At 60.7% G+C, this 57,335-nt stretch carries 60 protein-coding genes (1 of these 60 running past the window's edge); 51 read left to right on the top strand and 9 right to left on the bottom strand.

All coding sequences use genetic code 11. The features are described from left to right. From G463_RS0105000 to prmC, 4 genes are all read left to right on the top strand, one after another. Positions 1–889 carry the 3' portion of a radical SAM family protein gene (locus G463_RS0105000; protein ID WP_051321957.1) on the top strand. Its footprint begins 332 nt before the window's first position, so the window shows 889 of its 1,221 coding nt (coding positions 333–1,221); the start codon falls outside the window, past its left edge; its stop codon occupies positions 887–889. 140 nt (positions 890–1,029) lie between these two features. Then, positions 1,030–1,242 carry a 50S ribosomal protein L31 gene (gene rpmE / locus G463_RS0104995; RefSeq protein ID WP_026974282.1) on the top strand — a complete coding sequence of 71 codons (213 nt, stop codon included), beginning with the start codon at positions 1,030–1,032 and terminating at the stop codon, positions 1,240–1,242. Between the two features lie 213 nt (positions 1,243–1,455). Further along, a complete protein-coding gene (gene prfA, locus G463_RS0104990) occupies positions 1,456–2,526 on the top strand; it encodes a peptide chain release factor 1 (RefSeq protein WP_026974281.1) in 1,071 nt (356 codons plus the stop codon). Between the two features lie 28 nt (positions 2,527–2,554). Further along, a complete protein-coding gene (gene prmC, locus G463_RS18900) occupies positions 2,555–3,481 on the top strand; it encodes a peptide chain release factor N(5)-glutamine methyltransferase (RefSeq protein ID WP_169725425.1) in 927 nt (308 codons plus the stop codon). A gap of 36 nt (positions 3,482–3,517) precedes the next feature. Here prmC and G463_RS0104980 read toward each other — a convergent pair whose 3' ends face one another. The 3 genes from G463_RS0104980 to G463_RS18890 form a co-directional block, all read right to left on the bottom strand. Beyond that, a complete protein-coding gene (locus G463_RS0104980; RefSeq protein ID WP_026974280.1) occupies positions 3,518–3,910 on the bottom strand; it encodes a PilZ domain-containing protein in 393 nt (130 codons plus the stop codon). A 308-nt stretch (positions 3,911–4,218) separates the two neighbouring features. Continuing rightward, positions 4,219–4,995 carry a glycerophosphodiester phosphodiesterase gene (locus G463_RS18895; protein ID WP_051321947.1) on the bottom strand — a complete coding sequence of 259 codons (777 nt, stop codon included), beginning with the start codon at positions 4,993–4,995 and terminating at the stop codon, positions 4,219–4,221. Positions 4,996–5,384: 389 nt separating this feature from the next. Then, positions 5,385–5,918, bottom strand: coding sequence for a hypothetical protein (locus G463_RS18890; protein ID WP_051321946.1), 534 nt, complete (start codon positions 5,916–5,918; stop codon positions 5,385–5,387). 315 nt (positions 5,919–6,233) lie between these two features. Here G463_RS18890 and spoIIR point away from each other — a divergent pair, with 315 nt between their 5' ends. Then, complete coding sequence (spoIIR, locus tag G463_RS0104965; RefSeq protein WP_035485793.1) at positions 6,234–6,932, top strand: stage II sporulation protein R; 699 nt, start codon at positions 6,234–6,236, stop codon at positions 6,930–6,932. Between the two features lie 10 nt (positions 6,933–6,942). Further along, a complete protein-coding gene (locus G463_RS0104960; RefSeq protein ID WP_035485791.1) occupies positions 6,943–8,004 on the top strand; it encodes an L-threonylcarbamoyladenylate synthase in 1,062 nt (353 codons plus the stop codon). Between the two features lie 40 nt (positions 8,005–8,044). Here the strand turns inward: G463_RS0104960 and G463_RS21605 are convergent, their stop codons facing one another. After that, on the bottom strand, positions 8,045–9,739 hold the full coding sequence (locus G463_RS21605; RefSeq protein ID WP_051321945.1) for a GDSL-type esterase/lipase family protein: 1,695 nt from the start codon (positions 9,737–9,739) through the stop codon (positions 8,045–8,047). Positions 9,740–9,992: 253 nt separating this feature from the next. On the opposite strand from G463_RS21605, the gene G463_RS0104950 reads away from it, so the two are divergent. The 8 genes from G463_RS0104950 to G463_RS0104915 all read left to right on the top strand — a co-directional run bounded on the left by G463_RS0104950 (position 9,993) and on the right by G463_RS0104915 (position 19,409). Continuing rightward, a complete protein-coding gene (locus tag G463_RS0104950) occupies positions 9,993–11,120 on the top strand; it encodes a GntR family transcriptional regulator (RefSeq protein ID WP_026974277.1) in 1,128 nt (375 codons plus the stop codon). A gap of 61 nt (positions 11,121–11,181) precedes the next feature. Then, positions 11,182–12,699 (top strand): sugar ABC transporter ATP-binding protein, encoded by a 1,518-nt coding sequence (locus tag G463_RS0104945; protein ID WP_026974276.1) that lies wholly within the window; start codon positions 11,182–11,184, stop codon positions 12,697–12,699. Continuing rightward, positions 12,696–13,712: an ABC transporter permease gene (locus tag G463_RS0104940; RefSeq protein ID WP_026974275.1), complete on the top strand. Its 1,017-nt coding sequence runs from the start codon at positions 12,696–12,698 to the stop codon at positions 13,710–13,712. The genes G463_RS0104945 and G463_RS0104940 overlap by 4 nt, the downstream gene beginning before the upstream one ends. Before the next feature lie 47 nt (positions 13,713–13,759). Next, on the top strand, positions 13,760–14,782 hold the full coding sequence (locus G463_RS0104935) for a substrate-binding domain-containing protein (protein ID WP_026974274.1): 1,023 nt from the start codon (positions 13,760–13,762) through the stop codon (positions 14,780–14,782). Positions 14,783–14,877: 95 nt separating this feature from the next. Beyond that, the gene (locus G463_RS0104930; RefSeq protein WP_026974273.1) at positions 14,878–16,530 is read left to right on the top strand and encodes a ribulokinase; all 1,653 of its coding nucleotides are present in this window, start codon (positions 14,878–14,880) and stop codon (positions 16,528–16,530) included. A gap of 30 nt (positions 16,531–16,560) precedes the next feature. Further along, a complete protein-coding gene (gene araA / locus G463_RS0104925; RefSeq protein WP_026974272.1) occupies positions 16,561–18,060 on the top strand; it encodes an L-arabinose isomerase in 1,500 nt (499 codons plus the stop codon). A gap of 30 nt (positions 18,061–18,090) precedes the next feature. Then, positions 18,091–18,780, top strand: coding sequence for an L-ribulose-5-phosphate 4-epimerase (locus tag G463_RS0104920; RefSeq protein ID WP_026974271.1), 690 nt, complete (start codon positions 18,091–18,093; stop codon positions 18,778–18,780). A 74-nt stretch (positions 18,781–18,854) separates the two neighbouring features. Continuing rightward, positions 18,855–19,409 carry a manganese efflux pump MntP gene (locus G463_RS0104915; RefSeq protein WP_026974270.1) on the top strand — a complete coding sequence of 185 codons (555 nt, stop codon included), beginning with the start codon at positions 18,855–18,857 and terminating at the stop codon, positions 19,407–19,409. Between the two features lie 16 nt (positions 19,410–19,425). On the opposite strand, the gene G463_RS23125 is transcribed toward G463_RS0104915, so the two are convergent. Continuing rightward, on the bottom strand, positions 19,426–19,656 hold the full coding sequence (locus tag G463_RS23125; RefSeq protein ID WP_169725424.1) for a hypothetical protein: 231 nt from the start codon (positions 19,654–19,656) through the stop codon (positions 19,426–19,428). A gap of 43 nt (positions 19,657–19,699) precedes the next feature. On the opposite strand from G463_RS23125, the gene G463_RS0104910 reads away from it, so the two are divergent. The 4 genes from G463_RS0104910 to glyA are packed head-to-tail and all read left to right on the top strand — an operon-like array spanning position 19,700 to position 22,571. Beyond that, positions 19,700–20,179 (top strand): low molecular weight protein arginine phosphatase, encoded by a 480-nt coding sequence (locus tag G463_RS0104910; protein ID WP_026974269.1) that lies wholly within the window; start codon positions 19,700–19,702, stop codon positions 20,177–20,179. Continuing rightward, complete coding sequence (rpiB, locus tag G463_RS0104905; RefSeq protein ID WP_026974268.1) at positions 20,176–20,625, top strand: ribose 5-phosphate isomerase B; 450 nt, start codon at positions 20,176–20,178, stop codon at positions 20,623–20,625. The genes G463_RS0104910 and rpiB overlap by 4 nt, the downstream gene beginning before the upstream one ends. Continuing rightward, entirely contained in the window at positions 20,622–21,290 is a 669-nt protein-coding gene (locus tag G463_RS0104900) for a TIGR01440 family protein (protein WP_084171228.1), read from the top strand. The genes rpiB and G463_RS0104900 overlap by 4 nt, the downstream gene beginning before the upstream one ends. A gap of 27 nt (positions 21,291–21,317) precedes the next feature. Continuing rightward, positions 21,318–22,571: a serine hydroxymethyltransferase gene (glyA, locus tag G463_RS0104895; RefSeq protein WP_026974266.1), complete on the top strand. Its 1,254-nt coding sequence runs from the start codon at positions 21,318–21,320 to the stop codon at positions 22,569–22,571. Between the two features lie 106 nt (positions 22,572–22,677). Here glyA and G463_RS0104890 read toward each other — a convergent pair whose 3' ends face one another. The 3 genes from G463_RS0104890 to G463_RS0104880 form a co-directional block, all read right to left on the bottom strand. Beyond that, positions 22,678–23,976 carry a polysaccharide deacetylase family protein gene (locus G463_RS0104890; RefSeq protein ID WP_026974265.1) on the bottom strand — a complete coding sequence of 433 codons (1,299 nt, stop codon included), beginning with the start codon at positions 23,974–23,976 and terminating at the stop codon, positions 22,678–22,680. A gap of 72 nt (positions 23,977–24,048) precedes the next feature. After that, positions 24,049–25,383 carry an MFS transporter gene (locus G463_RS0104885; protein WP_026974264.1) on the bottom strand — a complete coding sequence of 445 codons (1,335 nt, stop codon included), beginning with the start codon at positions 25,381–25,383 and terminating at the stop codon, positions 24,049–24,051. Between the two features lie 35 nt (positions 25,384–25,418). After that, positions 25,419–26,585 carry an MGDG synthase family glycosyltransferase gene (locus tag G463_RS0104880; protein ID WP_026974263.1) on the bottom strand — a complete coding sequence of 389 codons (1,167 nt, stop codon included), beginning with the start codon at positions 26,583–26,585 and terminating at the stop codon, positions 25,419–25,421. 377 nt (positions 26,586–26,962) lie between these two features. Here G463_RS0104880 and upp point away from each other — a divergent pair, with 377 nt between their 5' ends. The 28 genes from upp to murA all read left to right on the top strand — a co-directional run bounded on the left by upp (position 26,963) and on the right by murA (position 51,539). Beyond that, complete coding sequence (gene upp / locus G463_RS0104870) at positions 26,963–27,592, top strand: uracil phosphoribosyltransferase (protein ID WP_026974262.1); 630 nt, start codon at positions 26,963–26,965, stop codon at positions 27,590–27,592. 53 nt (positions 27,593–27,645) lie between these two features. Beyond that, complete coding sequence (gene wecB / locus G463_RS0104865) at positions 27,646–28,773, top strand: non-hydrolyzing UDP-N-acetylglucosamine 2-epimerase (RefSeq protein WP_035485779.1); 1,128 nt, start codon at positions 27,646–27,648, stop codon at positions 28,771–28,773. 216 nt (positions 28,774–28,989) lie between these two features. After that, positions 28,990–30,174 carry an acetyl-CoA C-acetyltransferase gene (locus G463_RS0104855; RefSeq protein WP_026974260.1) on the top strand — a complete coding sequence of 395 codons (1,185 nt, stop codon included), beginning with the start codon at positions 28,990–28,992 and terminating at the stop codon, positions 30,172–30,174. A 637-nt stretch (positions 30,175–30,811) separates the two neighbouring features. Then, positions 30,812–31,066, top strand: coding sequence for an AtpZ/AtpI family protein (locus G463_RS18865; protein WP_035485775.1), 255 nt, complete (start codon positions 30,812–30,814; stop codon positions 31,064–31,066). Then, positions 31,063–31,434 carry an ATP synthase subunit I gene (locus G463_RS0104845; protein WP_026974259.1) on the top strand — a complete coding sequence of 124 codons (372 nt, stop codon included), beginning with the start codon at positions 31,063–31,065 and terminating at the stop codon, positions 31,432–31,434. The genes G463_RS18865 and G463_RS0104845 overlap by 4 nt, the downstream gene beginning before the upstream one ends. Positions 31,435–31,478: 44 nt before the next feature. Next, entirely contained in the window at positions 31,479–32,216 is a 738-nt protein-coding gene (gene atpB, locus G463_RS0104840; protein ID WP_026974258.1) for a F0F1 ATP synthase subunit A, read from the top strand. A 99-nt stretch (positions 32,217–32,315) separates the two neighbouring features. Further along, positions 32,316–32,528, top strand: a complete 213-nt coding sequence (gene atpE / locus G463_RS0104835) for an ATP synthase F0 subunit C (RefSeq protein WP_026974257.1) — start codon at positions 32,316–32,318, stop codon at positions 32,526–32,528. 62 nt (positions 32,529–32,590) lie between these two features. After that, positions 32,591–33,082, top strand: coding sequence for a F0F1 ATP synthase subunit B (gene atpF, locus G463_RS0104830; protein WP_245575689.1), 492 nt, complete (start codon positions 32,591–32,593; stop codon positions 33,080–33,082). After that, complete coding sequence (atpH, locus tag G463_RS0104825) at positions 33,079–33,630, top strand: ATP synthase F1 subunit delta (protein WP_026974255.1); 552 nt, start codon at positions 33,079–33,081, stop codon at positions 33,628–33,630. Before atpF ends, atpH begins: the two co-directional genes overlap by 4 nt. A 105-nt stretch (positions 33,631–33,735) precedes the next feature. After that, positions 33,736–35,244: a F0F1 ATP synthase subunit alpha gene (atpA, locus tag G463_RS0104820; RefSeq protein WP_026974254.1), complete on the top strand. Its 1,509-nt coding sequence runs from the start codon at positions 33,736–33,738 to the stop codon at positions 35,242–35,244. Positions 35,245–35,333: 89 nt separating this feature from the next. Continuing rightward, a complete protein-coding gene (gene atpG, locus G463_RS0104815; RefSeq protein WP_026974253.1) occupies positions 35,334–36,191 on the top strand; it encodes an ATP synthase F1 subunit gamma in 858 nt (285 codons plus the stop codon). Positions 36,192–36,283: 92 nt separating this feature from the next. Beyond that, the gene (gene atpD, locus G463_RS0104810) at positions 36,284–37,690 is read left to right on the top strand and encodes a F0F1 ATP synthase subunit beta (protein ID WP_026974252.1); all 1,407 of its coding nucleotides are present in this window, start codon (positions 36,284–36,286) and stop codon (positions 37,688–37,690) included. A 129-nt stretch (positions 37,691–37,819) separates the two neighbouring features. Continuing rightward, positions 37,820–38,257 (top strand): F0F1 ATP synthase subunit epsilon, encoded by a 438-nt coding sequence (locus G463_RS0104805; RefSeq protein WP_026974251.1) that lies wholly within the window; start codon positions 37,820–37,822, stop codon positions 38,255–38,257. 315 nt (positions 38,258–38,572) lie between these two features. Continuing rightward, positions 38,573–38,953 carry an NADH-quinone oxidoreductase subunit A gene (locus G463_RS0104800; RefSeq protein WP_026974250.1) on the top strand — a complete coding sequence of 127 codons (381 nt, stop codon included), beginning with the start codon at positions 38,573–38,575 and terminating at the stop codon, positions 38,951–38,953. Then, entirely contained in the window at positions 38,941–39,489 is a 549-nt protein-coding gene (locus G463_RS0104795; RefSeq protein WP_084171224.1) for a NuoB/complex I 20 kDa subunit family protein, read from the top strand. Before G463_RS0104800 ends, G463_RS0104795 begins: the two co-directional genes overlap by 13 nt. After that, positions 39,486–40,013, top strand: coding sequence for an NADH-quinone oxidoreductase subunit C (locus G463_RS18860; RefSeq protein WP_051321944.1), 528 nt, complete (start codon positions 39,486–39,488; stop codon positions 40,011–40,013). The genes G463_RS0104795 and G463_RS18860 overlap by 4 nt, the downstream gene beginning before the upstream one ends. A gap of 54 nt (positions 40,014–40,067) precedes the next feature. Further along, complete coding sequence (locus G463_RS0104785; protein WP_026974248.1) at positions 40,068–41,189, top strand: NADH-quinone oxidoreductase subunit D; 1,122 nt, start codon at positions 40,068–40,070, stop codon at positions 41,187–41,189. Beyond that, on the top strand, positions 41,189–42,178 hold the full coding sequence (gene nuoH, locus G463_RS0104780; protein ID WP_026974247.1) for an NADH-quinone oxidoreductase subunit NuoH: 990 nt from the start codon (positions 41,189–41,191) through the stop codon (positions 42,176–42,178). Before G463_RS0104785 ends, nuoH begins: the two co-directional genes overlap by 1 nt. A gap of 78 nt (positions 42,179–42,256) precedes the next feature. Next, positions 42,257–42,697: a NuoI/complex I 23 kDa subunit family protein gene (locus G463_RS0104775; protein WP_026974246.1), complete on the top strand. Its 441-nt coding sequence runs from the start codon at positions 42,257–42,259 to the stop codon at positions 42,695–42,697. After that, positions 42,694–43,209 carry an NADH-quinone oxidoreductase subunit J gene (locus G463_RS0104770; protein ID WP_026974245.1) on the top strand — a complete coding sequence of 172 codons (516 nt, stop codon included), beginning with the start codon at positions 42,694–42,696 and terminating at the stop codon, positions 43,207–43,209. Before G463_RS0104775 ends, G463_RS0104770 begins: the two co-directional genes overlap by 4 nt. Beyond that, entirely contained in the window at positions 43,209–43,535 is a 327-nt protein-coding gene (nuoK, locus tag G463_RS0104765; RefSeq protein ID WP_035485771.1) for an NADH-quinone oxidoreductase subunit NuoK, read from the top strand. The genes G463_RS0104770 and nuoK overlap by 1 nt, the downstream gene beginning before the upstream one ends. 13 nt (positions 43,536–43,548) lie before the next feature. Further along, positions 43,549–45,474 (top strand): NADH-quinone oxidoreductase subunit L, encoded by a 1,926-nt coding sequence (gene nuoL, locus G463_RS0104760; protein ID WP_026974243.1) that lies wholly within the window; start codon positions 43,549–43,551, stop codon positions 45,472–45,474. Position 45,475: 1 nt separating this feature from the next. Then, complete coding sequence (locus tag G463_RS0104755; RefSeq protein WP_026974242.1) at positions 45,476–47,029, top strand: complex I subunit 4 family protein; 1,554 nt, start codon at positions 45,476–45,478, stop codon at positions 47,027–47,029. A 4-nt stretch (positions 47,030–47,033) separates the two neighbouring features. Beyond that, positions 47,034–48,512, top strand: coding sequence for an NADH-quinone oxidoreductase subunit N (locus G463_RS0104750; protein WP_026974241.1), 1,479 nt, complete (start codon positions 47,034–47,036; stop codon positions 48,510–48,512). 65 nt (positions 48,513–48,577) lie between these two features. After that, positions 48,578–48,817: a DUF1146 domain-containing protein gene (locus G463_RS18855; RefSeq protein WP_035485767.1), complete on the top strand. Its 240-nt coding sequence runs from the start codon at positions 48,578–48,580 to the stop codon at positions 48,815–48,817. Positions 48,818–48,889: 72 nt separating this feature from the next. Further along, a complete protein-coding gene (locus tag G463_RS21600) occupies positions 48,890–49,297 on the top strand; it encodes a DUF3889 domain-containing protein (protein ID WP_051321942.1) in 408 nt (135 codons plus the stop codon). A 116-nt stretch (positions 49,298–49,413) separates the two neighbouring features. Then, complete coding sequence (locus G463_RS18845) at positions 49,414–50,226, top strand: YwmB family TATA-box binding protein (protein WP_084171223.1); 813 nt, start codon at positions 49,414–49,416, stop codon at positions 50,224–50,226. A gap of 44 nt (positions 50,227–50,270) precedes the next feature. After that, complete coding sequence (murA, locus tag G463_RS0104730; RefSeq protein WP_026974239.1) at positions 50,271–51,539, top strand: UDP-N-acetylglucosamine 1-carboxyvinyltransferase; 1,269 nt, start codon at positions 50,271–50,273, stop codon at positions 51,537–51,539. A 176-nt stretch (positions 51,540–51,715) separates the two neighbouring features. On the opposite strand, the gene G463_RS0104725 is transcribed toward murA, so the two are convergent. Further along, positions 51,716–52,648 carry a LysR family transcriptional regulator gene (locus tag G463_RS0104725; protein ID WP_026974238.1) on the bottom strand — a complete coding sequence of 311 codons (933 nt, stop codon included), beginning with the start codon at positions 52,646–52,648 and terminating at the stop codon, positions 51,716–51,718. A gap of 134 nt (positions 52,649–52,782) precedes the next feature. Here G463_RS0104725 and G463_RS0104720 point away from each other — a divergent pair, with 134 nt between their 5' ends. From G463_RS0104720 to G463_RS18840, 5 genes are all read left to right on the top strand, one after another. Further along, positions 52,783–54,072, top strand: a complete 1,290-nt coding sequence (locus G463_RS0104720; protein WP_026974237.1) for an amino acid permease — start codon at positions 52,783–52,785, stop codon at positions 54,070–54,072. Positions 54,073–54,356: 284 nt separating this feature from the next. Beyond that, positions 54,357–55,052 carry a 5-oxoprolinase subunit PxpB gene (pxpB, locus tag G463_RS0104710; RefSeq protein ID WP_026974236.1) on the top strand — a complete coding sequence of 232 codons (696 nt, stop codon included), beginning with the start codon at positions 54,357–54,359 and terminating at the stop codon, positions 55,050–55,052. Continuing rightward, on the top strand, positions 55,052–56,107 hold the full coding sequence (locus tag G463_RS0104705; RefSeq protein ID WP_156900095.1) for a 5-oxoprolinase subunit C family protein: 1,056 nt from the start codon (positions 55,052–55,054) through the stop codon (positions 56,105–56,107). Before pxpB ends, G463_RS0104705 begins: the two co-directional genes overlap by 1 nt. A 16-nt stretch (positions 56,108–56,123) precedes the next feature. Further along, on the top strand, positions 56,124–56,894 hold the full coding sequence (locus G463_RS0104700; protein ID WP_026974234.1) for a LamB/YcsF family protein: 771 nt from the start codon (positions 56,124–56,126) through the stop codon (positions 56,892–56,894). Between the two features lie 236 nt (positions 56,895–57,130). Continuing rightward, the coding region (locus G463_RS18840) for a hypothetical protein (protein ID WP_035485761.1) at positions 57,131–57,335 on the top strand (205 nt) is incomplete at its 3' end.

Raw genomic sequence — 57,335 nt, 5'->3', positions numbered from 1 at the left:
TCCGGATCTGTGGGATCCGTCGGCGATTGCGGACGGGGAAGTGGAAGCGGCGGTAGAGCGGATCTTGGCAGAGCACCCCGAGAACCGTCTGTATGCCCACCTGTCTCACTGTGCGCTCGGCTATGGGTGCCTCACCGCGAAAAACACATTCCTCGGCCGCCTGGAAGGCGCTTTGCCGATATCGTCGACGTGCAACGCGGCGTGTGTGGGGTGCATCTCGGAGCAGCCGGACGACGCGCCGTTCCCTTCGCCGCAGGTTCGACTGAACTTCCGACCGACGGTGGACGAACTGGTCGATGTGATGATGACCCACATTCGGCGAAATCCTCAGGGTATCGTCAGTTTTGGCCAGGGCTGTGAGGGAGAGCCGGCGACGCGTTGGCCGGACATTGTGCAGTCGATTCGGCGCGTGCGGGAACAGACGAGCGACGGATACATCAACATCAACACCAATGGCGGACTGACGAGACCCTTGCAGGCCATTGTGGATGCCGGTCTCGATCTGATGCGCGTGAGCATCATCAGTGCACTGCCCGACCACTACAATGCGTACTACAAGCCTCGTGGCTACGGCGTCGAGAATGTGGCGGCCACGTTGCGTTACGCGGCGGAACAAGGTGTGTATACCTCCATCAATTACCTGGTGTTTCCGGGCGTGACGGATCGCGAGGAAGAAGTCGAGGCCATGGTCGAGTTTCTCCGGGACACCGGCGTTCGCTTGGTTCAAATGCGCAATTTGAACATTGATCCGGAGTACTACATGGAACGGATTCCGGCGCAGCGTGGAGAATTGCTGGGCATGAAGCAGGTCATGGACATCTTTCGGTCGGAATGTCCCGGATTGGATGTGGGGTCCTACACCCATGTTCCACCGGTCCGCCGGAAGTGAGTGTTGTTGATCCGCATTGCCGGATAACCATCCGTTTGTCGCGATGGGCAACATCGCCGACGGATGACAAAAGGGCATCACCGTGCTATAATCGCTGTTAGTGTGTTTATGCTGTTTGAATACAAAGCGAGGTGAAAGACATGAAGACCGGCATTCATCCGGAGTACCATGTGACGACGGTCACCTGCGCTTGCGGTGAGACATTTGAAACCGGCTCTGTCAAAGAGAATCTTCGTGTTGAAATCTGCTCCAAGTGCCATCCGTTCTTCACGGGCAAACAGAAGCTCGTCGATGTCGGCGGCCGCGTGGATAAGTTCAACAAGAAGTACGGCCTGAAGTCTCCTCAAGCGTAATCAGAGCGCGCTCGGCGCGCATGTGGCAACGGGTCAGCGTCCCGCTTCGGATGCTGGCCCGTTTTTGGTCATTGGCGACAGTGTATAATGATTGCAGGCCCGTTCTGTGACCCGGATGGGCCTAGCCGCGAGACCCGTACGCAGTTCGGGGCGCGGCGTGGACAGAGACCCCTGGACAATCTCCCCGAGTCGGGGTGCGATAGAGGTGCGACGATGTTTGACAAATTGGAGGCCATGGAACAACGGTACACGCTGCTTGGCGAGTGGTTGTGCAGCCCGGATGTGCTCAACAATCCGGCCAAGCTCCGGGAGTACTCCAAGGAACAATCGGATCTGGCCGATACGGTGGAGACGTACCGGGCGTACAAACGGGCCCGCCAACAGCTGCGCGATGCAAAGGAGATGCTCGCGGAGAAGCTGGATGATGAAATGCGCGAACTGGTCAAGCTGGAGATTGAAGAGCAGGAGCAGGAACTGGCGTCGCTCGAGAAACGCCTGCAGGTGCTGTTGCTGCCGAAAGATCCGAACGACGACAAGAACGTGTTCCTCGAAATTCGCGCGGCGGCGGGAGGCGATGAGGCCGCGCTGTTCGCGGCGGACCTGCTCCGCATGTACACCCGCTACGCGGAGCGCAACGGTTGGAAAACGGAAATGATTGACGCCAACTACACGGATATCCATGGATTTCGCCAGGTGACACTGTCCATTCAGGGCAAGGGGGCGTACAGCAAACTCAAGTTTGAAAGCGGCACCCATCGCGTGCAGCGCGTGCCGGTGACCGAGTCGGGCGGACGGATCCACACGTCCACCGCCACGGTGGCCGTTTTGCCGGAAGTGGAAGACATCCAGGTGGAGATTCATGAGAAAGATATCCGCATTGACACCTTCTGCTCGACCGGGCCTGGAGGACAGAGTGTGAACACCACCCAGTCGGCCGTGCGCATCACGCACCTTCCAACCGGAATTGTGGTGTCCTGCCAAGACGAGAAGTCGCAGATTAAAAACCGGGAGAAGGCGATGCGCGTGCTGCGCGCTCGGTTGTACGAGAAGTACCAGTCCGAGCAGCAGGAGGAGCTGGCCGCCAACCGCAAGAGTCAGGTGGGGACGGGAGACCGCAGCGAGCGGATCCGTACCTACAATTTTCCGCAGAGTCGCGTGACCGATCACCGAATTGGCCTGACCATTCATCGACTGGATGCGGTTCTGGACGGGGAATTGGACGAAATCATCCAGGCTCTGATTGTGGCGGATCAAGCGGAGATGCTGGCTGCGGCAGAAGCGTGACGGCATGATGCAACGGGAGGCGCACGGGATGACCGCGTGGACGATTCGGGAGGCCGAACAGTGGGCGGCCTCCCGTTTGCATGAGGGTTTCATGGAAACATCGAGGACGTTTGCCGCAGCGCCGGAGGAGGAACGCGCTGATTGGGTTCGTCATGAGGCGCTGCTCCTGCTGGAATACGCAACGGGGTGGACGCGGACGAAACTTTTGGTGTCGAGCGGCGACACGGTGCCGGAGAATGCTGCCACGGTGTATCAATCCTATGTGGAACGGCGCGTGCGTGGAGAACCCTTGCAGTACATTGTGGGAGAGGCGTGGTTCTATGGGCGTCCCTTCACCGTGCGCCCGGGCTGTCTCATCCCCAGGCCTGAAACCGAGATTTTGGTGGAACGGGCGATGGATTGGGTGAACGACGTGAGACCGGACGCCCGCATTGTGGATGTGGGAACGGGCAGCGGCTGCATCGCCGTGACGATGGCCCTGGCATGTCCTCGAGCCACGGTGTTCGCGGTGGATATGTCGGAAGACGCGTTGGCGGTTGCGAAGGAGAACGCGCAGGCGCACGGGGCGTCGGTGCAATTTGTTCACGCGGATGGACTCATGTGGCTTCGCACCACACCGGAATCACATGCGATTCACGTGTGGTTGAGCAATCCGCCGTACATTCCGAGCGTGGACGTAGACGGGTTGGACGAAGAGGTTCGGCATTGGGAACCCCGCCTGGCGTTGGATGGCGGTGCGGACGGGCTGGATTTCTATCGTGGATTGGCCGAGACGGGCGCGGACAAGTTCGGAGACGGGCCAGCGGCGCTGTTCCTCGAGGTGGGACGGGGACAAGCGTCGGATGTGCGGCGTCTTTTCGCGGAAGTCCACGGCCATCGATGGCAGGGCTGGCGTTTCGGCATCATCCCTGATCTCCGCGGTGTGGAAAGGGTGGTATGGGGAGAGCGGCGATGAGCAGACGCTGTCGACCGTGTGCTGAAAGAGTCCTGCTCATTTCTTCAGGCGCCTGCGATTCACGGCAATTCGCAGCAGCTCCCATGTCAGCCGCTCCTGCACTTCGGCGGGAAGATGGGTCCACCGAACGCCCAGGTGGCATCGGTGGCCGGACACCGGCTGTTGCCAAACCACGTTTGCGGGCAGATGGTATTGCATGCCCAAGCGAAACGTCACGGTGAGCGGTGTGGCGTCCTGGAACGGGGCAAATTCGGTGACGATTTGGGCGCCGCCGGTGGAAATGTCACGAATCACGCCGCGATGGCACACGTGTTGCGGATCCGTCACCTGAGCGGGAATGCTCACCGCGATGCGGATCTGCACGCGCCGTTCCACCACGGTCGGCGTGGGTCTGGGTGTTGTTGGGCTGTGCGGCTTTTTCACGAACATCACCTTTACCCCTGGCCGGATGCCTCTGTCAACAATTTGGCACTCGTTCTCTTTCTCTATAGGCGACACCGAGGAACTTGTTCGGAAAACTTTGTTGATTTCCTCGGTTTTCACTTTTTTCTATCATAACACTGTCCATCAGGAAGTGTAACGCATTTCACGAAGCATCACGGGTGGGGAGGAGGCGCAACAGGGGGAGGAGGCCCCAACCGGGCGTTCGGACGGGCTCCTCCCCTGAGAGGTGAGATGGGATCCACAGCGCTTCCCTTCGAGTCGGTGACTCGCTGTGAGTCAACGGTCCGAGGCGGTCACATCGAAGCCGGATGTGGAGGAGTCGTGTGGAGCTCAGCTTGGCCTTGACGGACCAGCGTCTCCAGCATCAGATCCGGGCAATCGGTGAAAATGCCGCTGACTCCGCTTCGCCACAGGTGGACAGCCGCATCCGGCTGGTTCACGGTGTATACGCGCAGTGCTTGATGGTGATTCCGCCGAACATCATCCAACACCGCCGTGCAGAAATGCGCTGCGTCCAGATGAATATCCTGTGCCGCGATTTCCTTTGCCGCATGTGCCGCGTCCGCGTTCCACGCGGGGGTCAGCAGAGCCAACCGGATGCGACGGCTGTATCGCCGCAGGGCGTGCAACAGATTGGGATCAAAGGATGAGAACAGGACCAGCGACGCGATATCGGTGGCGTGAACGGTGCGCCACACCGCGTCCACCAGGTCCTGGGCTCCAACAGAAGTGGCTTTCAGTTCGACGTTGACATGGGTCAGGTGTCCGCGGGTCTGGACCAAGGCGAGAACCTCTCCCAATGTGGGAATGGTCTCGCCGGAAAAACGCGGATGAAACCAACTCCCCGCATCCAATTGGCGCAGATGGGACCACGTGAAATCCCGGACTCTGCCCTGTCCATCGGTGGTGCGCTGGACGGTGTCGTCGTGCAGTACAACGGGGATGCCGTCTTTCGACAGTTGAACATCCAGTTCAATGCCTCGGACGCCCAGTTCCAAAGCGGCTTGAAAGCTGGCCATTGTGTTTTCCGGATAACGGGCGGACCACCCGCGATGAGCCCAGATTTCCATGCTGTTGTCCTCCTTCGAATCTCTGCATGGACGGTTTGCCAAGCACGCGCCATCGCCTTCTGTATGATTTGCCGGTTTGGCCATCAACGTGCGGCATTTCCAAGAGATTGGGCGATTCGAGTCCACTCTATACGCGCTGTGTAAATTTCGATGGGAGAATCGGTTAAGGGTGTGTAAAACACGGCTTCGGGGTGGATTGAACGTTCGCAGAAGGAATGAGGTTGTGGCTTCCACGGGGGCGTGGGAGCCGCTCAGGTGTCCGTAACCGTTCTGAACAAAATGAAGGAGGGGTCCCAAAACCAGGCGATGAAGATTGCTTGATTTCCACTGACAAGCGCTGCAGGTCCTGTGTCGTTCGGTTTATGGAACCCGACGCGGGAATGGCGATGTTAAAGGGTTTCTCGGACCTTGCTCAAGAAGTAAATGTCTTTGTCGTGCTCAGCCGTCTTGTACTCCACGTACTCGATGGATTTTTTGACTTCCGTCATGTTTTCCGTCAGCCTTTCGACCTGTTCGTACGTGATGTCCAGTTTGTGAGCCACCTGCTCAAGGTGCTGTTCCATCACGGCGAACCGCTCGTTCACCTGGTCGAGGCGGTGATCCAGCTGAGCGAACCGCTCGTCCACCCGGTGGAGGCGTTGGTCCAGTTGAGCGAACCGCTCGTCCACCCGGTGGAGGCGTTGGTCCAGTTGAGCGAACCGCTCGTCCACTTGGTGGAGGCGCTGATCCAGTTGAACGAACCGCTCGTCCACCTGGTGAAGGCGTTGGTCCAGTTGAGCGAACCGCTCGTTCACCTGGTCGAAGCGCTGGTCTACCTGACTTTCCAACGCCTCCATGCGGCCTTCCAAATGCTCCAGACGCAGATCCACACGGTCGAACCGCCCATCCAGTCGTTCCAGAAACGCTCTGAGTTCGGAATCCATTGTCTGACCTCCATCGCATCCGAGTGCATTCAGTATACCATCTCGTGGACCAAAGATCTGACAGATTTTGTGTGGAATTTTCTGCGATGGCATCATCAATGAGCAGCTGCTATTTCCGCGCAGAGGAGAGAATGTCCACAGCCTCGCGCCCATGCATTGCTTCCGCCGTTCGCAGCACTGAACCCGCTCTCCGTCTGGCCAGCGCCCACGTATAAACCTATCATCCGTCGGACAGAATGATTGCTAGATGACCTAGATTCCGGAGATGAAACCAACCAGGTGGAGAAACGGAATGCACCGTTGGAGGGGATACGGATGGCTGTCAAGCGAATGATGCTGTTTCTGTGTGCGATGGTGTGCGTGGTTGCGGCGGGGAGAATGGTGATGCATCAGCAGGTGACCGCCGCACCCTCTGAGGACGCCGCGCCCTTCGACGTGGCTGAGCCACACGGCAGCACCATTCCGAGTGATGCATTGCGACTCCGTATCATCGCCAACAGCGACAGCGCGCAAGACCAAGAGGTGAAGCGAGAGGTTCGGGACGCGGTGGTGGTGCAGGTTGGCGAACTGGTCAAAGGCGCCAAAACTGCCGCGGAAGCGAAAGCCCGGGTGGAGGCGGCCCTGCCGGAGCTGCGTCAGACAGCGCTGGAAGTGACACGCCGGCGGGGGTATGATTATCCTGTCACGGCCGATGTCGGCAAGGTGCCGTTTCCTACCAAAGTGTATGGAAACCAGGTGTATCCGGCTGGAAACTATGAGGCGCTGCGCATCACGCTCGGCGCCGGTCGGGGGCAGAATTGGTGGTGCGTGCTGTTTCCGCCGCTATGCTTTGTCGATATCGCGGACGGTGACGCTGTACCGAATACCGGCCAATTTCCGGACTTGCCGCCGCTGGAGACCATCCAGGTGACCAATGCGGAAGGGCAGAAGACCAATGTGCAAGTCCGCCTGGCCGCCGTCGACTATGGAGAGACGGCCTGGAAGGCGATTCAACATCTGTGGAACCACCACTGAGGAGAATGTCATGAACGTCTGGGATGTACGCGAGATTCACGATCCGTCGCAACTGGAAGTGATTTTGGCAGAACCGGCCGCCCGGCTTCACGCAGGCGGCCTGATTGCGTTTCCTACGGAAACCGTGTACGGACTTGGCGCCAACGCATGGGATGACACCGCCGCCCGGCGAATTTTCCGCGCCAAGGGCCGTCCGGCCGACAACCCATTGATTGTACATATCGCGGATTTGGACATGCTGGACGGCGTGATCCTCCATCCGGACAAGTTGCCCGATGGTGTTGAGCGAGCCATGGCCGCCTTCTGGCCCGGGCCGCTGACCTTCATCCTCCCCGCACACCCGCGCTTGGCGCCAGCCGTTCGGCCGGGCATGACCACCGTGGGTGTCCGAATGCCGAACCATCCGGTGGCCCGGACCCTGATTCGCTTGGCCAACTGTCCGGTCGCCGCGCCGAGCGCCAATACCTCCGGGAAACCCAGCCCCACCACCGCTGGCGATGTTCTCGAGGATTTAAACCAGCAGATTGACGGGGTGGTGGACGGTGGCGCGTGTCCGATTGGCGTTGAATCCACGGTCGTCGCGATTACGGATGAGCGCGCCGTCATCTACCGTCCGGGCGGCATCACTCCCGAGCAGTTGTCCGCCGTGCTGCGCCAACCGGTCGTGCTCGATCCGCACCTCACCCAGCCCACCGATGCACCGATGGCTCCCGGCATGAAGTATCGCCACTACGCGCCGGCGGCGCAGGTGCACGTGTGGTGGGGAGATGTCGAAGCGATTCGGTCCGCCGTGTCCGCATTCATTCGCCAACACGCCGGGCAGCGGCTGGCCGCGTTGGTTCCACACGGGTGGCGCGAGGTTGTGGAGCCGCTGCACCCGCTGGTATGGGAAGCGCCGGCCACGGAACCGTACGCCGCTGCACTCAGTCGGCGGCTCTACCATCAACTGCGCGCGTTTGATCACGAAGGAGTCCACCATATTCTGGTGGTGGGCGTCCCTCCGGAAGGGCTCGGCGCCGCGGTGATGAACCGCCTGCAAAAAGCGTCGGAGGGACGGTTGTATCGCGTGTGAGCGACCGGTCCCCAGACAGCGTCGTACGCGCCGCCGCCGCTTACGACGCGCCGGCCGACAGGATGGGCAGTCCTTTTGCGTCGTGGGTGATGGTTCCGCCGAGGTCGGACCAGAAAGTCAGGATGGGCACGTAAACTTGCCCCTGAATCCACAGGGCGGGCGCCTGCAGATTGACCGGATTGCCGTCTATCACCACTTCAATGCCGGCTTCCTCTGCGGTGACGCGGTGGGTCTTTCCATCCAATTGAATCTGCATCACCACATGCGGCACCGGGTATGGAGCGTCCACCGGCAGCGGGTTCAGCAGACCCGTCTGCACCAGCCCGCTGTGCTGCGGTGTGTCAATGTCCACCTCGTGCTCCGCCGCATTGTACGTCACCGTGGCGTTGGCGTTTTTCGCCAAGTACGTGACGGGCGCGTACAGCGTATTTTTCCACAGCCACACGCTGCTGGCGCGTTCGGACACCGAATCCACAATCAATCCGCCCGCCACCTCGTTCACCTCAGTGTCAAACTGCACATCCGGATCTGCGCGCAAGAGCACCGTCACCTTGTCGGCGGGTACATAACCTTTCTGGCCGTTTGGCGTGGTCACCGTCACCCATCCGTTCTGTTCTCCGGTGACGGGCAATCCGTCGTCCGGGCTGAGCCAGTAGATGGCGAAGGGACCGGGGCGCGTGGTGGAGTACACCAGGGTGCCCTTGGTCGAGACCGCAAACAGGAGCGGTTGATGCCAGAGTGGGCGTGAGAGGACGTCCTCCACCGCGTCGGCGATGGCCTGTTGGCCGGTGACGGTGGGGTGGATGTCCAGCGCTTCAATGCGGACGTCGGTCGCCTGCTGGTGGTTGAAGACGCTGTGGATGTCCGCGACCGGGACGTCGAAGCGTGCCGCCGTGGCGTAGATCACCTGGTTGGCCGCCGCCACCACCTGTTCCGCGACCGCGTGCAGATCACTGCCGTCCGGGAACGGGTTGTACAGATTCAACAGTACAATGGGTGCCTTTGTTAACGTTCGCAGCTGCGTGAGAATGGCCGGCAGGTTTTTCGAGTACTGCGCCAGGGACTGCTGAAAGAGCGGATCGGACATGACCTGGTTTTTGGCCGGCGGCGTGGTGTTGGCCATCGCGGCCAGATCATAGCTGGTGTGCAGCAGGTCGTTGCTGCCGATGTCCAGTGTGACCACGTTCGCGGCGGCAATCGCTTTGCGAAACTTGGTTGTTTGCAGGGCGTGCAGGACATCGGCGGACTCCCATCCGGGGACCCCCAGATTGTCAACCTGCATGTGTTTATCACGCCCTACAATATATGGATATGCGTACGGTGACGCCGTGGTTGCGGATGCGCCCGGCAGATTGTACCCAAACGTGATGGAGTCGCCCAGCGCGACCAATGTCTGTTTCCCCGTGGGCAGCGCGGGCAGAGACCGGCTGTCGCTGGTGTGTCCGGCATTGGCTGCTGCGGATGTGGCCGTGCTCGCCGAGTTACCCGACGGAGTTGCCACCAGATTGGATACCGCTTTCGCCGATGAACTGTGTACGCGGACCTTTTGGGAGAGCGTGTCCGGTTGATTGAGATCAACCGGAATGGACGGCTTTGGCCCCCACAGGTACCAACCCGCCGTGCCCAGCGCGACGGTCAATAGAGGAATCAGCACGACGGACAGCCAGGGCCGGTGGAACCAGGATGATTGCCGTATCCACAACTGACGAAGTTTCCGCAGGCTTGGTTGCATCATCCGGTATTCCTCCCCACCATCGTGTACTCTCGTGTGTATTTCTATATTGTACATTGCGAAAGCAGCGCTGGGTACGGTCGGGGACAGGCATCGGCATGGGGAAATGTGCAGAAATTTTGATAAAGCATCTTGTTCGGATGTACGTACAAATGTTATCATTCAGATATGTCAGGTCTCTCGCGCAAAGTGGAGTGCCAACATCTGAGTATATTAAACTGGGAGCAAAACAATTGTCGGGAGGTCTGTCCACGAAATGTCCGGCATGCGTCTTCGAGAGGATGGCACGAAGTATCAGCAGGTGAAAAACAGCATTAAGAATTGGATTCTTTCGGGTCAAATCGGGGAAGACGGGAGAATTCCTTCTGAGAACCAGATTGCGGAAGGGTTCGGCATCAGCCGGCACACCGTGCGACAGGCGATAGGAGAGCTGGTGAATGAGGGGTGGTTGTATCGAGAACAAGGACGGGGAACGTTCGCAAAACGGTCGGGCGACATGGGGTCATCCTCGACGCGTGGCGCGGTCCAGCACGCTCGGATTGCGGTGATCACTACCTATCTGGCGGATTATATTTTTCCGTTCATCATCAGTGGAATTGAGTCGCATCTGTCAGCACACGGCCACACCCTGTCTCTGTTCAGTACGGGGAACAATGTCCAAACGGAGCGGCGGGCGCTGGAGACCGTATTGGCTCAGGCTGTGGACGGTCTGATTGTGGAGCCGACAAAAAGTACGCATCCCAACCCGAATATTGACCTGTACCTGTTGATGGAGCAGCGCAACATTCCGTTTGTCATGCTGCACAGTTCCTACGTTGAACTCAATGCCAGCATGGTGTCTTTGGACGACGCGGAGGGAGCGTATCTGGCCACCAAGCACCTCTTGGATTTGGGCCACACCTGGGTGGCCGGCCTGTTCAAGTCTGACGACCTACAGGGGCGCGCCCGCTTTAAAGGCTTCGTAAAGGCGCATCACAATGCGCGCGTTCCGATTCAGGGGCAGTATGTAAAGACGTTCACCACCGAAGACAGGGATTCAGCGATTGACGCTTTTGTGGACCAGTACTTCAAACAATTGGCGGATGCTCCGACCGCTGTGGTGTGTTACAACGACGAGGTGGCGATTCGTTTGATTCAGGCGTTGAATGCCGAGGGGATGGACGTGCCGGGCGATGTATCCGTGACAGGATTTGACGATTCCACGCTGGCTGTCAACGGGTCTGTGCCGTTGACCACAATCCGGCATCCCAAAGCCGAGATGGGGGAAGCGGCCGCCAGGATGCTGCTCGATATGATGAATCAGCCAGAAAACATGTGGATTCCGAGGGAACACGTGTTTCAGCCGGAACTCATCGTGCGTCAATCGACCACCGTTCCGCGATAAGTGGTCATTCACTTGCTTTAACTTGTACGTACATCCATACAAATAGGGTGAGGTGACGGAGATGCCGCCGACTCCAATCTTGGAAGTACGAGGTATTCGTAAGCGTTTTCCTGGCACGGTGGCGTTGGACGGTGTGGACTTGGTCGTTCAACCCGGTGAAATCCACGCACTGATGGGGGAAAATGGCGCTGGGAAATCAACTCTTCTGAAAATTCTCACCGGCGCCCTCCCGCGGGATGGCGGAGACATCCTGATTCGCGGTCGTCCGGTCCACTTTCGCTCTCCGGCGGAGGCGCGCGCAGAACGCATTGCCATCGTACATCAGGAGCTCAGTCTGTTTCCGGATGTGTCCGTCATGGAGAACATTTTGGGTAGTTTGGCGCCGACCCGCTTCGGCCTGATGCGGAAGCGCCAGATGCTGGATGCCTGTTACAAGCAGCTGCAGCGACTTCAAGCGTCTATCGATCCGAACGAACGAGTCAAGCATCTGAGCGTTTCGCAACAACAGCTTGTGGAGATTGCAAAAGCGTTGATGCAAGACGCTGATCTCTACATCTTCGACGAGCCGACGTCTGCGCTCAGCGTCAGCGAGGCGGAACAACTGTTCACAGTGCTGCGCGAACTGAAAGCCCACGGCAAAGCCATCATCTACGTCAGTCATAAATTCGATGAAATTTTTTCTCTGTGCGATACCATTTCCGTTCTCAGGGATGGCAGTCTCGCGGGTTGCGGCACCACGTCAACATTGACGCCGGACGATGTGATTCGAATGATGGTGGGGCGTACGATTGAGCAGATCTACCCGGACAAAGGGGTGTCGGAAGCCACGGAGTTGCTGCGGGTGGAGCACCTGACCGCCGGACGGAAATGCCGTGACGTGTCGTTCACCCTGCGCAGAGGAGAAATTTTGGGCCTGTTTGGCTTGGTTGGTTCCGGTCGGACAGAGATGATGCACGCGCTCACCGGCATTGCGCCGCGACAGCGCGGGGAAATCTTTCTGAACGGCAAGCCGGTGCAGGTCCGGTCCTTTCGCGATGCCATGTCGGCAGGGATGTACTACCTAACGGAGGATCGCAAAGGACAGGGGCTGTTCTTGCAGATGTCGATTCAGGACAACGTATCGGCGGTGCATTTGGAAGCGCTCTCAAGGCGCGGGGTGGTGAATGAGTCGGCCGCCGCGCAACTGGCTCAGCGAGTGATGTCGGATTTGCGGGTCAAGGCGCACTCGGAGCGACAAGCTGTGGGCAGTCTGAGCGGCGGAAATCAACAAAAGGTCATGATTGGCAAGTGGCTAGCCAGGAATCCAAAGATTCTGATTCTTGACGAACCCACCCGCGGCATTGACGTCGGCGCGAAGGCGGAAATCCACCAGTTGCTGCGCCGGCTGGCCAGCGAGGGGATTGGCATCATCGTGATTTCATCCGAACTGCCGGAGGTGGTGGGATTGAGTGACCGGGTTGCGGTCGTCCATGAAGGATCCATCACCGGGGTGTTGTCCGGAGAGGACATCCGCGACGACATCATCATGGAATATGCGTCTGGTTTGCGCAGGACGCCTGTCACGGGGGGAGCGGTATGAGTCAACAAACAACCAATACGGCCAGTCCGCAGACGAATTTGGCGATGGAGCAACCAACTTCTTGGCTTCGGAGGTTGACGAAAGTTCGAGAGTTTACCATTGGGATGGTCATCGTTGTTTTGATCGTCCTGCTCTCTTTACTCAATGAAAATTTCCTGAACATGGATAACATTTTGAGTACAATTTTGAGCATTGTCATGATGGCCATTGTTGCGGTTGGCATGACAGTGGCGCTGGTATCCGGCGGATTTGACCTGTCGGTGGGTTCCGTGATGAGCATGTCCGGCGTGGTGGCGGGGAGTCTGGCGCTCGACGGGCTCAACGTTTGGGTTGCGGCCCTTCTCGGGCTCACGGCGGCGCTGGCCTCCGGACTCATCACCGGGATCTTCATCGGTCGCATACGGATCAACCCGTTCATTATGACGCTCGGTATGCAGGGAGTCGTCCAAGGGATTGCCTACGTGGTGACGCAGGGCGCTCCGCTCTCAGTCGCCGGTATCTCTCCGTCGTTCCTGTTCCTGGGGCAGGGCAGTTTGCTCGGCATCCCGGTGTTGATCTGGATTTTGGCGGTGATTGTCGCCATCTCCGACTATCTGATGCGGCGGTCGGTGGTGGCCCGCAAAGTGTATTACATCGGCAGCAATGAAAGCGCCGCCTTTTTGTCGGGGATTCAGGTTGGTAAAGCGAAGGTTTGGATTTACGTGTTCACGGCGCTATTGGCGGGGTTGGCCGGTATTCTAACGCTGTCTCGATTCAGCGTGGCTGCGCCAACTGCCGGCGTGGGGATGGAGTTGCAGGCAATCGCGGCGTGCATCATCGGTGGAGCCAGCCTGAGTGGGGGCGAAGGCACAGTGTTGGGCGCATTGCTCGGCAGCGTACTCGTCGGGATTGTCAATGACGCGCTCGTGCTGCTGAACGTCTCGGTGTACTGGCAGAGCCTGGTGACCGGTTTTGTCCTGATTGCCGCGGTGACGTTGGATGTGCTGACGCACCGAGACAAACAGGTTTCTTAATCCATCACGAATCCAATTTTGAGGAGAAATGAAGGGGGTTCATGTTCATGAAGAAATGGAAAGGATTTGCCGCAGCCGCCGCTGTGGCCACGTTAGCAGCAGGCCTCGCGGGGTGCAGCACAACTACGGGGACGACGTCCCCGGCGTCGTCATCATCATCGGCCGCGTTCACGGGGCAATCGGGAGAGACGTATTACATGATCACGTTCCTGTCCGGGATTGAGTACTGGAAAGGCGTACTCGCCGGAGCTAAGGAAGCCGCGAAAGACCTGCATGTGAACGTGGTGTACACCGGGGCGCCGCAGTATGACATCAACCAGGAAGCGACCACGCTGCAGCAGGTGATTGCGAAGAAACCGGCGGGCATTCTCATCACTTCCATTAACGAGAAAGCGCTGACACCGTATATCAACCAAGCGATTCAGGCGGGCATTCCGGTGATTGCGTTCGACTCGGACGCACCGTCCAGCCAACGGTACTCCTACCTTGGCACCAGCAACGTCGAGGCCGGGCAGACGGCCGCGGATTACCTGGGGCAAAAACTAGGGGGGCACGGCAAGGTGGCCATCGTCAGCACGCCTGGAGAGCTCAACCTCGATCAGCGGGAGCAGGGATTCAAGCAGGAGATGGCACAAAAGTATCCCGGAATTCAGGTGGTCGCGGTGGAAAACGGAAATTCGGACCAAATCAAGACCGCACAGGTAACCTCCGCGCTCCTGCAAAACCATCCCGATTTGAACGGCGTGTTTGCCACCGAAGCGGACGAAGGGATTGGCGTCTCGACGGCAGTGAAGGAAGCCCACAAGACAGGTCAGGTGCAGATTGTGAGCTTTGACACAGACCAGGCGACGCTGAAAGCCATTCAAAATGGCGAAATCACGGCGACCATCGCGCAGGGCACCTGGAACATGGGCTTTTGGGGATTGATGTTCGCGTACACCGTCCATCACGACCTGGTCAATCCGGTGAAAAACTGGAAGACAGCCAATGTGGATCCTGTCCCTTCATCGGTGGATACCGGAGTGACTGTGATTACGAAACAGAACGTGGCATCGTATCTGAACCAGTAGCACACATCTTCAGAGCATGGCGATTCAGAAATGCACACTAGGCAGCCGAAGGGAGGATGCAAATCCCCTTCGGTTGCCCTGAGGAGGTGTCCGGGGTGGCATACACCATTGGCATAGATTTCGGCACTCTGTCGGGGCGCGTGATGCTCCTGAATGTGGAAGATGGGCAGGAGGTGGCCGTGGACGTCGTTCCTTACGAACATGGGGTGCTCGATAGAGAACTACCCACGGGAGAGCCTCTGCCGCCCGACTGGGCGCTGCAACATCCGAAGGATTATCTGGAAGTCATTTATCGGGGGATTCCGTCGGTGATTTCGAAGGGGGGCGTGGATCCGGATGAGGTGGTGGGCATTGGTGTTGACTTCACCTCCTGCACGGTCCTACCGACGCTCCGGGACGGTACTCCGCTTTGTCTGGTTGAGGGCTGGGAGCACCGCCCGCACGCGTGGCCAAAATTGTGGAAGCATCATTCGGCACAGCCCTTGGCAGACCGCATGAATCAAGTGGCGCGGGCGCGCAGCGAGTCATTTCTGTCCAGGTACGGCGGGGCCATCTCCTCGGAATGGTACTTCCCGAAGTTGCTGCAAATTTTTGAGGAGGACCGGGAGGTGTATCACGCGTCTGACCGATTTCTTGAGGCGGCGGACTGGATTGTTTGGCACCTGACCGGTCGAGAGTGTCGAAATTCCTGCACAGCCGGTTTCAAGGCCATGTGGTCCCAGGACGAGGGACTGCCATCCGCGGACTATTTTCGCGCCGTCCATCCGCAGTTTGAAAATCCTGCGGAGAAACTCGGCAATCAGTTCCATCCGCTAGGCACCCGCGCGGGCGCATTGCGGGCCGAGGTGGCTGCGCGGCTTGGGTTGCGGCCATCGGTGGCGGTGGCCGTTGGCAACGTGGACGCGATGGTCTGCGTACCGAGCGTTGGCGTGACAGGGCCGGGCACGCTGGTGATGGTCATTGGCACCTCAATATGTCATGTGGCCGTCTCGCAGGACGAGGTTCGATTGCCCGGAATCACGGGCGTGGTTCGTGACGGGGTGCTGCCCGGCATGTTCGGGTACGAGACGGGGCAGGCCGCGGTGGGCGATATGTTCCAATGGTTTGTGTCCACCCTCAGCCAGACGGACATTCAACAGTCTGCGGAGCGACTGGGACGTTCGGTTCACGATGATTTGCAACAACTGGCGGCGGAGATTCCGCCCGGCTCGCACGGTCTGGTGGTCCTCGATTGGTGGAACGGAAACCGAAGCATTCTGGGCGACGCGGATTTGTCCGGCGTGATCATGGGACTGACGCTTTCCACAACCTACGCGGAGATGTACCGCGCACTCTTGGAATCCGTGGCATTTGGCACCCGTCGAATTCTCGAGAACTTTGAACAACATCACCTTCCGATGCAGAAGATTGCGGCGTGCGGCGGCATTTCACACAAAAATCCTCTGTTGATGCAGATTTACGCGGATGTCTGTGGCGTACCCGTAGAAGTGTTCGCCTCCAAGGAGGTTCCCGCTCGCGGAGCCGCCATGTTTGGCGCCGTCGCTGCAGGCGTCTTTCCAACGATACAGGATGCCGCGCGCAGGTTGGCGTCCCCCGTGGAGCGTGTGTATTACCCCCACGCGGAGGCACAGCAGGTGTACGACCGCGTCTATCAACTCTACCATCGCTTGTACCATTTGCTAGGTGATACCCACAGGGCATTGATGCACGAGGCGAAGCAGATACGGCTGGACACCGTACCGCGCTGAGGCGGATTCCGCAGAAGGAGTGGAGAGATCATGAGTGAGGCTCGTCGCGAGACAACTCCGGTATTTTGGTTTGTCGTTGGCAGCCAACATCTGTACGGACCGGAGACGCTGGAGCGAGTGGAGTCGCAGGCGCGACGCATTGTGCGTTCGTTCAATGACGATGCGTCGCTGCCGTACAAATTGGATATGAAGCCGTTGATGACCACGCCGGAAGCCATTGCGCAACTGTGTGCGGAAGCAAATACGGATCCCACCTGCGCCGGGGTGTTGACGTGGATGCACACGTTTTCGCCGGCAAAGATGTGGATTGGCGGTCTGACGGTGCTGAAAAAACCACTGTTGCACCTGCACACCCAGTACCATGACGCGATTCCTTGGAAAACTGTGGACATGAATTTCATGAATCTCAATCAGGCAGCGCATGGTGACCGAGAGTTTGCGTTCATTGGCGCGCGCCTGGGGGTTCGTCGTAAAGTCCTGGCCGGCCATTGGGCAGACCGTGGGCTCCGCCGGCGGCTCGCGGAATGGATGTGCACCGCCGTCGCGGTCAACGAAGGCCATTCGCTGAAAGTGGCTCGCTTCGGCGACAACATGCGTCAGGTGGCGGTCACGGAGGGGGACAAGGTGGCCGCCCAGGCGCAATTCGGTTGGGCGGTGCACGCGTACGGCGTAGGCGACTTGGTGGACTGCATGGCGTACGTGTCCGAGGCGGAAGTGGAATCTCTCGTTCAAACCTACCGGGACATGTACGAAATTGCGAAGGGAACCCTTGAAGATGCGCCGTATTGGTCCGCCGTCCGGGAACAGGCGCGGATGGAGCTGGGACTGCGGCGATTCCTGTACCAAGGAGGGTTCACCGCTTTCACCACAAATTTCGAGGACTTGCACGGCTTGCGCCAGCTGCCTGGCCTGGCCGTGCAGAGATTGATGGCGGATGGATTCGGATTCGGCGGCGAAGGCGATTGGAAAACGGCTGCGCTGGTGCGCGTTGTCAAACGCATGGCGGGGTTTGAAGGCACCTCGTTCATGGAGGATTACACCTATCATTTGGTACCGGGAGAGGAAAGTACCCTCGGTGCGCACATGCTCGAAGTCTGTCCCACCATTGCGGCGGATACCCCGCGTCTGGAGGTCCATCCGTTGTCCATTGGGGGGAAGGAACCGCCGGCGAGGCTCGTGTTTACAGGCAAACCAGGGGCTGCGGTGGTCGCGTCGTTGGTGGACCTCGGGGATCGGTTCCGACTCATTGTGAACGAAGTGGAGGCGGTCTTTCCTCCGGAAGCGATGTCCAGTCTGCCAGTGGCCAGAGTTCTTTGGAAGCCGCAACCCTCATGGTCCGTTGCGACAGAGGGTTGGTTGTACGCGGGCGGCGCGCATCACACGGTATTTTCGTATGCCGTCACCGCGGAGCAGCTGGCCGACTGGGCCGCGATGACGGGCGTGGAGTGTGTCGTGATAGATCGGCACACCTCGCTGCTTGGGTTGCGGCAGGCCCTGGCTTGGAACGACGCTGCGTGGCGGTTGCGATGACGAAAGTTCGCCAACCGGGAGGGGACCGATATGCTGGAAGCTCTGAAAGAGCAGGTGTTGAAGGCCAATTTAATGTTGCCGCAATATCGCATGGTTACTTTCACGTGGGGAAATGTCAGCGGGATTGACCGACAGTTGGGACGCGTGGTCATCAAGCCAAGCGGTGTCCCGTACGAAGCGTTGACTGTGGACACGCTGGTGGTGGTGGATCTGGATGGAAACGTGGTGGAGGGCGCACTGCGCCCGTCATCCGACACGCCAACCCATCTGTGGTTATACAAAAGCTTCCCTGATATCGGTGGGATTGTCCACACCCACTCGCCGTGGGCGACCACGTTTGCCCAGGCGGGGATTCCTATACCCGCTCTGGGGACGACGCACGCCGATTACTTTTACGGCGATGTGCCCTGTACGCGGCCGCTCACCACGGCGGAGATTGAGGGTGCGTACGAAGAGGCGACTGGCAGGGTGATTGTCGAGACGTTTGCGAACATGGATGTCAACGCGATGCCGGCCGTCCTGGTTCGTGGTCATGCTCCCTTCTGCTGGGGGAAGGACGCGGAGGAGGCGGTGCAGCACGCGGTCATCTTGGAAGAGGTGGCGAAACTCGCGTATCAATCTCTGCAGTTGAAACCCGCGCTCCCCCGAATTTCATCGTCGCTCTTGGATAAACACTACCTTCGCAAACACGGCAAACACGCTTACTACGGTCAAGTCTGACGGATGATTCGGCGAATCTCCCCCTCGCGCCAAGCATAGACTGGACTAGCTTGGACAGAGGGGGAGCGTTCGCGTTGAAACACCTGTACGACGTCCTGGAAGTCGGCATCATGGCGGTGGCGCTGGGGATGGACGCGTTCTCCCTGGCCTTGGGCGTGGGGCTGCAGGGCCTGCCGCGCAATCGCGTTGTACAGCTCTCTGTGTCCATCGGAGTTGCGCATGTTTTGATGACGCTGATTGGCATTTCCATGGGGATGCTCATGCAGGGGATAATGGGGCAGATTGCTAAATGGTTCGGCGCGTTATTACTGTTGGGATTGGGATTGCACATGGCGTACACGAGCCTGTTTCAACGGGAGGAGCCGGTGGCGGTGGGCACGACGGTGGCGGCGCTCGGGCTGTTTTCCATCGGCGTATCCATCGATGCGCTGTCCGTGGGATTGAGCCTGGGGCTGTCCAGCACCACGTACGGCATCGCCTGTGCGCTGGCGTTCGGATTTGTGGCGGCGGGTCTGTGCGCCGTGGGGTTGGTGATTGGCGCCAAAGCCACCCGGACGCTGGGGGTGTACGGGGAGCTCCTCGGCGCGGGGATTCTCATGGTGTACGGCATACTGTTCATGGCGCAGTGAGCTCGGCCGACCTGGCTCAGAGCAGGGGCGGCGGTTGCATGCCGGTTTCGCCGGGGGATATACTGAATCCATGGACGGCTGCCGTCTTGCGCGATGTGGCTGGCTGGGTCAATACGGCGAACGATTGCAGCGTTTTGCAGTGCATCTGCGGCGGCAGGTGTGTTGCAAAACGCTGCCGATTATGTGCGGGAAGTCGACGTGCGGCGTCCACCGAAACGGGGGCTTCACGCAGCAGGCGGCCCGTCACATGCGCGGGGCTGCCGTCCATTCGTGATTGGGAGGGTGATCACGTGCATTTGTTGTTTGTCTGCACAGGGAACACCTGCCGCAGTCCGATGGCAGCGTTTCTGGCGCAGCGCGAAGTGAGCGAACGCGGCCTCGACTGGGTCATTCAATCGGCGGGGCTGTATGCGATGCCCGGGCAGCCGCTGTCATCGCTGGCTGCCGATGCCCTCACCCGCCGCGGCGTACCGCTCCAGGCCCACCAGGCCCAGCCGGTGACGGCGGAGCTGGTGGCGTGGGCTGATGCCATCCTGGTCATGACCGCAGCCCATGAATGGGATCTGCTGCGACGCTTTCCGGAAGCGGCCGGCAAGACGGCGCGGTTGGGACGGTTTCTTGCCGACGCGCCGCCCGCGGCCGCCGTAATCTGTGATATTGTAGATCCGTTCGGAGGAGCGGACGCGGAGTACGAAGCGTGCGCAGACGACTTGAGCAAAGCCGTCCGTGGACTGATAGAACATTTGGCGACAAAGGGGAGTCTGGAATGAAGGTGGCCATTGCCAGTGACCACGCGGGTTACCGGCTCAAGGAACTGTTGAAACAGACACTGGAGGAACTGCAGCTCGACTACGAGGATCTGGGCACATTCGATGAAACGTCGGTTGATTACCCGGACTATGGCGCAAAGGTCGCCAAAGGCGTGGCGGATGGCTTGTACGACAGAGGTGTGCTCGTTTGCGGCACCGGCCTTGGTATGGCCATCACGGCCAATAAGGTCAAGGGCGTTCGCGCGGTGACGGCGCACGATGTGTTTTCGGCGAAAATGTCGCGCATGCACAACGACGCCAACGTGCTGACCATGGGCGAACGAGTGATTGGTCAAGGTGCTGCGGCGGAGGTGTTGAAGGCGTGGTTAACCACGGAATTTGAAGGGGGGCGGCATGCCCAGCGCCTCGCCAAGGTGGCCGACCTCGAACGGGAGTCGTTGCAATGAGCAAGCGTGAGAACGACAGGGGGCTGGCTTTGAGCTGTCCGGATGAGGCTGCGGCCACCCCGACCGGATCCAATCTGGAACACGCTGCGTCAGGCGATTTGGCCCGGATTCAGGTGGAACTCCGCGAATGCCTGGAGGACCTCCGCCAAGCGGCCGGACTTGGCAGCGGGAGTCTGCTCGTGGTGGGTGCGTCGAGCAGCGAAGTCATGGGGCAGCGCATCGGGACCGCCACCTCGGAGGCCGTGGGTGCTGCCATTGTCGCGTCGGTCTTTGAATTTGCAGAGCAGTGTGGCTGTTCCGTCGCCGTTCAGTGCTGTGAGCATTTGAATCGGGCGCTGGTGGTTGAGCGGGAAACAGCGGTGCGATACGGCCTCGAGGAGGTATACGCGATTCCCGTGCCCGGGGCCGGCGGCGCCGTTGCCGCGCATGCCTACTTTTCCATGCGCCAGCCGTGCTTGGTGTCCGCGGTTCGGGCGGATGCCGGCATTGATATCGGCGACACACTGATTGGCATGCACTTAAAGCCAGTTGCAGTACCCGTGCGCGGCCGCCGGAACACGGTGGGGGCCGCGCACGTGACCATGGCGCGGACGCGGCCGCCGCGGATTGGCGGCGAGCGGGCCGTGTACGATGTGGCGGAAGCGCGTCGCCGCATCGGGCGATAAAACGAGGAGTGGGAGAGGAGATTGAAGATGTCCCGTTTGCAGCAGCAAGATCCGCAGGTTGCGGCGGCGATGCAGCAGGAATTGCAGCGCCAGCGAGACAAGATTGAACTGATTGCGTCCGAGAACTTTGTCAGCCAGGCCGTGCTCGAGGCGATGGGCAGCGTGCTGACCAACAAGTATGCGGAAGGGTATCCGGGGCGCCGCTACTACGGCGGCTGCGAGCACGTGGATGTGGTGGAGGACATCGCGCGCGACAGAGCCAAGCAATTGTTTGGCGCCGCGCACGCGAACGTGCAGCCGCACTCCGGCGCGCAGGCCAACATGGCGGTATATTTTGCAGCGCTCAAGCCCGGCGATACGGTGCTCGGCATGAATCTGTCCCACGGCGGACACCTGACCCACGGCAGTCCTGTGAATTTTTCGGGTCAACTGTACCAATTCGCCGCGTACGGCGTGGACGCCGAGTCGGAGGTGATTGATTACGAAGCCGTTCGCAAGGCCGCCAAGGAAAGCCGGGCGAAACTGATTGTGGCCGGTGCCAGCGCGTATCCGCGCTTCATCGATTTCGCGAAAATGCGCGAGATTGCCGATGAAGTCGGTGCGCAATTGATGGTGGACATGGCGCACATTGCCGGGTTGGTGGCCGCCGGTTTCCATCCATCTCCGGTCCCGCACGCGCAATTTGTCACCAGCACCACGCACAAGACCCTGCGCGGGCCGCGCGGGGGACTCATCCTCACCACCGAAGCGCACGCCAAGGCCATTGACAAGGCGATTTTCCCCGGTATCCAGGGCGGGCCGCTGATGCATGTCATCGCCGGCAAAGCGGTCGCGTTCGGCGAAGCCCTGAAGCCGGAGTTCAAGGCGTACGCCGGTCAGATTGTGAAAAACGCCAAAGCCCTCGCCGACGCGCTGCTGGGTCATGGTTTTCGGCTGGTCTCCGGCGGCACCGACAACCATCTGATTCTGATTGACGTGCGCAACATGAACCTCACCGGAAAAGAGGCCGAACGCCGCTTGGACGAAATCGGGATTACCGTGAACAAGAACACCATTCCGTTCGATCCCGCCTCGCCCATGGTCACCAGCGGCATTCGCGTGGGCACGCCGGCTGTGACCACGCGCGGAATGGACGAGCAGGCGATGGCCGAAATTGCGGACATTTTCCACCTCGTCCTCGCCTCGGCGTTTACGGACGCCGATAAAGCCCAGGCGCAGCAGAAGGTGCGGGCGTTGACCGAGCGGTATCCGATGTATCCGGGGATTTCCTACGCGGAATGATGCACAAGCGCAGATCTTGCTTCCACAGGCGCTGACAGACGGGATTCCATATGCAAAAAGGCCGCCCCTTCCGTGCCCTGGCACGGAGCGGGCGGCCTTTCGTCGCTCAATCATCTCTTCCGTACAGGTTCAGCACTTCCTCGCGGGACATCCAAATGAGCTTCATCTCCAGCGATTGTCGGCCTTCCTTTAATCTCGCGAATCCGTCCGGGTGGTACAAGCCCAACAGAAAGCGCATGTATCCCTGAACCCATCGATTGCCCCGGTTGTCGGGCAGTTCCTCGATGTGGAAGCCGAGCAAATCCACCCCGCGGTTCATCAGGGTTGGCGCGACGATGGCGCGGACGTTTTGATAGCGCGGATCGTGCCGGAGCAACTGGGCGATGTCGCGAAAACCTTCCTTGGCGCCACGCAGTCCGCGGATGAGCGCGCGGTTGTCGCGCGCGCCTGAAATCGTGATTAAGGTTTCGTTCTGGAAATGCAGTTCCAGTGCCGCGTCGCCGTCCTGCACAATGACTTCGCCGTTGGCGTCGGTTCGGGTTCCGTGCGTCCAGACGGTGGGAGACACGCGGAAAATCCGGTTGACCGGCTCTATGCGGTAAAGGGTGCGGAAGGCGAATTCGACAATTGTCCAGAGCCGGATGAGTGCCCGGCGCGCCGTTGGATAGTGGCTGTAGAGCGATTGCACCGCCGTCGCCTGTTCGCGGCGCGCCTCTGCCAGCGCGCCGACGGTGGTGAACGTGAAGCGGCGTTGGCCAAGCGTCGTCAAGATTTCAGGCAATGCCGCGATGGTGTTGCGCGGCGCGCCTTCGGCGCCGCCCGCGTCGTGGCAGAGCACAATGGCGCCGGTGTGCGCGCCCTGGATCACGCGCTTCACCACGTCGTCGGCGTACTCGCCTGGGAGCCAGTCGATGGCCCGAACCGACCACAGCACAGGCTGGAGGTGCAGGCGCGCACAGGCGATGCGCGTAAACCAGTTGAACGCGCCCCAGGGCGGCCGGTAGTAGCGAATGGGTTGCCCGGTGATGCGTTCCACCTGTCGTTTGCCTTCGCGGATGTCCCGCCAGGTGGACCAGGGCGTCATCAGCCATGCGTGTCGATGCAGGTGACCGTGAGAGGCAATCTCGTGTCCGTCCGCCAGGATGGCCCGGACGAGATCCGGGTGCTCTGCGGCGCGCCGGCCAACGAGGAAGAACGTCGCTTTGGCGCCGTGTTCACGGAGAATTTGCAGGACTTTCGGGGTATAGCGCGGATCGGGCCCGTCGTCAAAGGTCAGGGCGATGGCGCGCGTGGTGTTGGGGCCCTTGTACAATGTCCGGATGTGCAGGAGCTTGAAGAGAATCTCCGGAATGGGCGCGTATATGAGATAGGCGATGATGACCAGGAGCAAAATCCGCCAAACCAAGCTCGTATCCTCCCCTGTCAGACTTCTCTTGGAATCATACCATGAGGAGGACGGCGATGCAGAAAGCGTCCATCACGTGCGCTGTCTGCGGCTCCGGGCCATGCGTCTTGGGGGCATCGGCGAGGCCTTGCGCGGTTCCCCGCGTGTCCGCGATGGTGCGCGATTGCGCCGTTCGATGGGGAGCACCAGGTACAAGAGGCCCATGACGAAAATCACCACGGCGCTGACGACAAAGGGTGCGCGCGGGCTGATGGTGTCCCACACGAGTCCGCCCAGGTACGGGCCGATGGCGGATCCGAATCCCTCCACCGTCATGAACACGCCCCACAGGATCCCTTTTTTGTCCGGATCGATGGACTTGTCCAGAACCGAGTTCCAGGCCGGCAGGATGAATCCATAGCAACAGCCGAGGACCGCGACGACCACGAAGGTGCTGATCAGCGTATGAAAGATGGGGTACGTGCCAAGTGCCGTCCCGGCGATGAGGAAGGCGGGGACGAGGAATCGCCGGGGGCCGAAGCGGTCCACCAGGTGGCCGGCCGGGATGAGCAGCACCACCGCGAACGCGCCGCCGAATATCAGCAGAAAACTGTACATGGCGCCGCTCAGGCGCAGGACGATTTTCGCGTACAGCGACAGAATCGGCAGCAGCGAGGCCACCGCGAAAGTTTGGGCAAACATGCCGGGAAAGAGGAATGCCACTTCCTTCACATTGCGCCACAGGGACTGCCAATAAGCGCGGCGGCGTCTGACCGACCGGTGGGGTGACGATGCCCCCTCTGCGGGGTTCCGAACTCCCACATCGCGCGGACGGCGCACCAGAAACCAGGCGACGGCGAAGCCGGCGCAATCTATCGCCAGCAGAACGGTGAACGCCAACGTATACGTGCGGCCAATCAGGAAGTTGATGGTAACAGGGCCCAGCCCGGTCCCCGCCATCCAGAATATGTACAGGTAGCTCATGAATCGGGCGCGGCTCTGTTCCGGCGTGGCGAGGCCAATGCCCGAGATGGCCGCGGGCCACATCGGCGTCACGCCGATGCCGTACAGGGCCAGACTGCCGATGAGACTCAGTATGGAATGGGCGTTCATCATCCAGAACACCGCCGAGAAGGACAGTGCAAACCCGGCCAGCAGCATCGTCCGTTGCCCGAACCTATCCGCCATCCAGCCGGCGGGGGAGCGCATCAGGTTGTCCGCCAAATAGTGCATCGACAGGGCAAGGGAGGTCCATTCTACGGCAAAGCCGAGGACGCTCCGGCCGTAGGTGGGAATCAGCGACAGGGTCAGGGCCCCGCGAACGAATTCCGACAGTGTGAGGGAGAACAGGACGCCAAAAACAAATGGCTGAAACAATTCAGGTTCCAGCCATTGCGAAAGTCGGGACAGCCCCCGTCGATTGTTCACAGAACCACTCCTCGCCGGGACGAGCAGTGCCCGTCCTAATGCTGGTAAGAGTAGTTTGCCCCGGATTGGCGTTGACTTGCGAGGTCAATCAACGTTCTTGCGATTTCTTCTGCGGCGTTCAGGCGCCGGACTTTGAGCGCCCGCTGTTTCATCGTCTCTCGCTTTTTCGGATTTGCGACCAGGAGATCATACAGGTGCTCGCTGACCTGTTTGCGGCTTCGCGCCAGCACAGCCACACCGGATCTCACCAGGAACTTGGCGTTTTGCACTTCTTGTCCCGGAATGGGGCGGTACAGGAGCATGGGGAGCTGCATGGCCAACGCTTCCGAAATGGTCAGTCCGCCGGCCTTGGTCAGCATCAGATCCGCCACCGCCATCAGCTCGTACACTTCCGACACGAAGCCGTACACCCGGGACGGCTGTGTCGCCGATTGCACCGACTCGTCCAGCTGTTGCTTCATTCGCTTGTTGCGGCCTGTGACCACCACCACCTGCACCGGATGGGGGTAGTTGAACAGTTCTTCGCAAATCAGGTTGATGTCTGCCATCACACCGTACGCGCCGCCCATCACCAGGACGGTTGGGATGTCCTCCCGAAGTCCGTACTTGGCGCGCAGCGCCGCTTTGTCAAACGTCTGCCTGAACGCCGGGCGAATCGGAATGCCGGTGACGTGAATGGTTCGCGCCGGGATGCCGCGCGCCAACATGCCGCGGCGCACGTATTCAGACCCGACGAAGTACGCGTCGGTCAGCGGATGAATCCACTGGCTGTGAATCGCGTGGTCGGTGATGACCGTGGCCAGCGGGACGTCGGTCAACCCCTTCTGCTTGAGGTAGGACACTACGCCGGCCGGCTGCGGAAATGTTGCAAACACCACATCCGGGTTGTATGCCTGCAGCACATCCTCCATCTCGCGGATGCCCAGCGAGTTCAGCTGACGCTGAATCAGCGACGATGGAGGGATTTGGCTGGTGCCTTTGTAAAACCAGCCGTACAGCGCGGGTGCGAAGCGAATGCTCTGCAGATAGCAGTACTTGGCCACGGAATCGAGCATGGGATGCACGCTTCGCATATAGTCGATAATTTCAATATGTGTCTCCGGGTGCATCATTTTCAGTGCGTCGCGCACCGCGTTCGCAGCCTGTTGATGGCCTTCGCCATACGAGGCGGACAGAATCAGAAGTCTTCGCAATGAAGACATATGGGCACTTCCTCTCCAGCGTTTTGCACGGCATCTGCGGCGGATGCCCTATCTTCCGTGTTCGTCAAACACTCGCGTCCGACATACGTTGTCCGGGATGTCCACCGGACTCGATGGCTGACCGATTTGAACACCAGCTTCAAATCCTGCAAAACGCCCACCGCATGAGCGAATCGTCCGGGAATATCCTTTTCATTTTGCAACAACATGCGCCGTAAAAAACGTGTCCACATTATACCATATCGATCCGGCGATTCTGCGATGCCGCGCCGGGTTCTGGTATAATTGCAACGACGGACAACCCTTTGGATAGTATATGACGGATGCCGGGCAAAACGAAATGCCTGAACCAACCTAAAGAGAAGGAGTGGCCACTCGTGGGGCAGGTCCACGTATTAGACCATCCATTGATTCAACACAAATTGACGTACATTCGGTCCAAGGAGACCGGAACGAAAGAGTTTCGCCAGTTGGTCCAAGAAGTGGCCATGCTGATGGCGTATGAAATCACCCGGTCGCTGCCGCTGGTGGAGACGGAGGTGGAAACTCCCGTTGCGCGGGCCAAGACCAAGGTGATTGAGGGGAAAACGCTCGCGCTGGTGCCCGTGCTGCGCGCGGGACTCGGTATGGTGGACGGCATCCTGGCGATGATTCCGAACGCGAAGGTGGGACACGTGGGCCTGTACCGGAATCCTGACACGCTCCAGCCCGTGGAATACTACTGCAAACTGCCGCAGCACCTCGAAGAACGAGAAGTGATTGTGGTGGATCCGATGTTGGCCACCGGCGGATCGGCCGTTGCAGCCATCGATGCGGTGAAGCAGCGCGGAGCGACCAACATCAAACTCATGTGCTTGGTGGCGGCGCCGGTGGGCGTGGAGCGCGTGCAGTCCGCCCATCCGGATGTGGACATCTACGTGGCGGCGGTCGACGAAGCGCTGAACGACCATGGATACATCGTTCCGGGCCTGGGCGACGCGGGTGACCGACTGTTTGGAACGCGCTGAATGGGATTGGAAGACAACAAGGAGGTCCTGAAGTGGATAGGCCCATCAAGGTTATGACGGTCTTCGGCACGCGGCCGGAAGCGGTGAAAATGGCGCCGCTGGTGAGCGCGCTCAAGCAAACGGAGGGCATTGAGTCCCTGGTCTGCGTGACCGCCCAGCACCGCGAGATGTTGGATCAGGTGTTGGAGGTGTTTGGCATTGAGCCGGATGACGACCTCGACATCATGGAGCCCAAGCAGACGCTCGGCACCATCACGCGCAAGGCGCTGTCGGGACTGGAGTCGGTGATGGAGGCGCGCAAACCGGACATCGTCCTGGTGCACGGGGACACCACCACGACGTTCGCGGCGGCGTTGGCCGCATTTTATCAGCAAATTGCCATCGGTCATGTGGAGGCCGGATTGCGTACATATGAAAAGTACAGTCCGTTCCCAGAAGAGATGAACCGGCAGCTGGCGGACGTGCTGTGCGATCTGTACTTTGCGCCGACCGCGTGGGCGGCGGACAACCTGTGGCGGGAAGGCAAGGCGCCGGACCGGGTGTTCGTGACCGGGAACACGGTGGTGGACGCGATGAAGACGACGGTGCAGGAGACGTACCACCACCCGGTGTTGGACGCGATTCCGCAAGGAAGCCGAATGGTCTACATGACGTCGCATCGGCGGGAAAATTTAGGCGAAAAGCTGCAACATATTTGCCAGGCGGCGCGCAGACTGGTGGACGAACTGCCGGACGTGCATCTGGTCTACCCGGTGCACCTGAACCCGAGTGTGCGCGAGGTGGCGTTCGCGGTGTTGGGGAACCATCCGCGCATTCACCTGATAGATCCGCTCGGGGTGGTGGACAATCACAACTTCCTGGCGCGGGCGACGCTGATTCTCACTGATTCCGGCGGGATTCAGGAGGAGGCGCCATCGCTCGGTGTTCCCGTGTTGGTGCTGCGGGATACCACGGAGCGGCCGGAAGGGATCTCGGCCGGTACGCTGAAACTGGTGGGGACGGATGAGGCGGACATTTTTCGCGAAGGGCTGCGGCTGTTGACCGATGAGGCGGCCTATCAGGATATGGCGGGGCGCAAGAACCCATACGGCGACGGGAACGCATCGGAGCGCATTGTGCAGGCCATTCTGCATCACTTTGGACGCGGTCCGCGGCCGGAGCCGTTCACGTATCGACCGTAAATTGGGCGGGGCGAGCCGGTGCTTGCGGCCGCCCCGTATTTTTTATGGTTTCGTGGCGGCTGCGGCGATGGAATGCGCTTTCAAAATGGCGGCGGTTCGGTTTACACTGACAGTGATGGTGAGCGTTCCAGCGTCCGCGCGCTGCGGCGGAGGGAGCGATCCTCCGGCGAGCAACGCGGAATTGGACAGATTCCACGGGGAAGAGGAGGGCTTTCCATGACGAGGGAAGCGGTGATTGTCAGCGCGGTGCGCACCGCAATCGGGAGTTTTCAGGGTACACTGGCTCCGCTTCAGGCGACCGATCTCGGGGCGGTTGTGGTGGAGGCGGCCCTGACGAGAGCGGGTGTGGACAAGGAACAGGTGGAAGAAGTCATCCTCGGCAATGTGCTTCAGGCAGGTCTCGGGCAGAATCCCGCGCGCCAGGCGTCCATCAAAGCGGGGCTCGGCGACCATGTGCCGGCGATGACTGTCAACAAGGTGTGCGGATCGGGCTTGAAAGCGGTGATGCTGGCAGCGCAGGCCATTCGCGCGGGCGACGCGGACGTGCTGGTCGCAGGCGGTATGGAGAGTATGACCAACGCGCCGTACCTGCTGCCGGGGGCCCGCGGCGGCTACCGCATGGGGCATCAGCAGGTGGTGGACAGCATGATCCAGGACGGGCTGTGGTGCGCGTTCTGCGATGTGCATATGGGGATTACCGCAGAGAACATCGCGGCTCAGTACGGGTTGACGCGCGAGGAGCAGGATCAGTTCGCGGCGGACAGCCAGCAAAAGGCGGTGGCCGCAATTGCGTCCGGCAGGTTTAGGGACGAAATTGTTCCTGTGACCATTCCGCAGCGCAAGGGAGATCCCGTGGTGTTTGACACGGACGAGTTTCCGCGGGCCGGCACGACCGTAGAAGCGCTCTCGAAACTGCGTCCGGCGTTCAAGAAGGACGGAACGGTGACGGCGGGGAACGCGTCCGGCATCAACGATGGTGCCGCTGCGCTCGTGGTGATGAGCGCGGAGCGAGCGGAGAAGCTGGGGCTGCAGCCGCTGGCGCGGATTGTCAGCTACGGCAGCGCGGGCGTGGACCCGTCGGTGATGGGGCTCGGGCCGATTGACGCGACCAAGCGGGCGCTGTCGAAGGCGGGCCTGACGGTGGCGGATATGGACTTGATTGAGGCGAATGAGGCGTTTGCCGCCCAGTCGTTGGCAGTCGGCCGAGCGCTGGAGTTTCCGGCGGAGAAGCTGAACGTGAACGGCGGCGCCATTGCCCTGGGGCACCCAATTGGCGCCAGTGGCGCGCGTGTGCTGGTGACGCTGCTCCATGAGCTGCAAAAGCGGCAGGGCCGCTACGGTCTGGCGACGCTGTGCATCGGCGGCGGCCAAGGCGTGGCGATGGTTGTGGAGCGGTTGTGAAACTGCTGAAGCGGCGATGCGGTGCGTGAAATGCAGCGGCGGCCGCCGGGTGCGCGCTGGTATCGCTGCGCAACCTGGTGTTCTCAGGCATCCAATCCGCGCGCAAGCGTTGACTGCGCAAGGATGACAGACGATGGGTTGGTTCCCGCAGCCACCGGGCGATGGTGTGCAGGAACCAACCCTTGTCGTCGCTGCATCCAACAGCGCACGGTAAATGCGAATTTATGTTAAATCCCGCGTGAACTGACCCCGGTGCGGAAAACCGTATAGAATGGAAAAAAGCAACTATCTGACAGCGCTTTCTTTTAGTACTTGAAGTATCTAGCCGGAGCAAACGGGAGAAATGTCGGCAGTTTTATGAACATCTACGAGAATATCGCGAAAATCGCGCCGTAATGCGGTTTTTTCGTTGACAAGGGGGACGAACATTCGGTACTATAGGCGAGGGTTACGGCATTTCACTGTGAGGAACTGCTGTTTCACAGTGCGAAACAAAGATCCTCGGCCGATTGGAAGACAATTCTCTCACGGTTGAGAAGGTTTGCGTTCGGAAACCCTAATGGTAGCTGATGCGCCGAACCTATGCTTTGTACCGCTCCACATCTGTGACTTCCCATTTTCAAAACGTTGTCAGGCGGTGAAGAAAGTCGCGAACAACGGCCGAAATCAACAGCAGAATTCTGGGCCAAGCACCATCCGGGCGTTGGTTGTACTGGGTAGCCTGGTGCTGCAGCTGGCAACCTGTACGGTTGTTTTCGGGGTTCTGGGCTACCTCCTGGCGGGCAAGTGGCATTACCCGTTCCTGACCATCGTTGGAATCCTGCTTGGATTGATTGTCGGGATGTCGGGTTTTGCGTATCTTGCAAAACATTTTTTGGGAGAGAAGCCGTGAATACAGACACTGAGAAATTGCGGCGTCGGCTGCGAATGATTCGGTGGATGGCGATGGGATGCCTGGGACTCACGGCCCTGGTGCGTCTTGTCGCGCCCTGGTCGGATGTGCTGAATGGCTTGCTGATTGGGGAAGTCGGTGGACTGGGCGTGGTTTGGAGTATGACGCGTGAGGGGCACCTTCGGGATAACCTGCAGGGAACGGCCCTGATGCTCTCTGGTGCCATTGGGTACGCGACGCGAATGGTCCTTCTGGTTGCCGTTATCATCATTGCCATCAAATTGCCGCATGCCAACGTCATTGCGGCGCTTGCTGGCTACTTGCTGGGGTTTGTCTTCGTTGTCGCGGGTCTGTCGAAGTCTGCCTGAACCATCCTGAGCACGCAAATCTTGCAGCGAAAGTAGGTGAGAAGGTGCCTCAACATCCATTTTTGTTCAGTGGTCACTGGTATCGGGTTGACCTGGTCACCGTCGCCTGGACGCTCATTGCGGGGTTGATTCTCATCATCGTCTCCGCGGTGGTGGTGCGCAAGCTGGATATGCGCAGTCCCAGGGGGTTGCAGAACTGGCTGGAGTGGGCCATCGAGTTCACACAGAAGATGTCCCGCGACATGATGCCCTCGGCGGCCGGGGCGCGGTTCGTCCTGCCGTTTGCGTTCATCACCATGGCCTACCTCTTCGTCGCAAACTGGCTGGGACTGATTTTCACGTGGGAGTTTGAGCCGGGGAGCGACATTCCGTCGCTGGGCCTGAAGGCGCACGTGAAGTATTCGCTGCTGAACTCGCCCACGGAGAACATGAACATGGCGTTGGCGCTGGCCATCCTGGTCTGGTTGGTGAGCCACGCGTACGGGCTTCGCCACCCGCTGAAGTGGCTGAAACAGTACCGCAATCCAATGGCCATCATCGATGAAATCACAAATCCTCTCACGCACGGGATGCGGTTGTTTGGGAACATCCTGGCCGGCGAGGTGCTGATTGAAGCGCTGCTGCGGATGCCGATGCTGTTTGGCTGGGTGCCGACAGGTCTGCCGCTGCTCATCATCTGGCTGTTGTACAGCGCGTTTGTGAGCACGATTCAGGCGTACATCTTCGCGCTGCTGCTCACGCTGTATGTGGGCCACAAGGATTTCAACGTGGACCATCACTGATTGTACCCGGGACAACCCGGCGCGGCGGGCTCCAAAGGGGACGGCCGCAAAACAACCAAATTGGGAACTCAGAGGAGGCATTCTTTCATGAACCACGAATTGCACATGATTGCTGCTGCCATTCTGCTTGGCTTCGCGGCGGTGGGCTCCGGTGTTGGTAACGGTGTTCTGTTCAGCAAGTTCGTTGAAGGCGTTTCCCGTCAGCCGGAGGCGCGCGGCACGCTGCTCGGTAGCGCCATGATTGGTTTGGCGTTCGTCGAAGCGTTCCCGGCCATCATGCTGGCTCTCGGTTTGATTCTGTTCTTCACCTGATGCGGGTGGTCGCGCCGGGTGTGGCGCGGTGAACCGATGAGCAAACGAGAGGGGTGACGCGTGTGACCATTGTTGAACCAGGTACGATGATTGTCTCGTTGGTTGCCTTTCTGATTGTGTTTTTCATCATTTACAAAGTGTCGTACAAGCCGCTTTCGAACATGATGGAACAACGCCGTCAGCATATTGAAAACGAAATTACGACCGCGGAACAAGGACGGGCCGAGGCGGAGCGGATTCTGGCGGAGCAACGGAAACTGCTCGAGGAAGCGCGCCGGACGGCCAATGAAATCATGGAAACAGCCCGCGCTCGCGCGGAGAAGCAGGCGCAGGACATCGTGGAGGCCGCACAGGCTGAAGCGGCTCGGCTGCTCGAAGAAGGGCGCCAGTTGATTGAACGTGAACGCGCCGAAGCGCTGAACGAGGTGCTGGAGCAGGTTGCGGCCCTGTCCGTGGAACTCACCACGAAACTGCTGCGCAACCACGTCTCTGAACCCGTGCATGAAGAAATGCTGAAGGAAGCACAGAAGAATTTGGGAGAGCTCGTGTCATGAGTGGGGCTGTCGCACGTCGCTATACGGCAGGGTTGTTTGCGTACGCAGAGGCGCATGGCCTCGTCGATGCGGTGGACCAGGGCTTGCAGCTGATTGCGGACAGCCTGCGTGAGCATCCGGAATTGACCGCGCTGCTCGAACATCCGGTCATTCGCGCGGATCGGAAACAGGCGCTGTTCCGCCAGGTGTTTGCCAACTTGGTCGATCCGGTCGTGGTTCGCTTCGTCCAGCTGTTGATTCGACGCGGCCGCGGCAGTGAATTGCTGGCGGTGCAAGCGGCTTTCCACGCGCAGGCGCAGGCGGCGCGTGGCATTGTGGACGTCACGGTGGAGTCGGCGTTCCCAATGACCGAGGCGCAGGTGGACGAGCTGACGCGGCAACTGAGTCAGGCGCTCGGCAAAACGGTCCACGTCCAGGTCGCGGTGCGGCCCGAACTGGTGGCGGGCTGCCGGGTGCAGATGGGCCATCGGATGTTGGACGCATCGGTCCAGGGCGCGCTGCGGCAATTTCGAGGAAGACTCCTGCGCCACGGCGCAGTGCAAGCGTGATAGACCCGCAACACTCAGGTTTGGCGTTCCGCTCGGTGCGCTGGCTTGAGAGCGAGGAGCGGCCCGGGTCGGTTGGGCGGCTCTGTGAAGCGAGGAGGGAATGCATTGAGTATCCGACCTGATGAAATCAGCGCACTGATTCGCAAGCAAATCGAACAGTTCGAATCAGAAGTGCAAGTGCAGGACACCGGCGTCGTTCTCCAGGTGGGTGACGGGATTGCCCGCATCTACGGTTTGGACAACGTGATGGCCGGTGAACTGGTGGAATTCAGCAACGGAACGTTCGGCATCGCATTCAACTTGGAAGAGGACAACGTGGGCGTCATCGTCCTCGGTTCGGTCGTCGGCATTCAGGAAGGGGACCAGGTCAAACGGACTGGCCGCATTGCCAACGTGCCGGTGGGTGAAGCGCTGCTCGGCCGCGTGGTGAACCCGCTCGGGCAACCGCTGGACAACCGGGGCCCCATTGAAACCCCGCATTACCGGCCGATTGAATCGCCGGCGCCGGGGGTCATTGTGCGTAAATCGGTGCATGAACCGCTGCAGACGGGCATCAAAGCCATCGACGCGATGATTCCGATTGGCCGCGGACAACGCGAGCTCATCATCGGCGACCGGCAGACGGGGAAGACGGCTATCGCCATTGACACCATCATCAACCAAAAGGGCAAGGGCGTGATGTGCATCTACGTCGCCATCGGCCAGAAGCAATCCACGGTCGCCCGCGTGGTGGAAACGCTGCGCAAACACGGTGCCCTCGAATACACCATCGTGGTGGCGGCAAACGCATCCGATCCAGCGCCGCTGCTCTACCTCGCTCCGTACGCGGGCTGCGCGATGGGCGAGTACTTCCTGTACAATGGCGGCCACGCGCTGGTGGTCTACGACGACCTGTCCAAGCAAGCCGCTGCGTACCGCGAAATGTCCCTGTTGCTCCGTCGTCCGCCCGGACGCGAAGCGTACCCTGGCGACGTGTTCTACCTGCACTCCCGCCTGTTGGAACGCGCCGCGAAGCTGAATGAAGCCAATGGCGGCGGATCTCTGACCGCGCTGCCGTTCATTGAAACGCAGGCCGGTGACGTGTCGGCGTACATCCCGACCAACGTTATCTCCATCACCGACGGGCAGATCTTCCTGGAGTCCGACCTGTTCTACTCCGGCGTTCGCCCGGCGGTCAACGTCGGTATCTCTGTCTCCCGCGTCGGCGGTTCCGCGCAGACGAAGGCGATGAAGAAAGTGGCCGGCACGCTGCGCCTCGACCTGGCGCAGTACCGTGAATTGCAGGCGTTCGCGCAGTTTGGCTCCGACCTCGACAAGGCGACGCAGGCGCGCCTTGCCCGCGGCGAACGCACGGTTGAGATCCTGAAGCAGGGTCAATACGAGCCGATGGCGATGGAACGTCAGGTTGTATCGCTGTGGGCCGTGGTCAACGGGCATGTGGACGACATTCCGGTGGCTTCCGTACGCAAGTTCGAGACGGAGTGGCTGGCGTTTGTCGCGTCCCAGTATCCGCAGATCTACGAGAACATCGTTTCCACCGGCGACCTGAAGGACGACACCGTGGCGCTGCTGAAAGAAGCGGTGGCCAAGTTCAAGCAGACGTTTGTCGGTTGATGCCGACATCGGAATACAGGGTTGGGTGACGGGGTCTGCGGCGCTCTGACGCGACGGGACCCCGAACCCGGAAAAAGGTGGTGAGCAGAGTGCCACAGAACCAGCGGGATATCAAGCGGCGGATTCAAAGTACAAAGAACACCGCGCAAATCACCAAGGCGATGGAGATGGTGGCGGCTGCCAAACTCCGCCGGGTGCAGGAGGCGGTGCAGCAGTCGAAGCCGTATCTCGCCAAGATGCAGAGCATGCTGGCGGGAATTTCGAAGTCGGCGCGTTGGGTGAAGCATCCGCTGTTGGCCGAACGCCCCATTCGTCGCACCGGGTATCTGGTGATCACGGGCGATCGCGGATTGGCTGGACCCTATAATTCGCAGATCATCCGCACCGCGCTGCAGGAGTTTCGCCGCCGCGACAAGGACACGTACGTGATCTACGCCATCGGTCGCCGCGGCAGAGACTTTTTCCGCAAGCACGGCTATCCGGTCGGCGGCGAGGTCGTCGGTGTGCCGGATGTGCCGACCTATGACAGTGTTCGGGATTTGGCGACGCAGGTGGTCCAAGCGTACGCCGATGAACAGTTTGATGAACTGTATTTCATCTACAACGAGTTCATCAATCCGGTCACGCAGCGGCCGGTGGTGAAAAAGGTGCTGCCGCTGTCCGACGTCGGCGAGGCGCCGGCGAGCTCCGCGCAGTACCTGTTCGAGCCGGACGCCGAGACTGTGTTTGCGTCGCTGTTGCCGCGCTATGCCGAGACCCTCGTGTACCAGGCGGTGCTCGACGCCAAGGCGAGCTTCCACGGCGCGCAGATGACCGCGATGGGCAACGCGACCGACGCGGCGAAGGAAATGATTGAGTCGCTGACCTTGCAGCTGAACCGCGCGCGGCAAGCGGCGATTACCACACAGATTGTCGAAATCGTAGGCGGTGCCGAAGCGCTGAAGTAACACTTTTGGCGCCCCGTTTGAACGGATGAATACAGATGCCTCTCCGGTGCAGCGCTCACAGTCGCGCCGGATGGGCCAGAGGAGGGACTTGCTTGAACAAGGGACAGGTTGTGCAGGTAATGGGCCCCGTCGTCGACGTGCGGTTTGCAGAAGGCCAGTTGCCGGCCATCAATAACGCGCTGCGCATCGACCACGACGGTGAGGTGTCGATTCACCTGACGCTGGAAGTCGCCCTGCACCTCGGCGACAACGTGGTGCGCACCGTTGCCATGTCCTCCACGGATGGCGTGGTGCGCGGCATGGAAGTGACGGATACCGGCCGCCCGATTTCCGTGCCGGTCGGCCAGGGCACGCTGGGCCGCATCTTCAACGTGCTCGGTGAAACGATTGACGAACAGGGGCCGGCAGAGACCAAGGAAACGTGGTCGATTCACCGGAATGCGCCGGACTTCAGCGAACTCACCACCAGCATGGAGATTTTTGAGACCGGCATCAAGGTCATCGACCTGCTCGCGCCGTACGTCAAGGGCGGCAAGATCGGTCTGTTCGGCGGTGCCGGCGTCGGCAAGACGGTCCTGATTCAGGAGCTCATTCACAACATCGCGTCGGAGCACGGCGGCTACTCCGTGTTCGCCGGAGTCGGTGAACGTACGCGCGAAGGAAACGATCTGTACCACGAAATGAAGGAAGGCGGCGTCATCGACAAGACCGCCATGGTGTTCGGCCAGATGAACGAACCGCCCGGAGCTCGTCTCCGCGTGGCGTTGACCGGACTCACCATGGCCGAATACTTCCGCGATGTGGAGCAGCGCGACGTGCTGTTCTTCGTGGACAACATTTTCCGTTTCACACAGGCTGGTTCCGAAGTGTCCGCTCTGCTCGGACGTATGCCTTCGGCCGTCGGATATCAACCGACCCTGGCGACGGAAATGGGCCAGTTGCAGGAACGGATTGCATCCACCGTCAAAGGATCGGTCACGTCCATTCAGGCCATTTACGTGCCGGCCGACGACTACACCGACCCGGCGCCGGCCAACACGTTCGCGCACTTGGATGCCACGACGAACCTGGATCGCCGCATCGCCGAAATGGGGCTGTATCCCGCGGTCGATCCGCTGGCATCCACGTCCCGCGCGCTGTCGCCGGACGTGGTGGGCGAGGAGCACTACCAGGTTGCCCGCGGTGTCCAGCAGGTGCTGCAGCGCTACCGCGAACTGCAGGACATCATTGCCATCCTCGGTATGGATGAACTGACCGATGAGGATAAGTTGACGGTGCAGCGCGCCCGGAAGATCCAAAACTTCCTGTCGCAGCCGTTCTTCGTCGGCGAGGCCTTCACGGGCCTGCCGGGCAAGTACGTGCCGGTCAAGGACACCGTGCGCAGCTTCAAGGAAATTCTCGAAGGGAAACACGACGACATTCCGGAGCCGTACTTCCGCTACAAGGGCACCATCGATGAAGTGGTCGCCGCGGCGAAGGCGGACGGGCTCGCGGTCTGACGGGATCACGGTCGCGCGAACGCCTGGTTCATCCGGGCGCGCCGCGCAGTTTGACGCCGTCAGCGGTGGATCCGCGCGCGTGACCGACCGCGCCGACGGCTCCTCCCTAACGGCAGACAGGAGGTTGACATGAGTAGCGTACTGCTGGAAGTAGTCACACCAGAGCGCCTGGTTGTGTCTGAACAGGTCAACTTCATTACCGTGCTCACCGGCGGCGGCGAATTGGGCATCCTGCCGCACCACGCTCCGCTTGCGGCGACCGTCAAGCCGTGCATCGTCAAGGTGCGGACCGACGCGGGAGAGGACTACATCAACGTCAACGGCGGATTTTTGGAAATCCAGCCGGACAAGGTGACCATTCTCGCGGATGCCGCAGAATTGGCATCGATGATTGATGTGGCGCGCGCGCAGGCCGCCAAGGAGCGCGCGGAACGTCGCCTGGCACAGCGCGAAGGCGTTGATGTGCTGCGGGCGGAACTCGCGCTGCAGCGAGCGCTGCGGCGGTTGGAAGTCGTTGAGCTGTCCGGAAAGGCCGGCAATGTGTTGGGATCTGGAAATCAGAAGTGAATCGCTCGTGCATACCGTCATTCTCCGCCGAGCGGCCGCTGGTGGTCGGCGGGCGGAAACAACGCTGGACAGGTACCGAACGGTGCCTGTCCAGCTTTTGGTTTTACAGGCAAAATGACCTTTGCTATACTTGGGAAGGACCTTTCATCAGAACAGAGCGAAAAAGTCAAATCTTTCAATGCGGCATTGCGTCGCGTGGCCGCAGATCACCGTTCTGCGGTTTCTTATCTGCGCGGGATTGAAGGCCCGCGCCCATGAAGTACAATGGAGGTACAGGTCAGGTACAAGCGCGAGATTCTGCCTGGAGGGACAGCCATGGCACATCTGTTCCAAGCGTGGAACAACGAACTGTTTCTTGTCATTTTCCTCATCCTCGGCATCCTCTTGCCGGTCGGCGCTCTGTGGGTGCTTGGCCCGATGCTGCGTCCGGCGCGGCCCAACGACGCCAAACGGACGACCTATGAAAGCGGTGTCCAGCCGTTTGGCGACGCACACGTCCGCTATCATGCCCGTTACTACCTATTTGCACTCCTGTTTGTCGTGTTTGATGTCGAAACCTTGTTTCTCTACCCGTGGGCGGCCAGTTTTCATCAACTCGGCCGGTTCGCGTTTGTTGAAATGATCATCTTCCTCTTTCTTCTCGTGATTGGGTTGGTGTACGCCTGGAGAAAGAAGGTGTTGGAATGGAACGAATGAATCCCGCCTCCAAGCTGCCGGTGTTGGAGTACGAAGGGTTGACGCCCGAGGAGAACGCGGAATTGCGGCAGGCGGGCGTCCTGTTGCAATCCCTTGAAACGCTCAAAGGCTGGGCGCGCAGCAACAGCCTGTGGCCGCTGACGTTCGGCCTCGCCTGCTGCGCCATTGAAATGATGGGCGCTGGCGCCGCGCATTATGATTTGGACCGGTTTGGCGTCATCTTCCGGGCCTCGCCGCGCCAGGCGGACGTCATGATTGTGGCGGGCACGGTGACCAAGAAAATGGCGCCGCTGCTTCGTCGGCTGTACGACCAGATGGCGGAGCCCAAGTGGGTCATCGCCATGGGGGTGTGCGCCACCGCCGGCGGTCCCTACGTGAACAGCTACTCGGTCCTCAAGGGTGTGGATCAAGTGGTGCCGGTGGACGTGTACATTCCGGGTTGTCCGCCGTCTCCGCCAGCGCTGATTTACGGAATCAATCTGTTGCAGGACAAAATTCGTCGAGAAGCGCGAGGGAAGCGGGTGAGCGAGGCATGAGCGAAGATGCCAAGCCTACGGTCAAGAAGAAAGCTCCGCCGCCGCCAAACCCCAGGGTGGAAGCCGCGAAGGCCGCGGCCGAGGAAATCCGCGCCTACATCTCGGCGCTGTTGTCGCCCAAGGCGGTGGAGGAATGCGGCGCGGCCCATGTGCATCCGATGCTTCGCATTCGACGCGAGGATTGGGTCGAGGTGGTTTCACTCCTCAAGGAGAGCACCGAGTACCACCTGAACTACGTGGAATGCATGGCTGGGACCGATTATTCCGATTATATCGAGATTGTCCTTTACGTGCAGTCCACGGACCTCGGGCATTTCGTCTGTCTGAAGACGCGCACGCCGCGCAATCCGGCCGAAGTTCCATCGCTGTGCGGCGTGCACCCCGGCGTGAACTGGGAGGAACGTGAAATCTACGACCTGCTCGGTGTGACGTTCACGGGACATCCCGACCTGCGCCGAATTATGTTGGACGCCGACTTTGTCGGCCATCCGCTGCGCAAGGATTACAGCGCGTGGGAGACATGACCGAACCGCGACGCGGCACACAGGATTGGTATGGGAGGAAAGCGGGGGAACGACGTGTCGCTCATCGATGAGCAAAACCAGATTCGCACAGAAGAGATGCTGCTCAATGTGGGGCCCCAACACCCGAGTACGCACGGCGTCTTTCGGTTGGTGGTCAAAATCAGCGGGGAGACCATTCTCGACGCGGAGCCCGTGATTGGCTACCTGCATCGCGGCACTGAGAAACTGGCGGAAGACCTGCAGTACACACAAATCATCCCGTACACGGACCGCCTCGATTACCTGGCGGCCATGCTGAACAACTACGCGTTCTGTCACACGGTGGAACAGGCATTGGAACTGGAAATTCCGGAGCGTGCGGAGTACCTGCGGATCATCGTGATGGAACTGCAGCGGGTGGCGTCGCATCTGTTGTTCATCGGTACGTACCTGCTGGATTTGGGGGCGATGAGTCCGTTCCTGTACGTGTTTGCGGACCGCGAGCAGATTGTCCAGCTGTTCAACGAAATCTGCGGCGCGCGTCTCACCTACAACTACCTGCGGGTAGGCGGCGTCAAGTGGGATGCGCCGCCCGGATGGCTGGACAAGGTGGAGGCGTTCGTCCGGTATATGCAGGAGCGGCTCAGCATGTACGACGAGCTCATCACAGGCAACGAAATCTTTCTCGCGCGCACGCGCGGGATTGGGGTGTTTGACACGGACACCGCCCTGGCGCACGGGATGAGCGGCATCAATTTACGATCCACCGGATTTCGCTGGGACTTGCGGCGCAACAAACCGTACAGCATCTACGACCGCTTCGACTTCGAGATTCCGGTGGGGCAAAACGGGGACTGTTTTGACCGCTACTACCTCCACCTGCTGGAAATGAATGAATCGCTGAAGATTGTCGCGCAGGCATTGCAGCAGGTGCCGGACGGTCCCGTGCTCGGCAAGGTGCCCAAGCTGATTCGGGTGCCGGCGGGCGAGTATTACAGTGGCATCGAAGGGGCGCGCGGCGAACTCGGATTCTATATTGTCAGCGATGGGAAGGACAAACCGTATCGCATGAAAATCCGCAAGCCGTCGTTCCTGAACCTCCAGCTGCTGCCGAAGTTGCTGCGCGGACAGAACATGGCCAATCTGATTGCCATTCTCGGCGCGGTCGACATCGTGCTCGGGGAGGTGGACGCCTGATGGGCAACTGGCAGACGCAGCCGTTGACGCTGCCCTCCGTCCTGGCCATGGTGCTCGGGGCTGTGATTGTGTTGGTGCTGGCCCTGGGCGTGGTGACCTACACGATTTACGTGCAGCGCAAGCTGCTCGGCTGGATGCAGCTGCGGATTGGGCCGAATCGCGTGGGGCCGCTGGGCCTGTTTCAAACGATTGCTGATATCATCAAATTGTTGATCAAAGAAGATGTGGTACCAGCCAGCGCGGACCGGCCGCTGTTTCTGTTGGCGCCGGTGTTGGCGTTTGTGCCGTCGTTCCTGGTCCTGGCGGTGGTGCCGTTCAGCGCGCACCACGTATTCACCGCCAACCTGAGCATTGGCGTGTTGTTCTACCTGGCAGTGTCGGCCATCACGATTCACGGCGTGATGTTGGCCGGTTGGGCGTCCAACAACAAGTACGCACTGATTGGCGGCATGCGCAGCGCGGCGCAGATGCTGTCGTATGAGATTCCGCTCGGCCTGTCCTTGGTCGGGGTGGTGCTGATGGCCGGATCGCTCAATTTGAACGACATTGTGCTCGCGCAGCAGCACTCGGGCTGGTGGAACGTCATTCCGCAAATTCTCGGCTTTCTGGTCTTCCTGGTGGCTTCGACGGCGGAATTGAACCGGACGCCGTTTGACTTGCCGGAGGCCGAATCGGAATTGGTCGCCGGCTACCACGTCGAGTACTCGGGCTTTCGCTTCGCCTTCTTCATGCTCACGGAGTACGTGTATCTGTTCGCGATGGCGGGCCTGTGTGCGACACTGTTCCTCGGCGGATGGAGCGGTCCGTGGCTGCCGGGATGGCTCTGGTTCGCCATCAAAGTTGTGCTCTTCATCTTCTTTCAATTTTGGCTGCAGGCCACGCTGCCCCGCATGCGCGTGGACCAGTTGATGACGTTCAGTTGGAAGGTGTTGCTGCCGGTTTCCCTGGTGAACCTGGTGCTGACCGGGTTTATCAAGGCGTTTTGGTGACGCGGTGGAAGGCGCGGAGGCCCAAACCGTCCGTGGCGGCGGTGGAGGGCTGCTGAGCGCGCGAAGGGAGGGTTCGCTGTGATAGGTTTTTTGAAGGGAATGCGTGTCACGCTTCGCCAGTTGCCGAAGAAGAAGGTGACGCTGCAGTACCCGGACGTGAAACCGGAGTGGCCGGAACGGTTCCGCGGCGTGCACCGTTTCATTCCGGAACTGTGCATCGCGTGCAACCAGTGCGCGCGCATCTGTCCCACGAGCTGTATCTCGCTGGCCGGGGAGCGCGATGAGAACAAGAAGATGAAAATCACCACGTTTGACATCAATTTTGACATTTGCATTCTCTGCGACCTCTGCACGGAGGTGTGCCCGACGGAGGCAATATTGATGTCGGACACGTTTGAGATGGCCCGTTATTCGCGGGACGATCTGTATTTAGACATGCACTGGCTCTATGAGAATGAACAGCGGTACGAAGAGGCGCATCCGGAACGGGTGGCTGAGAAAGCGGGGCGTGCCGAGTGAGCGGTCCGTTGATTGCGTTCTATGTCATCGCCCTCTGCGTGCTGTCCTGCGCGGTGTTGCTGCTGAGTGCCCGCCGGGTCATTCACATGGCGTTGTCGGTCGGCGGGGTGTTTATCGGGTGTGCGGCGTTGTACCTGCTGCTTGATGCGGAATTCGTGGGGGTGGCGCAGATTCTCATCTATGCTGGTGCCATCACCATTCTGATTCTGTTCGCCATCATGCTGACCAATCACGAGGCGCAGGAGCCGCCATTTCGCTGGAATGTCCGGAACGTCCTCTCGGCGCTCGGATGTCTGCTGCTCTGCGCGGTGATTCTGCTCTCCATTCGCCGGACTGCCTGGCCGGTGCCCGACGCGTCTGTGGACATCAACGGGGGCAACAGCAATCCTGTCGCCATTGGGATGGCGTTGTTCAAACAATATGCCATTCCGTTTGAGCTGGTTTCTCTGCTCTTGATTGTCGCACTGGTGGGCGCCGTGCTGCTGGCTCGGTCGCGAAAGGAGGATGAGTGATGGCGAACAGTGGCTTTCCCATTCCCATCGGCTCCGTGTTGGCGCTTGCCGCCATCCTGTTCTGCATCGGGCTGTTTGGCGTGTTGACGAAGCGCAACCTGATTATGGTGCTGGTGTCGATGGAGTTGATGCTGAACGCGGCGAACATCAACCTCGTGGCGTTTTCGCGGATTCAGAGCAAACCGAATCTGTCCGGTCAGGTATTCTCCCTGTTCACCATCACCATCGCCGCTGCGGAAATTGCGGTTGGCCTCGCGCTGTTGCTGGCCTTTTTCCGGCTGCGGCAATCGAGCGAAGTGAAGGACTTGGACAGTCACAGGTGGTAGTGGAGGTGATTCCGTGATTGCGTACGCATGGCTGGTCCCGTTGCTGCCGCTGGTGGCGTACATATTTCTGCTCGCGCTCGGACGGCGAGCGCCGGAGGGCGTCGTCAGCAGCGTTTCCGTCGCCCTGACATTCGTCTCGTTTCTGTTGAGCGCGGCGGTGTTTGTCGCAGTGGGCAGTCATCCGGAGGCGGCGACATCGTATGTGTTCCACTGGCTGACCCTGGGATCGCGAAGCCTGGACGTCGGCTTCTCGGTCACCCATCTCAACGCTCTGATGTTGCTGGTGGTCACGCTGGTGAGCACGCTGGTACTGCTGTTTTCCCGAGAGTACATGCGGGGAGATGAGCGGTTTGCGGTATTTTATCAATATCTGAACCTGTTCGTGTTTTCGATGCTGGCCTTGGTCATTTCACCCAATCTCCTGCAGTTGTACATCTTTTGGGAGATGGTTGGGCTCTGCTCGTACCTCTTGGTCGGCTTCTGGTACTTCAAACCCGAAGCCGCGGCTGCGGCGAAAAAATCGTTCGTCGTCACGCGCATCGGCGACGCCGGGCTGTTGGCGGGCATCATTCTCTTGTTCTTGGCCTCGGGATCGTTCGATGATTCCACCATTTTCGCAAAGGTGGCGGGTCATTCGCTCTCCCTCGGGTGGATCTCCGGACAGGCGCTGACCACGTTGGCCGCCATCCTGGTATTCGTCGGTGCCATCGGCAAATCGGCGCAGTTCCCGCTGCATGTCTGGTTGCCGGATGCGATGGAGGGCCCCACCCCCGTGTCTGCGTTGATTCACGCCGCGACCATGGTGGCAGCCGGGGTGTACCTGGTCGCCCGCCTGTTTCCGCTGTTCGCGGCCAGCCCGGCGGCCCTCACCACGGTCGCCTGGATTGGCGGTGTCACGGCCCTGCTGGCGGCGCTGATTGCCCTCACGCAGCGGGACATCAAGCGCGTGATTGCGTACTCCACCATCTCTCAACTGGGGTACATGATGCTTGCGCTCGGCGTCGGCGCCTACGCCTACGGGGTGTTCCACCTGATGACGCACGCGTTCTTCAAGGCATTGTTGTTCCTGGCGGCAGGCAGTGTAATCCACGCAGTGCATACACAGGATCTGTTTGAGATGGGTGGGCTGGGCCGCCGGATGCCGATAACCATGTGGACGTTCTTGGCCGGAGCGCTGGCGTTGGCGGGCGTGGTTCCGTTCGCCGGGTTTTGGTCCAAGGATGATATTTTGAACGCAACCCTGCAGACGGGACATCCGGTGCTGTTCGTCTTCGCACTGGTGGCTGCGTTCTGCACAGCGTTCTACATTTTCCGGGTGTTTTTCCTGACCTTCACGGGCGAGCCGCGACCGGCCGCGCAGCTGCAGCACACGGAATGGTCCGAGGCCGGGGAAGGCGGTCCGGTGATGCAGGTGCCGTTGGTGGTTCTGGCGGTGCTGGCGACGGTGGCGGGCTTCTTTAACAGCCCGCTCAACGGCTACGGGCTGGAGCGTTACCTGTTTGCGGATGCGCCGACCGGCGCGGGCGTACTGGGGCGGACATTTCCGGAAAATGTCGGCTTGATGGCTGTGAGCGTGGTCGTCAGCCTGCTCGGCATTGGACTGGCCGCGGCCATGTACTGGCGGCCGGTGATCCGGCCGGCGTCGTTGGCCAATGGCCTTCGTCTCCTGTACGTGGTCTCTTACCGGAAGTTTTTCTTGGACGAAATCTACGGCGCGGCCGTTGTCGGCACCGGCAGGTTCCTCGCGGCGCTGGTGAACGCGGTGGACCGCTACGTGATTGCGGTCATTGTTCGCGCGGTCGGGCGGATCTTCTACGCCGCCGGGCTGTTCCTGAAGTACACGCAGACCGGCCAAATTCAGACGTACGGCGTGGTGGCCGGCTGTGGACTGTTGATTGTGGTTGTCATCGCCATCTTCCGCGCAGGGGGGGTGCTGTAGCGTGGGGATCACATTCTGGATGGTTTTGATGCCCATCCTTGCCGGGCTGTTGGTGTTGTTGATACCTCGCACCGGAGAGGTGGCGCACCGTCTGCTCGCGCTGCTCGGTGCGCTCGCGGCACTGGTGCTTGCCTGCGTGGCGTGGGCGCGGTTCGACTACCACGCAACCGGCTTTCAGCAGGTGTCTTCGCTGCATTGGTTCACGTTGCCGAGCCTCTGGCACGGCGCAAGCGGCAGTGGTCTCGGTGGTCTTGAGATTGGGCTCGCGTTTGGCGTGGACGGTCTGTCGCTGGGACTCGTGCTGTTGACCGGCGTCATTGGCCTGCTCGCTGTCCTGGCGGCGCGGCCCGCGGAGCGCACCCGCGAGTACTTCTTCTGGCAGTCGTGCGTTGTCGCCGGCCTCTACGGCGTGTTCTCGGCCCTGAATGTGTTCACGTTCGCCGTGGCCTTGGAGCTGACGCTGTTCGCGATGTTCTTCCTCCTTTATCTATTCGGGCAAGGACGGCGCCAATTTGCCGCGATGCAATTTCTGTTGTACCGCGGACTGGCGACGGTGCCGCTGCTGGCGGCCTTCGTTGGACTGGCGTACGGGGCGGTCGGCGGTTATGCCGCCACGGCGGGGGCCATCACCGACCACAGTCTGACGCTCGATGTGCCCACGCTGCTGCACGTGCTGCCCAGCGCGTCGGCTCAGATGCTTCCCGCATCCATCCGGCACGTGTTGTTTCTGTGCCTGTTGTTGGCCGTGTTTGTGGAAGAAGCGTTTGTGCCGTTCCACACCTGGCTGCCGACCGCGCACGAAGCGGCGGATCCCGCGACCAGCATGCTGCTCGGCGGTCTGCTGACCAAGACCGGCGCTTACGCGCTGCTGCGCTTCGGGGTTGGAATGATGCCCGGTGAGGTTCGGCATTTTGGCACGCTGCTCGCGGTATTCGGGGTCATCAACATTCTGTACGGAGCGTTTGCCGCCTGGGCACAGGCCGACTGGCGGCGCCTCATCGCCTTCTCCAGCATCAGCCACATGGGATTGGTGCTGCTTGGCATCGCGGCGTTCAACGCCGCAGGGCTGCAGGGGGCCATGTTCCTGCTCGTGTCGTCCGGCTTGCTGACCGCGCTCCTGTTCTTTCTGGTCGGCGCCATTGCGGAGAGAACTTCCACCAGCCGGATTGCGGAGCTCGGCGGCCTGTCCCGGCGCATGCCGGTGCTCTCCGGCCTGCTCTTGGTGGCCGCCCTCGGCAGCCTCGGCCTGCCGCTGACCAGTGGCTTTGTCAGCGAAGTCCAGGCGTTCATTGGTAGCTTCGGCAGTTTTCCGGCCGTGTCGTTCGTGGCGCTGCTCGGCGTGATACTGTCCGCCGTTTATCTGCTGCAGGCGATGCAGCGAACCACGTTTGGCCCGCTGTTGCCCGCCTACGGCAGGCTCTACGACGCCTCGCCCGGCGAGTCCATCCTGGCCGGGCTGCTTGTGGCGATGGTCTTGTTCATCGGGATTTACCCAAAGGTCATTGGCGATCTGTTCGGGTTGACCGTCAACGCTCTGCTGGGGATGGGGGGATAAGTCGATGCCGAATCTGGATGTGCTGCACCAACCGTACTGGTCGACCATGGGCCCCATTCTCATTCTCAGCGTGACGGCATTCGTGGTGATGGTGCTGGAATTTTCCGTTTCCGGCAGGGGCAAGCGGTGGCTTCACGGCGTTGCGCTGTTCGGCACCGCCGCGGCACTGGCGGATGCCATTCTGCATCTGTACGCCAAACCGCAGGCTGTGTTGGCCACCTTGCAGAACGACATTCTCGCCAACCTGTTCACCGTGATTCTGTTGTGCACCACCTTTCTGGTGCTGCTGTTTGCATGGGACTACACCCAACGCGTGCCCTTGGCCCCGGAGCATACGTACTTGATTCTGTTCGCGGTCGTTGGCGCGTTGACCATGGTGTCCGCCGTCGACATGGTGGCGCTGTACGTTGGGTTGGAGGTGCTGTCCGTGAGCAGCTACGTGTTGGCGGGGCTGCGGACCCGGAAGCTCTCCTCCGTGGAAGGAGGCATCAAGTATCTGGTGATGGGCGGCGTCAGCAGCGCCCTGTTGCTGTATGGACTGTCGTTCGTCTACGGATTGTCCGGGACCACCAATCTGGGCGAACTGTTCGCCAACCAGACGTTCACGGCCGGGGCGGCCATCTTCCAGCAGTATCCGGCCATCACCGCGCTGGCGTTCGTGCTCATCCTCGCCGGGCTCGGTATCAAGCTGTCGCTCGTTCCCTTTCACATGTGGACGCCGGACACCTACGCCGGAGCGCCGAGTCCGGTCAGCGCCATGTTGTCGACCTTGGCTAAAACGGCCGCCTTCGGGATGCTGCTTCGCATCGTCCTGTACGTGTTCGCCGTGTCCGGGGACAACCTGTTCTACCTCATCAGCCTGTTGGCCGCCGTCACCATGGTGGTGGGCAACCTCATCGCCCTGCCTCAGCAGGACATGAAGCGTCTGCTCGCCTATTCCAGCGTGGCACAGGCCGGATATGTTCTGGTCCCGTTCACCATGTTGACCAACGCCACCGTCGTGGACTGGGGATCGCTCGTGGACAGCATCGGATTCTACCTGTTGGCCTACACGTTCATGACCGTCGGCGCTTTCGCCATTGTCCATGTGGTTCAGGATGCGCGCGGCAGTCGCACGGCGGATGCCCTCACCGGGCTGTACCAGCAGTCGCCCTGGTTGGCGGGCAGCCTCACCGTGTTTCTGCTTGGCCTGGCCGGCATGCCGCTGACCGCAGGTTTCATCGGGAAGTTCTACATTTTTGCCGATACACTGCACCTGCATCACGCCTGGCTCGGTGTGCTGCTGTTCCTGACCAGCGTCGTTTCGTTCTATTACTACTTCGGTCTGATTCGCAAGCTGTATCAACCCAGCATCTCCGTTCAACCCGCGCGCGTCCAGCCGACCGCCGCGATGAGCGCACTCGTGGGGTTGTGTGTGCTCGGCACCATCGTGCTTGGGATTGTGCCGGCCAGCTGGCTGCACGTCCTGGCCGCGTTGACGTAAACTGAAGACAACCACCGGCGGGTCGCTCTGCGGGGCGGCCCGCTGTTGTTGGAGGGGATTGTGACATGAGTGTATGGACTGTAGCCTTGGCGGTGGCCGGTGCGTTTTTTATGCTGGCCTTCCTCATCGGCACGTACGTCACCTGGCAGGCGCTCGGCGTGCTCAAATGGGACAAGTTCGTGTTCGATCCGGACGGCCACCCAACCCGCGTCCTCCGCTTTCTCCTCTCCCTGATGGGCGGCTTCTTTGTTGGCGCGACCGCGGCGGCCTACTCCCTGGCATGGGAGGCGCTCCGACAACTCTGAACCCATCGCGGGTATAAATCGCCGCCGTCAGCAAACGCTAAAGGGACGTTGCCGACAGGAGGCGCGAACAGGATGGAGATTCGGTCAAACCACACATCCCACCGCCACGCATATCGGCCGCCGAAACTGGCGCGCTGGTTCTTTTGCCTCGCCGCCGCCGCCGCGCTGGCGGCATGTCCCGGTTCCGCGTGGGCCGGCACCCAGGCGGCCACACCGCCGACGGCTCCGTACAGCAAGCCAATACCCCCCTACGCCAAATGGGGCAAGCTGGCTGTCCAGCAGGCCCAGCGCTGCTATCCGCGCGCGCAGGTGGTGGATTACCTGCACCTGGGTCGCAGTGAGCAGGGCCATGGCCGTGCCGAAGAAGCGTTCCGACTCTGGCTGCGCGAAGGCAAACAGGAGTGGGGCGTCGTGGTGCGGTTGCAGTTCAATGTGCAAACCGAGGCGCTCCTGCGGGTGCGTTGCGAGCGCGTACCCTGACCATTGGCGTCTGAAATTCTTTCAATCTCTCGATGCGGCTGGTATAAATCATAGACCACCTGCCCAGACTGTCTGCTGTCAGGAAAATCTGCGGTGCGGACGGGGGAGTGTCTGGGATGAGGAAACGGTGGTTATGGATGGGCATGGCGGTCGTTGCGGCGGGATGGATGACGCTGGGTGCGCCGATGCCGTGGGCCCGTGCTGCGGCGGCGCAGGTCAGCCGCGAACCTGTCACGGCGACGGACATAAACGATACCGTGCGGATCGAATGTGAATATGTGCAGAAAAGTTTCCTAGCGACGGGCGCCACGGCGACCGGCTACACGGTGCACAGCTGGAGCCAGGTCAATGACAAATTCTCGTCAATTCCTGCCTTGCGACAGTTGGTTGAACGCGTTCAGCAGGACTTGCGGGTGCAAAACGCGAAGTGGGTTACACAGGATGGTGCTACGGAACATTACGCGGCACTGGAGGGAACTGCCGCCAACGGGGCGGATGTGACAATTACGGCGAGCTCGCTGCAGGCCTCCGGCACTGCGGGGCAGACGCTGTTGGCCGTTCGCGAGGCGACTTCCAACCGCGGATTGGACACGCTGTCCGATACGTGGCAGCAGTTGGCGAACACCGTCGCAAAGATTGCACCGAGCCCACAAATTAGCACTTGTATAGACGGTTTTACCAGTGCTAGAATGGGGGGCGTTCAAGCGGAGAAATTCGTGCAAAAGGCACTCGCAGCGGTGGGTGCGAAGCGCGTGGAAGGGATTAACACCGACCTCGTGACGAGCATATCCGCGTATTCATCGGCAGCCCCAGGATACATATTGACCAATGGGCAGAAAATGAACCTACAAGTGGCCGTTCATTATGACGCCTACCACCAGCGAACGAATGTCCTCGTCGGTACGCCCATCCTCACGGAAACGTACTGATTCGGACTGTGGCGCGGAGCGGTGGGGGCACAGGAGTGGAATTAATGGCAAAGATTGTAATTGACGGGGGCCACCGTCTGGAAGGGCATGTGCGCATTGGCGGCGCGAAGAACGCTGTACTTCCCATTCTCGCAGCCAGTCTTCTCGCATCTTCGGGGACCAGTATGATTGACGAAGTTCCGTCGTTGCTCGACGTTGAACATATGATCCATACCATATCCGCGCTGGGTGCAGAGATCCAACGGGAAGGAAACACGCTCCGCATCAATGCGGCACCGGTGAACCGGGTGGATCCACCCTATGATCTCGTGCGCAGCATGCGGGCCTCGTTTGTCGTTGCGGGACCGCTTTTGGCCCGCTTTGGCGAGGCCATCATCGCCATGCCCGGAGGCTGCAACATCGGGCCGCGACCCGTGGATCTGCACATCAAAGGGTTTGAAGCGATGGGTGTGCAGACGCGGATGGAGAACGGCTATGTGCATTTCATCGCACCCAAGGACGGGCTCAAAGGCGCCCGCATCTATCTGGACATCGCCAGTGTCGGCGCCACGCAGAACATCATGATGGCCGCCACGCTCGCGAAGGGACAGACCATTATTGAGAATGCGGCCAAGGAGCCGGAAAACGTGGATCTGGCCAACTACCTCAATGCGATGGGCGCGCGGGTGCGCGGCGCGGGCACGGACACCATTCGCATTGACGGGGTGGATGCGCTGCACGGCGCCAATCACAGCGTGATTCCAGATCGCATCGAGGCCGGTACATTCCTCATTGCCGGTGCAGTCATGGGCAACGGCGTGTACGTTGAGAACGCCCTCTCTCAGCACCTGACCTCCATCATTGCAAAACTGGAGGAAGCGGGGGCCCGCTTCGAGGATGACGTCCAGGGCATTCGCGTTTGGCCCGTGGAGAACGGTCGGTTGAAGGCGCTGGACGTCAAGACCCACTACTATCCAGCGTATCCCACCGACATGCAGGCGCAGATTGTCGCAGCGCTGACCACCGGTATCGGCACCAGCATGATCACGGAGACTGTGTTTGAGAATCGGTTCATGCACGTCGCGGAGTTGCAGCGGATGGGGGCGGAGATCCACATCGAGGGACGCACGGCGGTCATTGAAGGCATCGAGAAGCTGTCCGGTGCCGACGTCACTGCCACAGATCTCCGCGCCGGCGCGGCCCTGGTGATTGCCGGTCTGATGGCGGAGGGGACAACCACGGTGAGCGGATTGCACCACATCGACCGGGGGTATGACAACCTGGTCGGCAAGTTCCAGGCACTCGGCGCAAAGATCCGCCGCATTGAAGACTAACGTCTGCCGCTGGACGAACGGAAACAGAGAATTCTAGTGGGCATGGAGATCCCCTTGGCCGCCCGGGCCAAGGGGATTTTTGCGCCGCCTCGCGTCGCGGCACACCAAGATCAACGCCTCGCCATCGACCAACGCGGACCAGGTGCCGGGCGTCGCGACGGCGCTGTCCCCATTCCTCAATCCGGTTGCCCCGCTGTCACCGGCACCGCGCGTTCCTGCCGCCAGGCCGCCGCGTGCTTGCGCAGCAGCGAAAGAAATTCGCGCACCGCGGGAGACATCCATCGCGCTCGGTGATACACCAGCTGTGTGGACACCTGCACCGCCTGGTTATCCCACCGCAGGGCCGCCAGGCGGCCGGCCCGGAGTTCCGAGGCCACGGCAATCCGGGGCAGGAGCGCCACGCCAAGGCCGCTCATGACGCAATTCTTGATGGCCTCGATGTTCCAGAATTCCATGGTGGCTGCGGGTTGGATGCCGTGGGATTGGAGGTAGCTGTCAAACAGTCCCCGGTAACTGCACCCCGGCTCCGTGTGCAGCAGGGTTTCGTGCTGCAGGTGGACGGGTTCCACACGAGCCTGTTTCACCAGTGGATGAGAGAGGGGCGCAATCAGCACCATCGGCTCCCGGACGAGCGACTCAATCTCCAAATCCGGCGCCTCCGCCTCCGGTTCCAACAGCAGGGCCAGATCCGCCTGCCCGCTGCGGACCTGCGTCCGCAGTTCCCAGCACTGGCCGGGTTTGAGAATGACTTTGACCTGCGGGAACAGTGAACGGTATTCCATCACCACCTGCGGCAGCCGATAAGCGGCCAACGATTCCGGTGCACCGATGGTGATGGTGCCCGAGGGCGGGCCGTCCGGCTGGAACAGCGCCTTCGCCTCGCCTTCCCACTGCAGCATCTGTTTGGCATAGGGCAGCAAGCGCCGGCCGTTCTCCGTCAGCACCACCGTCTTGCCGAGTCTATCAAACAGCGGGACGCCCAGTTCCTCCTCCAACGCCTGAATTTGGGCGGTCACGCTGGACTGGACATAGCCCAGTTGTTCCGCTGCCTTTGTGAATCCGCTGAGTTCCGCTGCCACAACAAACGTTCGCAAGTGCTTCAGTTCCATGGCGCACCTCCGCTCACCCCTTGGCGCTTCAATCGAACATTTCGATGGACAAAATCGAAAGCATTCATTTTACCGATGTATTGATTGCATGATACGCTTTCTCCACAACAAGTGGAAGAGGAGAGACAACATTCATGCAATCACAAAGGAATGCGCATGCGACCATCGGCCTTCCACAGGCCGTTGCGCTATACATCGGCGCGGTGCTGGGCTCCGGCGTACTGCTGGTGCCTGGGCTTGCGGCCGAGATTGCGGGGCCTGCATCCCTTCTGGCCTGGGGCATGATGGCACTGCTCGTGCTGCCAATGGCGCTGGTGATGGGCCTGCTGTCCGCGCGGTTTCCCAACGCGGGCGGCGTGTCCCACTTCGTAACCCGCGCGTTCGGCGAGCGCGCCGGGGCCACGGTCGGTTGGTTTTTCTTAATGTCCGTTCCCATTGGGGCGCCCGTGGCAGCCATCACCGGGGCGGGCTACCTGACCGCCGCGCTGGATTGGGGACTTGGCGCCCGCGTCGCCATTGCCGCAGTGATTCTGCTTATCGGCATTGTCCTGAACACCGTTGGCATGAAACTGGCCGGGCAGGTTCAGGTGGCGGTGGTGGCCGCCATCATCGCCGTGTTGCTGCTGGCCATTGCCGGCTCTGCACCCAGCATTCACGCGGACAACTTTACGCCGTTCGCGCCGCACGGCTGGGTGAGTGTCGGCCGCGCCGCGGCGATACTGTTCTGGTGTTTCATCGGTTGGGAAGCCGTCTCCCACCTGTCTGAGGAGTTCGTCAACCCGGCGCGCGAAGCCATCCGCGGGGTGACCATCGCCGCCATGTTGGTGGGCGTGCTGTACTTTCTCACCGCGTTGGCCGCCGTGGGGACGCACAGTTATGGATCCGCCGCGTCGAGCGCCTCCCTGGTGCTTGTCATCCAGCACCTGTTCGGCCGCGCCGGGGCCATTCTCGCCGGGTTCACGGCTGTCTTCATCTGCACGGCCACCGTCATCGCGTATGTTGGCGCTGCTTCCCGGCTCGCCCAGGCCCTCGCTCGCGGCGGCCACGCGCCAAAGCCGCTCGCATGGACCTCCCAACGGTTCGGCACGCCCATAGGCGGCATTGGATTCCTGACCCTCTGCTTCATGGGTGTGCTCACGTTGTACGGCGCTGGGATGGTGTCGCTCACCACGCTGATTCAACTGCCCAACGCCACCTTCATTCTCACCTACCTGGGCGGTTGCGCCGCTGGGGTGCGCCTGCTCCGAGGGACGTTTGGAGGCGCCTTCGTCAGTTGGCTGTCGTTGGTAATGACCGCCGTCATCTTTCCCTTCGTGGGCCTGGCAGCGCTCTACCCGCTGGTGATTGCGGGCAGCCTGTGGAGTGTCTTGCGCTGGCAATCCCGCAAGCGGCGTCCAACCGCTGAACCCCTGAGCCACCCCTGATCCTGTCTGCCCACCGGAGGCGCCGGCGGGCGATTTTATTGTGTTCAATCCCTCTGTCGATTGGGAATGGATAGAATGAAATTACAATGTCATTGCCGCCCATTCGCTCCGGACAGGGGCGGATGAGGGCCGGCGAGGAGGGGATCTCCATCCGAACCCATGGCACGCCACCCCGGGCATCCAAGAATGGCGTTGTCGACCCCCGTGCGCGGATTGGCGGTGGCTGGGGCGGCGGCGCTCAGCCACTGTGGCCAGGATGTGGCGGGGGTGGGGAGCAGTCGGCAGTGAACGGGTGGCAGCTTTGCCCCCTGGGCGATTCGGCCGTACGGATTCAGTTCGGTGATCAACTGGACGAGACTGTGCATCGCAGGCTGTTGACCATCGCCGACCAACTCCGGCAGCACCCGTTCGAAGGCATGGAGGAATGCGTACCCGCGTACACCACGCTCACGGTGTTTTACAATCCCGTTCACATGGACTACGCGGACGTCGAGCAGCGGTTGACCGAGGTGCTGCAGCAGATGTCAGACGCGCCGGTCCAACCCGGACGGACGGTGGAGATACCGGTCTGCTACGGCGGCGCGTACGGCCCGGACATCGAGTTCGTGGCGCTCCACCATGGATTTACGGTGGAGGAAGTCATCGCCATGCACACCGCCGCGGCGTATCGCGTCTATGCGCTCGGATTCTCGCCGGGATTCCCCTACCTGGGCGGACTTCCCACGGCGCTCGCCACACCGCGGCGCGCTACGCCGCGTTTGGCGGTGCCCGCAGGATCGGTCGGCATTGCCGGCGTGCAGACGGGCGTCTACCCCGTGGAGACGCCGGGGGGCTGGCAGATTATTGGACGCACGCCGCTCGCCTTGTTCCGGCCGTGGGAACACCCGCCGACGCTGCTGGCGCCAGGGGACACGGTGCGTTTCCGCGCCATTCCAAGCGAGGCGTTCGACGCATGGGCGGAAGGCGGGAGGACATCATGATGGGCCGACGTGACGGGGCACAGATCGCGCCGTCATGCACCCGCGATGCACCTGCGGTGGCGCGGGTGCGCGCGCCCGGATTGCTGTCCACCGTGCAAGACCTGGGACGCACCGGGTATCGGCGGTTTGGCGTAATTCACAGCGGCGCGATGGACCGCGTGGCTGCGCAGGTGGCCAATCTCCTGGTCGGGAATCATCCAGCCGCCGCGGTGCTTGAGATGACATTGACGGGCGCCGCGCTCCACTTTGAACAGGAGGCGCTGATTGCAGTCACCGGCCTTGGTTTGGCGACCTTCGTGGACGGTGAGCCGGCGCCGTGTTGGCGGCCGTTGTATGTCGCGGCCGGATCGACCGTATCGTTTCATCCGCTGCCCCAGGGGTGCCGAACCTATCTGGCGGTGGCCGGTGGATGGATGGTTCCATTGTGGCTCGGCAGCGCCAGCACCGACATCCGGGCCGGCTTCGGCGGCCTGGCGGGCCGTCCGCTGCGGGCGGGGGACGCATTGCCCATCGGCTGTGCTTCAGAGCGCGGACTGCGCATCCTCGCCGCGCTCAAAAGCAAGCGCACCAGGGCACCGTTCGCCGCGCCGCTGTGGCGCGTCAGCTGGAATGCGCTGCCGCGCTACGAGATCAATCCGGTGATTCGCGTGATGGAAGGCCCCCAGGCGAACGCGTTCACCGTGGACAGCCAGAGGGCGTTCTTTACCTCACCGTTTCGGGTGACACCGCAGTCGGATCGGATGGGGTATCGGTTGGACGGACCCGCGCTGTCGCTGTCGCGGCCGCTCGAGATGCTGTCCGAGGCGGTGACCGCAGGCACCATCCAGGTTCCGCCCGATGGTCGGCCGATTGTGCTGATGGCCGACAGCCAGACCACCGGCGGCTATCCGCAAATTGCCCAGGTGGCGAGTGTGGATTTACCCCGGTTGGCCCAGTTGCGGCCGGGACAAACGATGCGGTTTGCGCCAATTGGCGTGCGGGAGGCGCAGCGTCTGTGGAGGCAGCAGGTGCAGTGGCTGCGGTGTCTCACCGCGGCGATTCAGCAGGCGTTCTGAGAATGGAGGAGAACCGATGCGCAGTGTGGATATCAACGCCGATATGGGTGAAGGCTTCGGGGTCTACACATTGGGAGCGGACGCCGAGCTGTTGGAGGTGGTGACCTCCGCCAACATCGCCTGCGGGTTTCATGCGGGCGATCCGGCCACGATGCACAAAACCGTGGCGCTGGCCCTGGACAGAGGCGTCGCCATCGGCGCACATCCCGGGTTGCCGGATCGGTTGGGATTCGGGCGGCGAGCGATGGACATTGCCCCGGCGGACGCGTACGACCTGGTGGTCTATCAAATCGGGGCGCTCCACGGCTTCGCGCGGGCGCTCGGCGCCAAGATTCAGCACGTGAAGCCGCACGGCGCGCTGTACAACATGGCGGCCAAAGACGCGCGGTTGGCGGAGGCGATAGCCAACGCCGTGTACGACACGGACGCGGAGCTCATCCTGTTTGGTCCGAGTGGCAGCGAACTGGTGCATGCGGGGCGCAGGTTGGGCCTGCGTACGGCCAGTGAGGTGTTTGCGGATAGGACCTACCAGGCGGACGGGCGGCTGACTCCGCGATCTCGGCCTGACGCCCTGGTCACCGACAGTCAGCAATCCGTACAGCAGGCCATCCGCATGGTCATGGAGGGCAAGGTGACCTCGCAACAGGGGACGGATGTACCGGTGGTGGCGGACACCATCTGCATCCACGGCGACGGCCCGCATGCGCTGGCGTTCGCTCGGCTCATTCGCCAGTCGCTGGAGGCGGCGGGGATTGCGGTGCGGGCACCCGAACGGGCGGGGGGCTGACCGCCGATTGGAATTCCTGGGCACCACGTGTTGGTCATCACGCGGCTGCGTGGCGTGGACGGATATTGGGAACTGCCATTTTCACTATCGTAAAACGACGATCCGGACATTTGTACAAGAGCGTGTCCGAAAAGCCGTTGATTTTGGGTGAATAGCAAAACGCACCTAACCGTAGAATTGGTAAAATTGTAGCTGACCAAAACAAACAATTTACCAGTTCCGGAGGTGCGTTTCCCATGGAATTGCAGTTGGACCTGCTTCCATATGCCGAGTATAACACGCTCGGCTTCGATCCTGCACTGATTGATTACGTGGTCCACATTGATGATTCGTTCCTGGAGCATCTGATTGGTCCTCTGTATGAGAAGACCGGCCGCAAGCCCACATCCCCAGTGGCCTATTTCCGGATGCACTACCTGTACTTCACCAGACCCGAGATCA

The organism is Alicyclobacillus contaminans DSM 17975, assembly GCF_000429525.1.
Taxonomy (GTDB): Bacteria; Bacillota; Bacilli; order Alicyclobacillales; family Alicyclobacillaceae; genus Alicyclobacillus_A; species Alicyclobacillus_A contaminans.
Note: the sequence above shows the minus strand (reverse complement) of the source record. Positions and strands in the feature narration are given on the sequence as shown.

Bases quoted from the DNA above. Each gene is read 5' to 3' on its own strand.
- rpmE (WP_026974282.1), top strand. From the start codon at position 1,030: ATGAAGACCGGCATTCATCCGGAGTACCATGTGACGACGGTCACCTGC.
- prfA (WP_026974281.1), top strand. From the start codon at position 1,456: ATGTTTGACAAATTGGAGGCCATGGAACAACGGTACACGCTGCTTGGC.
- prmC (WP_169725425.1), top strand. From the start codon at position 2,555: ATGACCGCGTGGACGATTCGGGAGGCCGAACAGTGGGCGGCCTCCCGT.
- G463_RS0104980 (WP_026974280.1), bottom strand. From the start codon at position 3,910: ATGTTCGTGAAAAAGCCGCACAGCCCAACAACACCCAGACCCACGCCG.
- G463_RS18895 (WP_051321947.1), bottom strand. From the start codon at position 4,995: ATGGAAATCTGGGCTCATCGCGGGTGGTCCGCCCGTTATCCGGAAAAC.
- G463_RS18890 (WP_051321946.1), bottom strand. From the start codon at position 5,918: ATGGATTCCGAACTCAGAGCGTTTCTGGAACGACTGGATGGGCGGTTC.
- spoIIR (WP_035485793.1), top strand. From the start codon at position 6,234: ATGGCTGTCAAGCGAATGATGCTGTTTCTGTGTGCGATGGTGTGCGTG.
- G463_RS0104960 (WP_035485791.1), top strand. From the start codon at position 6,943: ATGAACGTCTGGGATGTACGCGAGATTCACGATCCGTCGCAACTGGAA.
- G463_RS21605 (WP_051321945.1), bottom strand. From the start codon at position 9,739: ATGATGCAACCAAGCCTGCGGAAACTTCGTCAGTTGTGGATACGGCAA.
- G463_RS0104950 (WP_026974277.1), top strand. From the start codon at position 9,993: ATGTCCGGCATGCGTCTTCGAGAGGATGGCACGAAGTATCAGCAGGTG.
- G463_RS0104945 (WP_026974276.1), top strand. From the start codon at position 11,182: ATGCCGCCGACTCCAATCTTGGAAGTACGAGGTATTCGTAAGCGTTTT.
- G463_RS0104940 (WP_026974275.1), top strand. From the start codon at position 12,696: ATGAGTCAACAAACAACCAATACGGCCAGTCCGCAGACGAATTTGGCG.
- G463_RS0104935 (WP_026974274.1), top strand. From the start codon at position 13,760: ATGAAGAAATGGAAAGGATTTGCCGCAGCCGCCGCTGTGGCCACGTTA.
- araA (WP_026974272.1), top strand. From the start codon at position 16,561: ATGAGTGAGGCTCGTCGCGAGACAACTCCGGTATTTTGGTTTGTCGTT.
- G463_RS0104920 (WP_026974271.1), top strand. From the start codon at position 18,091: ATGCTGGAAGCTCTGAAAGAGCAGGTGTTGAAGGCCAATTTAATGTTG.
- rpiB (WP_026974268.1), top strand. From the start codon at position 20,176: ATGAAGGTGGCCATTGCCAGTGACCACGCGGGTTACCGGCTCAAGGAA.
- G463_RS0104900 (WP_084171228.1), top strand. From the start codon at position 20,622: ATGAGCAAGCGTGAGAACGACAGGGGGCTGGCTTTGAGCTGTCCGGAT.
- glyA (WP_026974266.1), top strand. From the start codon at position 21,318: ATGTCCCGTTTGCAGCAGCAAGATCCGCAGGTTGCGGCGGCGATGCAG.
- G463_RS0104880 (WP_026974263.1), bottom strand. From the start codon at position 26,585: ATGTCTTCATTGCGAAGACTTCTGATTCTGTCCGCCTCGTATGGCGAA.
- wecB (WP_035485779.1), top strand. From the start codon at position 27,646: ATGACGGTCTTCGGCACGCGGCCGGAAGCGGTGAAAATGGCGCCGCTG.
- G463_RS0104855 (WP_026974260.1), top strand. From the start codon at position 28,990: ATGACGAGGGAAGCGGTGATTGTCAGCGCGGTGCGCACCGCAATCGGG.
- atpH (WP_026974255.1), top strand. From the start codon at position 33,079: ATGAGTGGGGCTGTCGCACGTCGCTATACGGCAGGGTTGTTTGCGTAC.
- G463_RS0104805 (WP_026974251.1), top strand. From the start codon at position 37,820: ATGAGTAGCGTACTGCTGGAAGTAGTCACACCAGAGCGCCTGGTTGTG.
- G463_RS0104800 (WP_026974250.1), top strand. From the start codon at position 38,573: ATGGCACATCTGTTCCAAGCGTGGAACAACGAACTGTTTCTTGTCATT.
- G463_RS0104795 (WP_084171224.1), top strand. From the start codon at position 38,941: ATGGAACGAATGAATCCCGCCTCCAAGCTGCCGGTGTTGGAGTACGAA.
- G463_RS18860 (WP_051321944.1), top strand. From the start codon at position 39,486: ATGAGCGAAGATGCCAAGCCTACGGTCAAGAAGAAAGCTCCGCCGCCG.
- nuoH (WP_026974247.1), top strand. From the start codon at position 41,189: ATGGGCAACTGGCAGACGCAGCCGTTGACGCTGCCCTCCGTCCTGGCC.
- nuoK (WP_035485771.1), top strand. From the start codon at position 43,209: ATGGCGAACAGTGGCTTTCCCATTCCCATCGGCTCCGTGTTGGCGCTT.
- G463_RS0104750 (WP_026974241.1), top strand. From the start codon at position 47,034: ATGCCGAATCTGGATGTGCTGCACCAACCGTACTGGTCGACCATGGGC.
- G463_RS18855 (WP_035485767.1), top strand. From the start codon at position 48,578: ATGAGTGTATGGACTGTAGCCTTGGCGGTGGCCGGTGCGTTTTTTATG.
- G463_RS21600 (WP_051321942.1), top strand. From the start codon at position 48,890: ATGGAGATTCGGTCAAACCACACATCCCACCGCCACGCATATCGGCCG.
- G463_RS18845 (WP_084171223.1), top strand. From the start codon at position 49,414: ATGAGGAAACGGTGGTTATGGATGGGCATGGCGGTCGTTGCGGCGGGA.
- murA (WP_026974239.1), top strand. From the start codon at position 50,271: ATGGCAAAGATTGTAATTGACGGGGGCCACCGTCTGGAAGGGCATGTG.
- G463_RS0104725 (WP_026974238.1), bottom strand. From the start codon at position 52,648: ATGGAACTGAAGCACTTGCGAACGTTTGTTGTGGCAGCGGAACTCAGC.
- G463_RS0104720 (WP_026974237.1), top strand. From the start codon at position 52,783: ATGCAATCACAAAGGAATGCGCATGCGACCATCGGCCTTCCACAGGCC.
- G463_RS0104705 (WP_156900095.1), top strand. From the start codon at position 55,052: ATGGGCCGACGTGACGGGGCACAGATCGCGCCGTCATGCACCCGCGAT.
- G463_RS0104700 (WP_026974234.1), top strand. From the start codon at position 56,124: ATGCGCAGTGTGGATATCAACGCCGATATGGGTGAAGGCTTCGGGGTC.